The sequence below is a fragment of the Acidovorax sp. Root402 genome (genome assembly GCF_001425125.1).
Taxonomy (GTDB): Bacteria; Pseudomonadota; Gammaproteobacteria; order Burkholderiales; family Burkholderiaceae_C; genus Acidovorax; species Acidovorax delafieldii.
In genome coordinates, this window is record NZ_LMDQ01000014.1 from 399,445 (window position 1) to 455,323 (window position 55,879).

Consider the following 55,879-nt stretch of genomic DNA (forward strand, 5'->3'; position numbering starts at 1 on the left):
CTGTCGAGCAGCGTCATGGCGGCGCCCATTTCGTAGTTGGCGCGGGTGTTGGGGCCCAGGCTGGCGGGGTCGCGCTCGTAGGCCTCGCGCGTGCTGGCCACAAAGGCCTCGGCGCGCAGCACGTCAAAGCAGCGGTGCACATCGCCCAGGTCGATGTCGATGGCGTCGCAACGCGCAAACAGGTGCTTCATGGCCTGTACCTTGCGGCGGAACACGGCGCGGATGCCGTTGTCCACAGCGCAGGCACCAAAGTCCTCGGTATAAGCCACGCGCAGGCGGCTCAGGTCCACGGCTTCGGGCAGAAGGAAGCTCATCGGGTCCAGCGGGTAGCTCAGCGGGTCGCCCGCCGACATGCCCGCCGATGCCGCCAACTGCAGACAGGCCTCTTCCACCGTGCGGCCCATGGGGCCGACCACCGAAATCGGCGTCCAGCCCAGCAGCTTGCGCGAGCTGGGCACCACGCCGGGCGAGGGCCTGAAGCCCACTACGCCGCAGATGGACGCCGGAATGCGCAGCGACCCGCCCGTGTCCGAGCCCGTGCACACCGGCAACATGTCGCACGCCAGCGCAGCGGCCGAGCCGCCCGACGAGCCCCCGGCGTTCAGGTTGGGGTTGAAGGGGTTGCCCGTGGCGCCCCACACGGTGTTGCGCGAATTGGCGCCTGCGCCCATTTCGGGGATGTTGGTCTTGCCCGTGACGATGGCGCCCGCCGCGCGCAGGCGTGCCACCAGCACGTTGTCCTCGGCCGGAATGTGCTCACGGTAGATCTGTGATCCATAGGTGGTCAGCAAGCCCGCCGTGGCCTCCAGGTCCTTCACGCCCATGGGCAGGCCATGCAGCAGGCCCAGTGGTTCGCCGCGCAGCACGGCTTGCTCGGCCGCCTTGGCCTCGGTGCGGGCGCGGTCGTAGCAGGTGGCGGTGACGGCATTCACATGCGGGTTCACCGCCTCGATGCGGGCGATGCAGGCGTCGAGCAGCTCCACCGGCGAAATCTCGCGCGTGCCGATGTGATGGCGCAGTTCGTTGGCGGTCAGCTCAACCAGGGCTTGGGGGCTTGTTGTGGTCATCTCGGGCTTGTCTCCTTGTTCTGGTCCCACGGGTTCAGTCTGCGGTGATAGCGGCACGCTGTGCAATGGCGCGCATCAACGGCAGCTCCTTGTCGATCAGCTCGGCCAACACCTTGGACGAAGCATAGGACGGCTCGAACCCTACCGCGACCATCTTGTCACGCGTCTCTGGGTCTGACACCACCTGGGCCAGCGCCAGCTCCAGCCGCGACTTCACAGCCGGTGGCAGGCCACGCGGCGCCACCATGGCCAGCCAGGTGTCCATCTCCAGGCCGGGGTAGCCACTCTCTGCCAGCGTGGGCACCTTGGGCAGCAGGGCCGAGCGTTTGCCGGAGGTCACCGCAATGGCCTTGATCTTGCCGTCCTTGAGCTGCGGCAGCGCGGCCGACACGGTGTCCACCGTGAACGGGATCTGCCCGCCGAGCAGGTCGGTCATCGCGGGAGCGCTGCCCTTGTACGGCACATGCTGGATCTTGAGACCCGCCGCGTGGAAGAACATCTCGCCTGCAAACTGCGAGGTGGTGCCCGTGCCGAACGAGCCATACGAATACTTGTCGGGCGCCGCCTTCACCAGGGCCACGAACTGCTTCAGGTCGCTGGCAGGCACATCCTTGTTGGCCAGCAGAATCAACCCCGTGCGGCCCGTGATGCCAATGGGCTCAAAGCTCTTGACCGGGTCGTACGGCAGCTTGGCGCGCACGGCGGGGTTGACGGTGAAGGTGGTGCCCGAACTCATGAGCAGCGTGTAGCCATCCGGCGCCGCCCGCGCCACCGACGTCGCACCGATCACCGTGCCCGCACCCGCGCGGTTGTCGATCACCACGCTCTGGCCCAGCTTGTCACCCAGCTTCTTGCCAATCAGCCGCCCCAGCACATCGGTGGCGCCACCGGGCGGGAACGGAATCACCAGCGTGATCGGCTTGGTGGGGAAGGCAGCCTCCTGCGCCATGGCCGGGGCCCATGCAACGGCCCCCAGGGCGGCACAGAGGACGGCAGACAAAAGCAGTTGCTTGCGGTTCATGGCGTGGCTCCAGATAAAAAAGTGAAAAGAAAAAAGAGGAAAGAAGGTGGTGGGCCATCAGGCCTGCGCAGCCAGCACGGCCCTGCCGCGCTGCACAAAGCCCTGGTACTGCGCATCGGGCACCAGCAGGCCGCCCGTGGTCCACACCAGATGCGTGGCCTGATGCAGCACGGCCTCAATGCCCGTGCTGCGCAGCCAGGCCTGCCCGGCCGTGGTGCCCGTCAACATGGCCGGGCCGCTGAAGCCTGCGGCAGCCGAGGGCTCGATGCGCTCGCCCAAGGCGTCCAGCACCCGCACCAGGTGTGCAAACATGGTGTCGTCGGCCACGGTGTACACGCCCGACAGCAGCGGACGCATCAGCTCGGCTGCGAGCAGCGACGCACGCGGCACGGCCAGGCCATCGGCCTCGGTGCGGTTGGTCAGGCCCCAGTCGTAGACCGAGGGATGCCGCCCGACACCTTGCGTTGCATCGGCCATCATTTGCACCATGAAGCACGGCGACTGCACCGGCTCGGCAAAAAAACAGTGCACATGCGGCCCCAGCACCTGCCGCATGCCAAAGGTGATGCCTGCAGGCGCACCGCCCACACCGCAGGGCAGGTACACGATGAGCGGGTGCTCGGCATCCACCACCACGCCCTGCTCGGCCAGTTGCTTATGCAGGTGCAGCGCCGCTGCGCTGTAGCCCAGCAGCAGCGAGAACGATTGCTCGTCGTCCACAAAGTGGCACTGCGGGTTGCTGGCCGCCTCGGCACGGCCTGCGGCCACGGCGCGTTCGTAGTCGCCCGCGTGCTCCACCACCTGCACGCCACGCTGGCGCAGGCGCTCCTTCTTCCATTCCTTGGCATCGGCCGACATGTGCACCGTGGCCTGAAAACCCAGGGCAGACGCCACCACACCAATGCTCATGCCCAGGTTGCCGGTAGAGCCCACCGCCACCTGGTAACGACCCAGCAGCCCACGCGCCTGCGGCGTCGCCAGCGCTCGGTAGTCGCCGCCGGGCTGCACCAGTCCATGCTGCAGCGCCAACCCCTCGGCAAACTCCAGCACCTCGTGCATGCCGCCGCGCGCCTTGATGGAGCCCGCCACGGGCAGGCTGTGATCGGCCTTGATGAACAGGCGGCCTTGCGCCTCGGCCAAGCCCAGTGCAGGCGCCAGCGCCGCAGCAGGCAGCAGGGGCGACTCCACCACGCCCCCGGTAGCGGTCAGCTCTGGGAACACCTGCGCCAGCAGCCCGGCAAAACGGGCCAGGCGGGCAGCCGCTGCGTACGTATCATCCAGACTAATGGTTCTGCCCAGTGCAGGCAGCGCGGCGGCGGGCTGTGCCTGCCGCGCCAGATTGGTCCACAAGGCAGGCTGGGCGTTGCGCAGGCGGGTGGCCAGCAAGGCATCGATGGCAGCTCGGGGTTCGGCAATCGTCATGGCGCGTTCATTTCGAAAAGTCTTGCCCCCATTCTTCGCCGGTCACGCCCCCGTCACAAACCATTTATATTGAGCGCATCATTAGTATTAATAATGGATATTCGCCTCTCCCCCTCCCTGCTCGCCTGGCTGCGCAGTTTTGATGCAGCCGCCCGCCACGGCAGCTTTACCAAGGCGGCGGCCGAGCTGTGCATCACACAGGGCGCCGTGAGCCAGCAGGTCAAGCAGCTCGAAGACTGGCTGCGCCGCCCGCTGTTCCTGCGCACGCCGCGCGCCCTGGTGCCTACGCCCGAGGGCAAATGGCTGGCTGTGGTGCTGCGCGAGAGCTTTGACGCCATCGAAAGCACCCTGGCCCAGATGCGCCAGCCGGCAGAGGCCGCCACCGCCACGCTGAGCTGCTCGCCCTCGTTTGCCATGAGCTGGCTCACCCCCCGGCTGGGCGACTTCTTTCGCCAGCACCCCCACACCGGGCTGCGCGTGTTTGGCGAGTTCCACACGCTGGACCGCACCCGCATGGTGCGCGACGGCGTGGAAGCCGCCGTGCGCTTTGACCTGGGCGGCTACCGCGACCTGAACGCCACCGTGTTCCTCGACGAATGGCTCATCCCCGTGGCCAGCCCCGAGTTCCTGGCCCGCCACCCGCCCATCACCCAGCCGCAAGACCTGCACGGCGACTGGCTGCTGCACGACAGCAGCGCCTGGGACGGCGCAGACACTTACGAGGAGTGGCAGCGCTGGTTTGCGCAGAGGGGCGCCACGCCACCGCCCTGGGCGGGCGGCCAGCAGTTCAACCTGTCGCAACTGGCCCTCGGCGCAGCGCTGGCCGGCCAGGGCATTGCCATGGGCCGCGCCGCGCTGGTGCTGCAGGATGTGAAGGCCGGGCGCCTGGTGCCGCTGCTGGGGCGCAGCGTGACATCGCGCGCGGCCTATTCGTTTGTGACCACCACGCACCCTAGCCCGGCAATGGAGCTGGTGAAAGAGTGGCTGCTGGAGGAGGCGCAGCGGTTTTGCACAGAGCGCAGCGAGGTATTGCCTCCGTTGGCTTCGCTCTAAACCGAGTCATGACGGCTAAAATTTGTATATTTATATACTCTTTATATTAAAAAAGAGTATAAATATCATCATGCCAAACGATCTCATCCCCACCCTCGCCGCCGCCCGCAAAGCCCACCAGATGACCCAGGCCCAGTTGGCCGAAAGTGCGGGTCTCTCCCGCATGACGGTGCAGCGCACCGAAGGCGGCGACCTGGACCCCCGCTATTCCACCCTGGCCGAAATGGCGCGGGTGCTGGGCATGGACATCATTGCCGTACCCAGCAGCCTGCGGCCCAGCCTGGAGGCATTCATTCAGGCCGGTGGCAAGTTTCTGGGCCAGCCCGAGGGGGTGGATGCGCCGCCCTCGGTGGTGGACAGCCTGCGCCGCTGACCCTGACGACGCACCACCTTACCGCACTGCCCAGCCCAAGCCCCATGAGCACCTCCATCCGCTACCCGCGCCTGTACCTGCACCGCCCCCCGCAGGCGGACGGCAGCGCGAGCGGGCGCGAAGCGATTGGCTACCTCTCGCAATACGGCGACATCCTGCGTGTGTCGTTTGACGAGAGCTACATCCGCAACCCGCAGCGCCCCACCCTGTCGCTCAGCTACCAGGGCGCGGACGAGGCCGCCACGCAGCAGATCCTGGCATCAGCACGCGATGCGCGGCTGGTGCGCACCGATGGGCGCTGGCCCGTGTACTTTCAGAATCTGCTGCCCGAAGGCCATAACCGCGAGCGGCTGGCGCGCGAGCGCGGCTGCAGCCCCGACGACGAGTTCGAGCTGCTGGCCGCCGCAGGCCACGACTTAATGGGCGCGCTGGAGGTGGAGCCCGTGCCCGCGCAAGACGGCATCCCGGACGTGGTGCGCTACTGGCACACCACACAGGGGCTCGATGTGCTGGAGCCAGGGTTTGTGGAGTTCCCGGTGGAAGACGCAGCCTCGCTCCCCGGCGTGGTGACCAAGTTCAGCGCGGTGCAGGACGGCCGACGCTACACCGTGCACCGCCGGGGCGCGGCGGGCAGCGTGATTCTGAAGTTGCCCACCACCGCCCACCCCGACCTGGTGGCCAACGAGTACACCGGCTACCAGCTGTGCAAGGCGCTGGGGCTGAACGTGGCCGATGTGCACGTCATCACCCGCGCCGAGGCCGACCTGCCTGACACCGTGCCCTTCAACGACATCCTGGCCGTGCAGCGCTTTGACCACCTGCCCGGCGGCGCCCGTGTGCACATGGAGGAGTTCAACCAGGTGCTGGGCTACACGCCCCGCCAAAAATACGGCAAGTCGCACGGCAAGGGGGTATTGCACGACTGGGCCACCATGCTGCGTGTGCTCAACCGCCTGAGCCGGCAGCCGGTGCAGGACACGCGAGAATTTCTCGCGCGCATGGTGGCCTTCATCCTGATGGGCAACACCGACGCCCACCTCAAAAACTGGGCCCTGATCTACCCCGATGGCCGTGTGCCCCAACTGGCCCCGCTGTATGACCCGGTATGCGTGGCCGCATTTTTTGATGGCGTGCCAGACCAGCAGTACGCCGTGAACCGCGCCATCGACAGAACCCTGCGGGCGCTGACCTGGGATGACATGGAAGGCCTGATGAAATCCGCCGGGCTGCTGCGCGTGCCCCGGCACCTGGCGCTGCTGCGGGATGTGGTGAAACAGGCGCAGGCCGACTGGCCCGCATTGCTGCGTGATGCACCACCGGCCGTGCAGGCCACCGTGCAGCAACGGCTGACGGGGGCGACGGTGCTGGGGCAGATCACCAGCCGCAGCGCCATGAATTGACGTCAAAACGCTCTGCTTTTAATAGCATTTAGCGCATATTTCACTAGCGCTACAGGCCGTTCAGATTCAAATTTTCGTCTCCAGCACCTCATAGGATGCACGCTCAGCCCGTGGTGCGGCGGGCGCGCTGGCAGTCTTCACACCGGCGCCCCAAACCACGCCCCCACCCCCGCCGTGATGGCCATGGCCAGGGCCCCCCAGAAGGTCACGCGCCAGGCCCCCACGGCCATGCTTGCGCCACCTGTGCGCGCTGCCACAGCCCCCAGCAGCGCCAAAAAGACCAGCGCCGAGCCCGCCACCGCATACAGCAGGCTGCTGGCGGGCGCCACCACGGCAACAGCCAGCGGCAGTGCTGCCCCTATCGCAAAGCTGGCGGCTGATGTAAGGGCCGCTTGCACCGGACGGGCGGCCAGCGCCGGGGACACATTCAACTCGTCCCGCGCGTGTGCGCCCAGCGCGTCGTGCGCCATCAGCTGCGCCGACACCTGCTGGGCCAGCTCGGGGGTCAGGCCCCGGCCGACGTAAATGGCGGTCAGTTCGCGCGCCTCGGCCGCGGGGTCTGTGGCCAGCTCCGCGCGCTCGCGGTCAAGGTCTGCCTTTTCGGTGTCGGCCTGCGAATGCACCGACACATATTCGCCCGCCGCCATCGACATGGCGCCCGCCACCAGCCCAGCGACCGCCGTCACCACGATGGTGGACTGGCTCGATTGCGCAGCCGCCACGCCCACCACCAGGCTGGCGGTGGACACGATGCCGTCATTGGCCCCCAACACAGCGGCGCGTAGCCAGCCAATGCGGTCAGAGCGGTGGCGTTCAAGGTGCAGGCGGCGTGCGGCTGAGGTCATGGGCGGGTTGTGGTGTGAGGTGAGAGTTCCTGCAGGGTAGGTGCCAATGGGGCACCCCGTCAAATCAACCGCTCGCTCAGTTGCATGAAGTACGGCCCAACAGTCATGCGCAGCTCAGGGACCGGGGGTACCCGTCACACGCCACACGGTGTTGCCCACATCGTCGGCCACCAGCAGCGCACCGCGCGGGTCCACGGCCACGCCCACCGGGCGGCCCCAGGCCTTGCCGTCCGGGCTGACGAAGCCCGTGAGCACATCAACCGGCAGCCCCACAGGCTGGCCGTTGGCAAATGGCACAAATACCACCTTGTAGCCGCTGCGGGGCTTGCGGTTCCACGAGCCATGTTCACCCACATAAGCGCCGCTCGCCAGCGCTGGCACCAGCGCCGGGCTGTTGGCAAAAGCCATGCCCAGCGGGGCGACATGCGAGCCCAATGCATAGTCGGGCGCGACGGCCTGGGCCACCAGGTCGGGCCGGGGTGGCTGCGCGCGCACGTCCACGTTCTGGCCGAAGTAGCTGTAGGGCCAGCCGTAAAACGCGCTGTCTTCGACTGAGGTGAGGTAGTCGGGCACCAGGTCGTTGCCCAGTTCGTCGCGTTCGTTCACCACCGTCCACAGCGCGCCGGTGTCGGGTTGCCAGCCCAGGCCGTTGGGGTTGCGCAGGCCCGATGCAAACACGCGATGCCTGCCGGTCAGGCGGTCCACCTCCCAGATGGCGGCGCGCCCGGCCTCGGCGGCCATGCCGTTTTCGGCCACGTTGCTGTTGGATCCCACAGTCACATAGAGCTTGCTGCCGTCAGGGCTCGCGATCAGATTTTTGGTCCAGTGGTGGTTGATGGGGCCTGCGGGCAGGTCGATGAGCCTGGTGCCTGGGCCCACCAAACTCGTCTGTCCCGGGGTGTAGTCAAAGCGCAGCACCGCATCGGTGTTGGCCACATACAGGGCATTGCCCACCCGCGCCATGCCAAACGGCGAATTCAGATCGGCGGCAAAGGTGGTGCGGGTTTCGGCAATGCCGTCGCCGTCGGCATCGCGCAGCAAGGTGATGCGGTTGGCCGATGGCACACCGGCTCCGGCGCTTTTCATCACCCGCTTCATGACCCAGCCCTTGATGCCCTTGGCATCGTCAGGCTTGGGGGGCGCGTTGCTCTCAGCCACCAGCACATCCCCGTTGGGCAGTACCAGCAGCCAGCGCGGGTGGTCCAGCCCCGTGGCCAGTGCCGTCACTCGCAGGCCGTTCATCGGCACGGGCTGTGTGCCGGCTGGCCAGGCCTGGGCGGGTGCAATGTGCACGGTGGGCAGCAGCGCCGACGTGGGCGGGGGCAGCGTGGGCGACCGCCCCATGCCCGCTTCGGGCGGCAGGGAGACGGGGTCAGTGCAGGCACTCAAGGCGCAAAGAGTGCCGATCACGGCCACCACCCTATGCTTGCTGCGACTCCAGCCACTGTGCGCCTCGCAAGGGGCGCGCCTGCCTTGCGCGCCATCAGAACCGGGGGTAGCACAACGGGGGAACAGAGACATGGCACACCTTGCAACGCAGCGCACAGGCTGCATCACGGGGCAGTGTGTGCCGCTGGCAGGAACCGGCCTGTCAGCCGGTGGCGCGAACGCCTGTCAGGCGCTGCGCTCGGGCCGCGCGCAGGGCGGGTATGTACCACTGCGCGGGGCCGTAGGGTTGCGCACCATGGGCTGATTCGCTTCGCGCTTTTCACAGGAGATTGCACATGGCAAAAATTCTGGTAGCCCCGCACGCCGCTGCTGCCGACGCCAAGGTGTTTGAGGTGCCCTATGAAAGCCAGGCCGACCTCTGCTGGTACGAAATGCCGCACGCGCAACAGGCCGAGGGCGACGCGGTATGGTGTTTTGTGGACCACGCTCCCCAGGCCACGTTCAGCATCTTCCGGGTCAAGTACGAAAGCCAGGCGGACCTCAAGACCTTCAAGGTCAAGTACCGGGAGCAGGCGGGCTGGCGCAACGCGGGCCACGCGCTGCGCGGCAAGCTGGACTGAGAAGGTCCGAACCAACCCGCGACACGCGGCGCAGCAGCACCCAGCTGCTGCCCATCGTCACCCCCCCACGCACTTTTGCAGCTGCCCGCCCAGCCCCGTGGCGCCCAGGCGCATCACATCACCGGGCTTGAGGAACCACGGCGCGGGCTTTTGCCCCAGGCCCACGCCTGCAGGCGTGCCGGTCAGGATGAGATCACCCGGCTCCAGGGTCATGAACTGGCTGATGTACGACACCACGGTGGGCACACCAAAAATGAAATTGCGCGTGCTGCCGTTTTGCACACGTTGGCCATTCACCTCCAGCCACAGGTCGATGGCGTGGGGGTCGGCCACCTCATCGGCCGTCACCAGCCAGGGGCCGATGGGCGCGAAGGTGTCGTAGCTCTTGCCCTTGTCCCACTGTCCGCCACGCTCCAACTGCCAGGCGCGCTCGGACACATCGTTGGCCAGCACATAACCGGCGACATGGGCCAGCGCGTCGGCCTCGGACACATGGCGGGCGCGGGTGCCGATGACGATGCCCAGCTCCACCTCCCAGTCGGTCTTGGTGGCGCCGGGCGGTATCCGCACATCATCGTTGGGGCCACTCAGGGCGGTCACGGCCTTCATGAACAGCACTGGCTCGGCGGGCGGCTGCATGCCCGCCTCCTTGGCGTGGTCGGCATAGTTGAGGCCCACGCACACGATCTTGCCCACACCGCCCACCGGACTGCCCAGGCGGGGCGAGCCATAGACGGCAGGCAGGCGGCGCGCGTCAATGGCGGCCAGCGCCGACAGGGCGCGCGGGCTGAGCTGCGCGGGGCCGATATCAGGCAACAGCATGGACAGGTCGCGCAGCGTGCCTTGGGCGTCCACCAGACCGGGGCGTTCTGCACCAGGCTGGCCGTATCGAATGAGTTTCATGGGGTGTCCTTGTCTCTATGGATGAATCCAGGGCCCGGGGGGCGTACCACCCGGCAGCATAGCGGCACACCGCCTTGCGCGCGTGCACCAATGGCCGCCCCGGGCTTGCCCGATGACGACGCCCCGACGCCAGCGCACCGCCTCATGCGCGCGTAACATCACGGGGGCCGCCGCATCACCAAAAAGCTATCACAATGATAGCTATAAAGGCATGAATTACCGGCGCATCAGCCACTTTTCACTGAATCTTGCACCCATGGCACCCGCCACCGCCTCACCCCCCCGCACCGAAACGCCTGCGCGCCCGCAGCCCCGCAACCCGACCGATCTGTTCTGGTCCTTCACCTGGCTGGCGCTGCAGGGTTTTGGCGGTGTTCTGGCGGTCGTGCAGCGCGAACTGGTGGAGAAAAAACGCTGGATGACGAACGAGGAGTTTGTCGAAGACTGGGCCGTGGCGCAGATCATGCCGGGCCCCAACGTGGTCAACCTCAGCATCATGATCGGGGACCGCTACTTTGGCCTGCGCGGCGCGTTTGCAGCGCTGGCGGGCATGCTGACGTTTCCGCTGATGCTGGTGCTGGCGCTGGCGGTGGTGTATGCGCAGTTCTCTGCCCAACCGGCCGTGGCAGGCGCGTTGCGTGGCATGGGGGCCGTGGCGGCAGGCCTGATTGCCGGGGTGGGTATCAAGCTGTTTGTCTCCATCCGCAACCATCCGCTCGGCCGCCCCCTGTGCCTGGCCATCACGGCGCTGACCATCGTGGCCATGGCCTGGCTGCGCTGGCCGCTGTTCTGGATCCTGCCGGTGATCGGCGGGGCCGCCTGCCTGCTGACCTGGAGAAAGCTCGCACCATGAGCAGCACCGCCCCCCTCACCGCACCGCTGATGGCCCTGAGCATCGGCGACTGGCTCAACCTGTTCCTGTATTACCTGTCGCTGTCGCTGCTGGCTGTGGGTGGCGCCATTGCCACCGCGCCCGACATGCACCGCTTTCTGGTCGAGCGCCAGGCGTGGCTGACCGACCCGCAGTTCAACGCCTCCATCGCCATCGCCCAGGCCGCACCGGGCCCCAACGTGCTGTTCATCGCCCTGCTGGGCTGGAACGTGGGCATCAATGCAGGCGGCCCCGGCGTGGCTGGCTGGCTGCTGGGCGCGCTGGGCATGGCGGTGTGCATGCTGGGCGTGATGCTGCCCAGCAGCCTGCTGACCTGGACGGCCACGCGCTGGGGCCACCGCAACCGTGAGCGGCGCGGCGTGCGCGCTTTCAAGCAAGGCATGGCCCCGGTGGTGATCGGCCTGCTGGTGGCTACGTCCTGGGTGCTGGCGCGCGCCCATGGCGAATGGACCACCGACTGGCCCCTGTGGCTGCTGACCGCCACAGCCACGGTGCTGGTCTGGCGCACCAAGCTGCACCTGCTGTGGATGCTGGGCGCCGGTGCGCTGCTGGGTGCACTGGGGCTGGTCTGAGGCTTTGGGTGGCCGGGGTGCGCTGCGCAACCCCGGCAACTGGCACGATTTCTATCTCTTTTTTGAAAGGCACATCCATGCAACTCCGTTCCCTCGGCCGCTCGGGCCTGCAGGTCTCGCCCTTGTGTTTTGGCGGCAATGTGTTTGGCTGGACGGCCGATGAAGCCACCTCCTTCGCACTGCTCGACGCCTGGGTGGACGCAGGCTTCAACTTCATCGACACCGCCGATGTGTACTCGCGCTGGGCGCCAGGGCACACCGGGGGTGAATCCGAATCGGTGATCGGCCGCTGGCTCAAGCGCAGCGGCAAGCGCCATCGCATCGTGCTGGCCACCAAGGTGGGCAAGGACATGGGGGATGGCAAGGTGGGCCTGCGCCCCGCCTACATCCGCCAGGCGGTGGAGGCATCGCTGCAGCGCCTGCAGACCGACCACATCGACCTGTACCAGTCGCACGACGACGACACCACCGTGCCGCTGGCCGACACGCTGGGCGCGTATGCCGACCTCATCCGCGCCGGCAAGGTGCGTGCCATTGGCGCCTCCAACTACGGCGCCGCCCGCCTGCAGGAGGCCCTGCAGACCAGCGAACGCCTGGGCTTGCCCCGCTACGAAAGCCTGCAGCCGCTGTTCAACCTGTACGACCGCGCCGTGTTTGAAGACGCGCTGCAGCCGCTGTGTGTGCAGCAGCAGGTCGGCGTGATCAACTTTTATGCGCTGGCCGCCGGGTTCCTCACCGGCAAATACCGCACGGCAGCCGACGCCGCCAAGAGCGCACGCGGCGCCAACACCACGGCCAAGTACCTCAACGACCGGGGGCTGCGCATTCTGGCGGCGCTGGACGCCGTCGCGCACCGCTACAACGCCACGCCCGGCCAAGTGGCCGTGGCCTGGCAGATGGTGCAACCGGGCATCACCGCCCCCATTGCCAGCGCCACGTCGATGGCCCAGCTGCACGAGCTGGTCAAGGCTGCCCAATTGCAACTGGACCGTGATGCGCTGGCCCAGCTGGACGCTGCCAGCACCCAAGGCTGAACCCAACAAAAAAGAACCCGCGCGTGCGCAGGCCCTAGGCGTATGGCTTGACGGGTTGCGGGCTGAATGGAACGACGCCCCCTCGGCCCATCAGCTGATCCGGCGACCGTTCTCCGCGTAGATCGCCAGGTAGATGGCGTCCGAGCCGATGTAGGGCGCCTTGTTGCCAAAGCCCACGTTGAAGTCGCCAAACGACAGAGACCGGATGGCCATCAGCCCGGCGCGCAGGCGTTCGCGCGTGGGCTCCTTGCCTGCGTTCTTCAGGCCTTCGATCATGATCTGGGCGTTGAGCCAACCTTCCAGCGCGCTGCCGCTGTTCAAGAACGCAGGATCACCCCCCGTGGCTTTCATGGTGCTCTGGAACTTGCGCACCACCACCGACTTTTGGGAGTTCGCATCCGGGAACACCTGCACCAGCGCCAGGCCGCGCGTGGACGCGGCCAGCTTGGGCAGCTCCGACGAGATCACCGTGACAGACAGGCCGGCCAGCGGCACGCCCTGCGCCTTGGCACGGAAAGCCTGCACAAACGCGGTGTTGGCCGTGCCCGTGGTGGCCAGCAGCACGGCACCGGGGCGCTCTGCCGCCACCTTGTCGGCCAGCTCGGCGCCATTTTTGCCGTCCACGGCCAGCGCAAACTCGCCACCGCGCTCGACCTTGATCTCGTCCAGCGCCGCAGACATGTCCTTGAGCACCTCTTTGCCAAACGGGTTGTCCAGGTACACCACGGCAATGCGCTTGAGGCCCATGTCCACGATCTGCTTGACCAGGCGCTGTGTCTCCTCGCGGTAGCTGGGGCGCAAGAAGAACACGTGCTTGTTGGCTGCTGCACGCAGCGACGTGGCACCGGTCACCGGGCCCACCGTAGGGATGCCCTTGGACTCGATCAGCGGCAGGATAGACGCCGTATTGGCCGTGCCCAGCGGAGAGATGAGCGCGAACACCGACTGCGCATCGACCATGTCGGTCACGTTCTTGAGCGTGCGCGCAGCCACATAGCCGTCGTCCTTGACCTCCATGCGGATCTCGCGGCCCAACACGCCGCCAGCGGCATTCACCTCGGCAAACGCGGCCTTCATGCCCGCCACCTGCTCGATGCCTGCCTGGCCGAGCGGGCCCGTCAGGGCAATGGAACAGCCCAGGGTGATGGAGCGCGCAGTCAACGCCTCCTCGGCCGCCATCGCGGTGTGGGCCCATGCGGGCAGGCCAGTGGCGGCAACGGCCTGGGTGGCACGCAAAAGAAAGTGGCGACGGCTCATGGTGTGCAGGGCAGATAAAACAAAGGTGGGGCAGGCTACCGGCCAGAGCGCCTCCCCGCCTGTCAGCTGTGCGACAAAGGGTGGCAGGAGTACGTCAAATCAGGGTTTCTACCGGGATTCGACAGCGTGTGAGCCCCTGCAGCACCGCGCAACCCGGGACTGAGCGCCTGCGCCACGCACACCCGCTCAATCGCCCAGCAACTGCGGCAGCACCGTCGCCGCCGTGCCGCGCAGCACCGCGTGCGCTGCATCGTCCAACGCACTGGGCGCGGGGTTGAGCACCACCACCCTGGCACCGGCGGCCCGAGCCTGGTGGGCCAGACTGGCTGCGGGATACACCGCACCGGCCGTGCCCACCACCAGCATCAGGTCGCACTGGTTGGCCGCCTGTTCGGCGGCCTCCAACGTCGCCAGCGGCAAAGACTCTCCAAACCACACCACGCCCGGACGCAGCAGGTTGCCGCAGCGGTCGCAGTACGGCGGGTGGCCGGCCACTGCGTGATCGATGAAGCAGCAGTTGCGCGGGGTGTCGAGCCAGCGGTCCTGAAAAATGTCGCCGTGCAGGCACAGCACGCCGGTGCTGCCCGCGCGCTGGTGCAGCCCGTCCACGTTCTGGGTGATGAGGGTGATGCAGTCGGGGTGGCGGCGCTGAAAGTCGGCCAGCGCCAGATGCCCTGCGTTGGGCGACACGCCAGCCAGCAGGTCGCGCCGGTACTGGTACCAGTCCCACACCCGCTGTGGGTGGGCGCGAAAGCCTGCCTCGGTCGCCATGTCTTCGGGGCGAAACTGCGCCCAGTAGCCCGTCTGCACATCGCGGAAGGTCGGCACGCCAGATTCAGCGCTGACCCCTGCGCCCGTCAGCACGGCGATGCGCTGGCTTTGCCGGACCCAGGCTTTCACGGTGTCCAGCATGGTGCCTTCGTCGGTGGAGCCAGCGGGCCGAGGATCAAGTCCTCTGGCGCAGCGCCTCGTACAGGCACACACCGCTGGCCACGGACACGTTCAGGCTCTCGACCGCGCCCTTCATGGGGATGCTGACCAGCTCGTCGCAGGTCTTGCGCGTGAGCTGGCGCATGCCGTCGCCCTCGGCGCCCAGCACCAGGGCCACGGGGCCTTTCAGGTCCACTTGATAAATGGTCTTGGGCGCATCGTCGCTGGTGCCAATGCACCAGATGTTGCGCTCCTTGAGTTCGTTCAGGGTGCGCGAGAGGTTGGTGACCATGAAATACGGCATGGTCTCGGCCGCACCGCTGGCCACCTTGGCCACGGTGGCGTTGATGCCCACGGCATGGTCCTTGGGAGCGATGACGGCATGGGCGCCCGCGCCGTCGGCCACACGCAGGCAGGCGCCCAGGTTGTGCGGGTCGGTCACGCCGTCCAGCACCAGCAGCAGGGGCTGCTCGATGCCTGCGGCTTCGAGGTTTTCCAGCAGCTCATCGAGCGAGGTGACCTGCGCCACGGGCTCCACGCGCGCGGCCACACCCTGGTGGCCATGGCTACCCGCCAGCTTGGCAATGCGCACGCTGTCGGCTTCGATGAGGCGGGCACCGGCCTCGCGGGCACGGTCGAGAAACTGGCGCATGCGCGCATCGCGGCGCGTGGCTTCGTAGTAAATCTCGATGATGGATTGCGGCGCGGTCTTCAGACGCACGCCCACGGCGTGAAAGCCGAAGAGAACTTTGGGGCTGGACATGGGGGGATTATCCGCTGGGCGCAGCCCACTCCCTCAGACCACTATCAAATTCATAGCTGCTCGCGCATGTTTCGCTAGCGCCTGCAGCCCAAAACACTCAAAAACCCGCCTACCACTCACACCACGCGCCCTGCATCGATCGTGATGCGCCGCTCGCACTGCGCGGCGATCGCGCGGTCGTGGGTCACCAGCACCAGCGTTGTGCCCAACTCGCGGTTGAGCTCGAACATGAGCTTCATGATGGTTTCGCCGGTCGCAAAGTCCAGGCTGCCCGTGGGCTCATCGGCCAGCAGCACGGCAGGCTGCACCACAAACGCCCGGGCCAAGGCCACGCGCTGCTGCTCGCCGCCCGACAGCACCTTGGGGTAGTGCGACAGGCGCTGCCCCAGCCCCACGCGCGCCAGCATCTCGGTGGCGGCTTTGCGTGCATCGCGGCGGTCGGCCAGCTCCAGCGGCAGCATGACGTTCTCCAGCGCTGTGAGGTTGCCCATGAGCTGGAAGCTCTGGAACACAAAACCCACCTTCTGGGCCCGCAATGCAGCCCGCGCATCTTCATCGATGGCAAATAGGTCGTGGCCGTCCAGCCGCACCGTTCCACGCGTGGGGGTATCGAGCCCCGCGATGATGGACAGCAGCGTGCTCTTGCCCGAGCCCGAGGCACCGACGATGGCCGCCGTTTCCCTGGCAGCCAGGCGGAAATCGATATCCCGCAGAATGTCGAGGGTTCCGGTGGAATCCGTCACCGACTTGAACACATGCTCCACGGCAATGATGGGGGTGGCGGGCGGTGTCTTGGGCAGCGGGGAGGGTTCGGACATGAAAGGCTCTTTACTTTGATTCGCAATCTGCAGCAACGGCGCCACTTTATCCTGAGCGCATCTATCGGCCTGGTGGTGGGGCTTTGTGCGCCCACGGCCTTTGCGCAGGCCGCCGCCAAGGCAGGGACCGCCGGACGCCCTTCGGTGATTCTGGTGCTGGGGGATTCGCTCAGCGCCGAATACGGCCTGGCGCGGGGCACAGGCTGGGTGGCACTGCTGGAAAAACAACTGGCGCAAGACAAGCTCGCAGCCACCGTGGTCAATGCCAGCGTGAGCGGAGAGACCACCTCGGGCGGCCGCTCGCGCCTGGCTGCACTGCTCGCGCAGCACAAGCCCAGCCATGTGGTGATTGAACTGGGGGGCAACGATGCCCTGCGCGGCCTGCCGCTCAAGAACACCGAAGAGAACCTGGCCTGGATGACCCAAGCGGCGCAAAAGGCCGGGGCCAAGGTCTTGCTGGTGGGTATGCAGGTGCCACCCAACTATGGCACCGACTACGCGAACAAGTTTGCGGGCCTGTTCACCACCGTGGCGCAGGCCCACAAGGCGGCTGTAGTGCCATTTTTCTTGAAGGGTGTGGCTGACGGACCAGACCCGACCCGCCTGTTCCAACCCGATCGCATTCACCCTCGCGCCGAAGCGCATCCGCAAATGCTGGCCAACGTGTGGCCAGAGCTCAAAAAGCTGCTGCGTTAGGGATTCGCTGCACGCATCGAGCGGTCAGTGTGCGCTGCGGATCGGGAGGGGCTGCCAGGCGCAAACGCAGCAATGGCCGTAGCTGTTGCGAGTATTTGCAACGCTGCAGACCGCCAGAGACCGCAGATGCACAGGGCGCGGCGATTGGTGCAGCGGACCCCTGTGACGCAGCCAGGTCACTCAGCCTGCAGGCTGCTCGGGATGGCCTGCAGCGTCCGCTGGCTGGTCATCAGCGGGCTGGTCATCCCCTTGCGGATCGTTCGGCCTGCGCTGTGTTTTGGCCCTCAGCTTCTCTTCCTTTTTTTGTTTTTTGGCGAGTTCGCGCTGGCGTTTTTCGTATCCGTAGTTGGGTGTTGCCAAGGTAGTTGCTTCCTGAAGTTGAGACTCACTGTAACAGGACGGGGTTTTCAGGCCCCTGCCGGGGTACGCTGCAGCGGAATGACGGCAGCTCGGTACGCATGCCAGCTGGCAAAGCCCAGCACAGGCCCCGCCAGCACCAGGCCCACCCCCCAGAACCACAGCGAGACGGCCACGATGAGGGTGATCAATGCTCCCCACAGCAGCATCACCCCGGGGTTTTCAATCACTACACGCATGCTGGTGATGCCCGCAGTCAGTGCGTCGGTGTCGCGGTCCAGAATCATGGGGATGGACACCACGGAGGTGGAAAACACCAGCGCCGCAAACACACCGCCCACCACCGTGTACACCGCCACAAAGCTCCAGTTCTGCGGGTTGAACACCGCCTGCAACACGCCGGTGGTCGAGGGCATGCCGGTGTTGAAGAAAACGGCAAACACCACCAGCGAGGCCCTGCCCCAAAGCAGCTCCAGCACCACCAGTACCAGCACCAGCATGCCCATGCTGCCCATGTGGCTGTCCCAGCAGGTAAGGGATTCGCTCAGCTGCGGCTTCAGGCCCGCCTCGCGCCGACGGCTGGTGTCGTAAAGCCCCATGGCCAGAAATGGCCCCACCAGCAGACAGCCACTGGCGAGCGACATGGTGTATTCAGGCCGCGTGCGGAACACCCAGCCCAGCACCCCTGCCATGACCCAGAAGCACACGCCATAGAACAAGGCAATGCCCGGCGCGGCGCGCACATCGTCCAGGCCGCGCCGCAGCCACCGGAATGCGTCGGCCACGCGCAACTGCTGCAGCTGCACGGGCTGGGCGGTCTGGGCCTTCACGCGGTCGGCAATGGCCTCCGCCTGCCGGGCCTCGGAGGTGTCAGGGGTGCCAAGGGTGTCCGGCGCAGGCTTGGAGGATGTCGCGTTCATGCCGCCACACTAAGCCCGCCCGTTCGGCTGCGCCACTGAGGAAAGCCCGTATCCCACACCAAATCCAGCGGCAGTGGGCCGCGCCGGACCCTTGCCGAGGCCGCTCAGCCCTGGGTGAAGGCGCGTTCCATCGCCTGTTGCAGGTCGCGCCGTAGGTCCTCCACAGCCTCCAGGCCGATCGAAAACCGCACCAGCGTGCCAGGCTTCAAATGGGCGGGCGGCCGACTGCGCATACTGGCAATGTTGTAAGGGACGACCAGGCTCATGGGGCCGCCCCAGCTGTAGCCCAGCTTGAACAAGCGCAAGCCATCGCAGAAGGCATCCACCTGCTGTTGCGTGTACCGGGCGTCGATCATCACGCTGAACAGGCCAGCTGCCAGCCCCTGCCCGCCGTGAGCGGCACCACACAGGGCCTTCCAGTGCGCATGGCCGGGCGCGCCTTCCAGCGCGGGGTGCAGCACTTGCGCAATGGCGGGTTGATGCTGAAACCACCGCGCCAGCTGGCGGGCAGCGTCATCGTGGGCGCGATAGCGCAGTCCGATGCTGGGCAGCGCACGCAGCACGGCCTCGGCGTCGTTGGCCCCCACGCCCAGTCCCAGCCGCATGTGCGTCAGCTTGATCTTCATGTGCAGGCCCGGGTCGCGCGTGATCACGCTGCCCATGAGCACATCACCTCCACCGCTCGGATACTTGGTGAGCGCATGGGCCGAGATGTCCACCCCCAGGCTGCCGTCGCCCGTCAGGTCAAAGGGCGCAAACGCCAGGCCCGCGCCCCAGGTGTTGTCCAGCGCGGTTGTCACGCCCCTATCGCGGCAAATGCGCACCTGCTCGCACAGGTCCGGAAACTCCATGCTGACAGAGCCCGGCGCCTCCAGCCAGACCAGACGGGTGGCCGGCGTGATGCGGGCAGCCAGGTCGGCCGGATCCAACGGGTCGTAAAACACATGGGTGATCCCGAACCGGGCGAGTTCGCCATTGGCCAGATCCTTGCCGGGCCCGTAGGAGTTGTCGGGAATCAGCACCTCATCGCCGGGCTTGAGGAGCGCCAACCCCACGTTGGCAATGGCCGCCAAGCCACTGGGCACCAGCACACACTGCAGACCGCCCTCCAGCGCACACAGGCGCTCTTCGAGGATGAAGGTCGTGGGCGTGCCGTGCAGCCCGTAGGTGTAGCCGCTTTTGTCTTTCCACTCGCGCGAGCGCATGGCTGCAACGCTGGGAAAGATGACGGTGGAGGCCTTGAAAACCCCCGGTTGGGGGGCTACAAACCCGGCGGGAGGCTGGTAGTCGTGGTGGACGATATGGGTGGCAAGATCAATGTCGTGGTCTTTCATGCCAGCCATGGTAGCGCCCCGCCCGGAGTGACCCGGGCGGCGCTTAGATCGATTGGCGATCACACCGCAGGGCTTGGGATGCATGCACCACAAGCCCTGCAGGTTGGCATTAACCAGCCGTCACGACCAGCTGGTTGTTCACCGAGGTCACGCCACTCACGCCCTTGGCGATGGTCTCGGCGCGGTCACGGGCCACCGTGGAGGGTGCGGGCCCGTTCAGCGTGACCTTGCCGTTGACAGTGTCTACATTGATCTTGACGGCGCTCAGGTCGGGGTCCTTGGCCAGGCCCGCGCTCACCTGGGCGGTGATGGTGGCATCGTCGATGACGCCCTTGGCGGAGTTGGCTGCCTGCTTGGCCGTGGCTTCCGCATTGGCCGCGCCCTGCTCCATCTTGGTCTCTGCGTTCTGCATCGCGCCCTCAGCCTTCACACGGGCGTCAGCTGCGGCTTGTTCGGTCTTTTCGACGGCAGAGTCCAGTCGCTGGCCCACGGTGGGCTCTTCGGTCTTGTTGCAGGCGGCCAGGCCCAAGGCCAGGGCACTCACGGCCAGAATGCTCGCAACGCGATGGGCGGGACGGTCGATCAGATTCTTGGGGTTCATGCAATGACTCCTTGCGGTTGAAACATGGCCTACTGTATGCAGCAGGCCGCGGCTTGCGGGTCGGACATCGCCGAAGTGCTTGTAGGACGGCAACGCCAGCCGCGCATCGGCCGCACTCCCTGCGGAGCGGGTGACAATCGGGGCATGACCGTGTCTTCGCTCGCCCGTTGGCTTCCTTTTTTGAAATGGCCCCGCCCTGACCGACAACTGCTCAAAGGGGAGTTCTGGGCGGGCATGACGGTGGGGCTGATGCTGGTACCGCAGGGTGTGGCCTACGCGGCGCTGGCGGGCATGCCGCTGGTCACGGGCATCTACGCATCGCTGATTCCGGCGCTGGTCGCCGTGCTGTTCAGCTCATCCACGCGGCTGGGGGTGGGGCCCACAGCGCTCACCAGTTTGCTGATCGGCGCCTCGCTCACCGGCCTGGCGGAGCCAGGCAGTGCGCAGTGGGTGGCCCTGGCGGCATGGATGGCCCTGCTGTCGGGTCTGCTGCAGATGGTGATGGGCATGGCGCGCTTTGGCTGGTTGCTCAACCTCGTGACCTCACCCGTACTCAATGGTTTTACGCAGGCGGCGGCCCTGCTGATCCTGGGGTCGCAGTTGGGGGCACTGACCGGGTTGCGGGCTGCCGACTGGGGCGCCCTGCTGTCCACGCCATCGCTGGGGCTGTTCGACCTGACTGCAGCGGGCTTCGGCCTGGGGAGCCTCGCTTTGCTGATGCTGGCGCGCCGCGTGTTGCCCCAGTTCCCGGCGGCCATCGTGGTGGTGGGTGCTGCGGGTGCTCTGAGCTGGGCTGTGGGTTACGCCGATGCAGGTGGCGCAGTGGTGGGCGCCTTGCCATCGGGCTTGCCAGCGCCCTATTGGCCCGGTGCCCTGCCCTGGTCCAGCTTCAGTGCATTGGTCATGCCCGTGCTGGTGGTGACGCTGGTGAGCTTTCTGGAGACGGCATCGAGCGCCAAGGTGGAAAGCCAGCGCTCCAAGGAGCAGTGGAACGAAAACCAGGACCTGATTGGCCAGGGCCTGGCCAAGATCAGCAGTGGCCTATGCGGCAGTTTTGCCACGAGTGCGTCGTTTTCGCGCTCGGCCATCAACCTCTACGCCGGTGCCAAGACGGGCTGGGCCACACTGTTTGCGATCAGCCTGGTGCTGGTCGTGCTGCTGTGGCTGACGCCCGCGCTGTACCACGTGCCACAGTCGGTGCTGGCGGCGGTCGTGGTCACAGCTGTCACCAGCCTCATCAAACCGGACACCCTGATGAGGCTGTGGCGGGTGTCGCGGGTAGAGGCAGTGATCGGCGGCGTCACCTTTGCCCTGACCCTGGCCACGGCGCCGCGCATGTACTGGGGTGTGCTGGTGGGCTTGCTGATGAATCTGAGCCACTTTCTCTACCAGCGACTGCACCCGCGCATCATTGAAGTGGGCCTGCACCCTGATGGGAGCCTGCGCGACCGGCACCTGTGGCACTTGCCGCCACTGGCACCCCGGCTGCTGGCGCTGCGCATGGACGCAGAGCTGGACTTTGCCTCTGCCAGCGCTCTGGAGCGGCGCGTGACCGAACACCTGGCCGCCCACCCCGAGGTGCTGCACCTGTGTCTGCTGGCGCAGCCCATCAACCGCATCGATGTGACCGGCGTGGAAACCTTCGCCCAGTTGCTGGCGCAAATGGAACTGCGGGGTGGAACATTGCATCTGAGCGGACTGAAGCTGCCAGCAGAGCAGGTGCTGCGGCAGGCGGGGTTGCTGAAGCTGGGCCCCGGGCTGGCCATGTACCGCACCGATGCCGAGGCGCTGGTGGCACTGCAGCAGCTTCCCCAGCCCGTGGCGCGGGCGTGAGCCGGGTTTTACCTACGCTGCGCCGGCCTTGCGTTGGCCCTGTTCTTGCTGGCGCGCTGGTACACTTGCCTAACTCTTTTTGTTCCAATTTGTGTCTGACTCTGCGGCCTCTCATCTGGTAGATCTGCGCGACCTTCGCCTGGATACTGCTCACGCTCTGGTGGCTCAGGCCGGCGGCAGCGAGGCAGCACTGCACCGCGAGGTGCCTTCCCTGTACCTGCAGGGTCTCATCGATGGCCTGTGCGAGCTGTCGCTCAAAGACCCGCTCACCGGCCTGGCCAACCGCAGACATTTCCGCGCGGTGCTCGAGCGCGAGATCGACCGCGTCACACGTTCAGGCGAGGCGGCCCTGCTGCTGATGCTGGACATCGACCATTTCAAGAAGGTGAACGACACCCACGGCCACCTGGCTGGTGACGTGGTGTTGCAGTCGGTGGCCCGCACGCTCAGTGCTTGCGTGCGCCCCATGGACACCTTGGCCCGCTACGGCGGCGAAGAATTTGCCGTGGTGCTGCCGGCCTGCCAGGCTGCCTTTGGCCGCGTGGTGGCAGAACGCATCCGGCGCGCGGTGGCCAACACGCCCATCCGCATTTCCCCCACGGTGGAGCTGAACGTCACCGTGAGCATCGGCGGCGCGTTTGCCATGCAGTGGATCCGCTCCACCACCCTGCTGTGGACCGACCGGGCCGACCACCAGCTCTACCAGGCCAAGGCGTCGGGCCGCAACCGCGTCAGCATCGAGGAACAACCCGACAGCACCGTCAGTGCCGAAGAGAAAAGCCTGTTGTTTGGCCCGCTCTACACCCCTTCGGGTTGGGGCGACCTGCCTCCACTGGACCCCAACCCAACAGGCAGCGCCTACTGAAAGTTAGATGATGAGCGACGCGCTGTCCCCCCAACCCACAACGCCTGCAGCCCCTGCAGGCCCTGCCGCCCCCCTGGCCTCTGCCGCTCCTGGCGCCCGCATCATTGCGGTGACCAGCGGCAAAGGCGGTGTGGGCAAGACTTTCGTATCAGCCAACCTGGCCGCCGCCCTCACCCGCCGAGGCCAGCGCGTGCTGGTGCTCGACGCCGACCTGGGCCTGGCCAACCTGGACGTGGTGCTGAACCTGCACCCCAAGATCACCCTGCACGACGTGTTCACCGGCAAGGCCGCACTGGACGATGCTGTGATCGCCGCGCCCGGTGGCTTTGACGTGCTGCTGGCCGGTTCTGGCATGGTGGAGTATTCGCGCCTCACGCCCGAAGTGCGCAACCAGTTCCTGAACGTGATCCAGGCGCTCACGCCGCGCTACGACGTGGTGCTGCTCGATACCGGCGCCGGTATCTCCGACGTGGTGCTGTTCTCGGTGTCCCTGGCCTCCGAGGTGCTGATCGTGGCCACGCCCGAGCCTACTTCGCTCACCGACGCCTACGCTGCCATCAAGGTGCTGGCCATGCAGCAAAAACGCCAGCATGTGCGCATGGTCATCAACCAGGCGGCGCGTCCGGGCGACGGCCGCGCCATCACCAGCCAGCTGCAGCAGGTGCTCGACCGCTTTGTGAGCACCGAATCCGGTCGCCCCATGCGGCTGATCCACATGGGCGACATCCCGGCCGACCCCTCGGTGCGCGACGCCGTGATGCGCCGCCAGCTGCTGCTGTTGCAGACCCCCGGCTGCCCGGCTGCACTGGCCATTGCCCAGCTGGCCAACAAGATCGAGTCCACGCTGCTTTCGCCTGCGGCCTGACCCGAATACGCCGAGCGGCGCATGAGGCGCAGCCCGGCCACTGTGACCCACAGGCCCGCCAGCGGGCCTTTGTGCATTTTTACTGCCGTGAACACTACCGACACCGTCCTCAACATCTCCTGCTACAAGTTCGTGCCGCTGCCCGATGCCGCCGCGCTGCGCGATGTGCTGCATGAGCGTGCAGTGGCCGCCCATCTCAAGGGCACCATCCTGCTGGCCGAAGAGGGCATCAACTTCTTTCTGGCGGGCCCGGTCGACGCGGTGCGGGGTTTTGTGGCTCAGTTGCGTACCGACGAACGCTTTGCCGACCTGGAGCCCAAGGAGAGCTGGTCGGCCACGGTGCCGTTTCGCAAGATGTTGGTCAAGGTCAAGCGCGAGATCATCCGCATGGACCACCCCACCATCCGCCCCGCCGCAGGCCGTGCGCCTTCGGTAGACCCGGCCACGCTGCGCCGCTGGCTGGACCAGGGCCATGACGACGACGGCCGCGAAGTGGTCACGCTCGACACCCGCAACGCCTTCGAGGTGGACGCAGGCACGTTCGACAACGCCATCGACTGGCGCATCGACAAGTTCACCGAGTTTCCCCCTGCACTGCGCGCGCACAAAAGCGAACTGCAGGACAAGACGGTGGTGAGCTTCTGCACCGGCGGCATCCGCTGCGAAAAAGCCGCCATCCTCATGCGTGACGAAGGCCTGCCCCATGTCTACCAGCTGGAGGGCGGCATCCTGAAATACTTTGAGCTGACAGACGGCGCGCATTACCACGGCGGGTGTTTTGTGTTTGACGAGCGCCGCGTACTGGACACCGGGCTCGCCATCGACACGCCTACAGCGGCTGCAGCCGCTACAGAAGGCGCTATCAAATAATGAGCTGTCAGCGCTTGATGTACTAGCGCTACAGCCCATTTTTATCCCATATCACACTTTGATCACGCCTTGAAGCGGTGTTCCGGCAGGGGTATCCACTCCACCTCGCCCGGCACCTGGCCCATGGCCTGGGCCTCCCAGTCGCTGGCGGCCTGCACGATGCGGTCCTTGCGGCTGGAGACAAAGTTCCACCACATGTGGCGTGGCGCATCCAGCGGCTCGCCGCCAATCACCATCAGGCGCACGGCGCTCTCGCCCGCCGTCAGGCGCAGGGGCTGGCCGGGTTCCGCCACGGCCAGGATGTGCGCAGGCACCTCATCGCCGTTCAGCGACACGGGTGCATCCACGGTGTACACCGCCAGCTCGGGCACCAGCGCCGGAATCTCTATCGTGGCGCCGGCAGACAACTGAATGTCCAGGTACAAGGTGCGCGAATACGTGGCCACCGGCGAGGTCTGACCAAAGGCCCCACCGATCAACACCCGCACGGTGGCTCCATCCACCAGCAGCTCCGGAATGGCCGCCGCAGGCGTGTGTACAAACGAGGGGTCGGCTTCCTCGTGGGCGGCCGGCAACGCAGCCCAAAGCTGGATGCCATGGTTCACATAAGCCTGGTTCGCAAGGCTCTCCGGGCGGCGCTCGGAGTGCACGATGCCGCGCCCCGCCGTCATCCAGTTGATGGCGCCGGGCTCGATCTGCTGCACGTAGCCCAGGCTGTCGCGGTGCATGATGGCACCAGAGAACAAATAGGTCACCGTCGCCAGGCCAATGTGCGGATGGGGCCGCACATCGTGGCTGTCGCCCGGTTCCACCGTCACCGGACCGAAGTGGTCGAAAAACAGGAAGGGCCCCACGGCCTTGCGCTGCACAGCGGGCAGCAGGCGGCGCACGGTGAAACCGCCGCCCAGGTCCTTGGCATGGCCCGTGAGGGGCAGAAAGCTGGGGGTATCGCTCATGATGCACGCTCCAACGAAGTGCTGATCTCGGTCGTCACCGTGGTCATCAGCTTGTGCACAGGGCATTTCTGCGCCACGGTTTCCAGCTCGGCGATCTGGGCATCGGTGAGGTCACCGCTGACCTGCAGCCGGGTCGCGAGGCGGTAGACCCCCGTGCGTTCGTCCGATGCGTCACGCTCGACCACGGTCTGCACATCTTCCACCGGCAGGCCCTTGCGGCGTGCGTACCACAACACCGTAAGCGCCTTGCAGGCCCCCAGGGCAGCGTCATACAGGTCGTGCGGGCTGGGGCCGCTGTCAGCGCCGCCCTCCTCCACACTGCCATCGGCCACGAGATCGTGCGCGCGGATATGCACGGTCTGGGCCATGGGCGCGCCGGGGACGCGCCGCAATTCAACTGCCATGGGGTGTTCTCCTGGTTGTATTGGGGCGCGCCACTGTAGCGCCAAAAGTGGGCTTAGCGGTCGAGCCGGCGGGCCACGTCAGCCACGCGCTGGCCGAACTGCTTGCCCGTTTCCAGGTCGCCAGGGAACATCTCGGCGGCCGAGGCGTCGGACGGCGACTGGGACATGGCGCCGCTGAACGAGCCGATCCAGTTCACATCGTTGCGCGTGGCCGCCTTGGAGTTGGCGGGCATCATGCCGTTGCCCACCCAGATGCCACCGTGCTGCATGGCCAGGTGGAACATGTAGTCCAGCGTGATCTGCTTGTCGCCATTGGTGCTGGCGCTGTTGGTGAAGCCCGCGAACAGCTTGTCCTTCCAGGCCTGGCTGAACCAGGGCTTGGAAGATGCGTCGGCAAACTTCTTGAACTGCCAGCTGGGGCCCGCCATGTAGGTCGGCGAGCCAAAGATGATGGCGCTGGCAGCGGCCAGCGTTTCCCAGCCGCCTTCGGGCAGGTTGCCCTCTGCATCAATAGCGACCAGCTGGGCGCCTGCACCTTCCGCCACAGACTGCGCCAGGCGCTGCGTGTGACCATAACCCGAGTGGTAAACAACTGCGATGTGTGCCATGAGATAACTCCTGTTGAAACGATGAGGGAACGAGACCAGGGGAAAGAACCAAAAGAACTACCAACAGAACGACAACCAACGACGAGATTGAATGCCAGAACCTGCACCCCTGCGGATTGCAGGCCCTTTCCATGCCAACCGGATCAGCGGTCCGAGCGGCGTGCGTCCAGGCTCCAGGCGCCGGCGCCAAACGCTGCCAGGGCCAGCAGGCCGCCGGTCACGCCCACGTTCTTGAAGAACATGAGCTGCTGCATCATTTGCTTGTCAGCGGGCAGGTTCCAGTAGGCATGAAAGAAGAAGCTGGCCACCAGCGTGAAGAAGGCCAACGCCAGTGCGGCAAACCGGGTGCCCACGCCAAAGATCAGCGCCAGGCTGCCCAGCACTTCGACCGCCGCCGCAACCGCTGCCGCCACCGTGGGCATGGGCAGGCCCACCGAAGTGATGTAGCCCACGGTGCCGGCAAAGCCGGTCAGTTTGCCGATGCCTGCAGGCAGGAACAGGGCGGCCAGCAGCAGGCGCGATGCCAGGGCCAGAGGGTTTTGCAGGGATGTGAACATGGTGAAGAACTCCTGAGTGAAAGTGGTTACGAAGTAAAGATCAGGCGGCCAGGTCAAACACCAGCACCTCGGCGTCGTGGCCATCGGTCAACGACAAGGTGGTTTCCTTTTCCATCAGCAGCGCGTCGCCGCCCGACAGGGCCTGGCCGTTGGCGCTCAGCGCGCCACGCACCAGGTGCACATAGGTCTTGCGGGCGGGGTTCAGCGCCAGGGTGGCGGACTCGTCACCATCCAGCAAGCCCGCATACAAGGCTGCGTCAGCATGGATCTTCACCGAGCCCTGGGCGCCGTCGGGCGATGCCACCAGGCGCAGGGCGCCGCGCTTTTCAGCCTCGGCAAAGGTCTTTTGCTCGTAGCTCGGCGGGATGCCGCGCACATTCGGCTCGATCCAGATCTGCAGAAAATGCGTGGTCTGGCCAGCAGCGTGGTTGAACTCGCTGTGCTGCACGCCGGTGCCTGCGCTCATGCGCTGCACGTCACCGGGCGGGATGCCCTTGACGTTGCCCATGCTGTCCTTGTGGGCCAGTTCGCCCGACAGCACGTAGCTGATGATTTCCATGTCGCGGTGGCCATGGGTGCCAAACCCGGTGCCCGGCGCAATGCGGTCTTCGTTGATGACCCGCAGGTTGCCAAAGCCCATGTGGGCAGGGTCGTAGTACCCGGCAAACGAGAAGCTGTGGAAGGAATTGAGCCAGCCATGGTCGGCGTGGCCCCGGTCTTGCGATTTACGAACAGTCAGCATGTGAGTGCTCCTTTCAAGACTCGACTGTAGGACCGCAGCCACCTCTGCGGGCACAGACGGATTGATGGCACTGTTCAAATAATCTGAATTAACATGGCGCCACCATGCAAAACGCCCGCGATGTCCTCACCCCCGATGCGCTGACCATGCTGCAGGTGATTGCCGAGGCTGGCAGCTTTGCCGCCGCCGCACGGCAACTGGGCCTGGTGCCCAGCGCCCTCACCTACCGCGTGCGCCAGATCGAAGACGCACTGGACGTGCTGCTGTTCGACCGCAGCGCACGCCAAGCCCGCCCCACTGAGGCCGGGGTGGAGCTGCTGCGCGAAGGCGCGCGCCTGCTGCAAGACATCGACGCCGTGGCCCACCGCGTGCGCCGCGTGGCCACGGGCTGGGAGCCACAGCTCACGCTATCCATCGACGGCATCATTTCGCCCCACACCCTGCTGGAGCTGGTGGACGCGTTCTATGCCATGAAGCCCCCGACGCGGCTGAAGCTGCGCGACGGCATCATGACCGGCACGCTGGAGGCGCTGACCTCCGGCCGCGCAGACCTGGCCATTGGCGTCTCGGTGGCCAGCAACAACGTGGCCGGCCTGCAGCAAGGGCTGCTGGGTGACGTACTTTTCATCTACGTGGTAGCGCCCCATCACCCGCTGGCCACCGCGCCCGAGCCCATCTCCGACGCCACGCTGCTGGAGCACCGCGCCGTGGCAGTGGCCGATTCGGCCACCCGGGGCGGCGCCACCATGGGCCTGCTGGGTGGGCAGGACGTGCTGACGGTGGACACCATGCAGGCCAAGGTGCGCGTGCAGTTGCGCGGTCTGGGCGGAGGCTTTCTGCCCGAACCCATGGTGCGCCCCTACCTAGAAGCCGGGCGCCTGGTGGCGCGCCGCGTGGCCCGGCCCGAACGCAACGTGCGCGTGCACTACGCCTGGGGTGGTCCCGGCTTCACCGCACCCGGCCGCGCGCTGCAGTGGTGGCTGAACCAGCTGCAAAGTCCCGCCACACGCCGCGCTCTGCTGGAAAACCACCATCATTTGTGACCCTGATCAAGTGCGCACAGGCCGGCACCGCGTGTAGAGTGGTTCCTGTTGGTTCTGCATCGCATTTCTTTTGCCGACCGTCACCGAAAGGCCTCCCATGAGCAAACCTGATCCTCTCCCCGCCAAACGGCTCCGACGCACCAGCGCCCCTATCCCTGCGGCCTCCGCAGCGCCCGCCACCCCAGTCACCCCCTCCGGCAAACCGCAGCGCCACTTCGCCATCATCGGCGCAGGCATGGCGGGCATTGCCTGCGCCCGCACCCTGGTCCAGGCCGGCCACCGGGTGACGGTGTTCGAAAAATCCCACCAGGCCGGTGGCCGCACCGCCACCATCGACAGCCCCTTTGGCAACTTTGATGCCGGCGCCCAATATTTCACCGTGCGCGACCCGCGTTTTGCCCGCGCCATCGACACCGTGCCCGGCATCTGCAAGCGCTGGAGCGCCAATTCGGTCCGGGTGCTGGACGCTGCAGGCCGCGTAGCCGCCGTGGGCCTGCCCCACCGCGAGGCCCATTGGGTGGCCAGCCCGGGCATGCAGTCGCTGGTCACCACCTGGGCCGCCCCCCTGGTTCAGGCAGGTCAGCTCATCACCCACACCCGCGTCACCCGCATCGAACCCGACGCCGTGAACGCACCAGGCTGGCAATTGCGCACCGAAGGCGCGGGCGGCGGGCAACATGTGTACGCAGGCTTCGATGCCGTGCTGCTGGCCCAGCCCTCCGTGCCTGCGCAGGCCCTGATTTCTGGCTCCGGACTCGACTCCCCACTGGCCGACGCCATGTCCAAGGTGGCCATTGCCCCCTGCTGGACCCTGATGCTGGCCTACCCGCAGGCCGTGCGCCCGGGCCTGACCACACTGGGTCCGCAATGGAACGCCGCGCGCAGCACCCACCACCGCATTGCCTGGCTGGCGCGCGAGTCGTCCAAGCCGGGGCGCAATGTGGTGGAGCGCTGGACGGTGCAGGCCAGCCCCGCCTGGTCGGCAGAACACCTCGAAGACGACGAAGCCCGCGTGCAGGCCAAGCTGCTCAAGGCATTTGCCGAGGTCACCGGCATCCGGGCCGAGCCCGCGCATGCCGACACCCGCCGCTGGCGCTATGCGCAGACCACCCACCCGCTGGGCAAGAGCCACCTGTGGGACGCCAAGGCCGGCCTGGGTGCGTGCGGAGACTGGTGCCTGGGGCACCGGCTGGAAGATGCCTTTGTGTCAGGCCTGGAACTGGCACTTGCCGTGGCATGACGCGGGGCGTGGGCGCAACGCCGCACGACAAGGGCAGCCCCGCAGTACGCGTTGAAGGGCGCTATGTGGGGCGGTTTGCCCCCTCTCCCACGGGCCCGCTGCATGCGGGCTCTCTGGTGGCCGCGCTGGCCAGCTGGCTGGACGCACGCGCACACAACGGCCGGTGGCTGGTGCGCATGGAAGATGTGGACCAGCCCCGCTGCGTGCCGGGGGCTGACACCTTCATCCTGCAGCAGCTCGCCGCCTGTGGCCTGCACCCCGATGCCCCGCCCCAGTGGCAGTCTGCGCGCAGCGGGCTGTACCAGCATGCCCTGGACCAGCTGGTGGCGCAGGGCGATGCCTACCCCTGTGCCTGTTCACGCAAGGACGTCGAAGATGCCCATGCCGCGCAGGGCCATGCGCGTGAACGCCATGCTGCACTGCCCTACCCCGGGACCTGCCGCCATGGGCTGCATGGCCGCACAGGGCGCTCCTGGCGCTTCAATGTGACAGGCTTCAAGCCAAAACAGCCGATAGCGCTAGTGGATCATGCCTGGGGTGCTACATATTCAGTAGCGGACGGGCTATTGCAGTGGCACGACCGCCGCCTGGGCCGCCAACAGCAACAGGTTGCGACCACCGTGGGCGACTTTGTGCTGCGCCGCGCAGACGGGCTGTGGGCCTATCAGCTGGCGGTGGTGGTGGACGACGCCGACCAGGGCATCACCGATGTGGTCCGGGGCGAGGACCTGGCCGACAACACGCCCCGCCAGATCCTGCTGCAGCAGGCCCTGGGGGTGCCCACACCGCGCTACCTGCACACCCCCCTGGTGTGCGGGGACAACGGCGAAAAACTCTCCAAACAAAACGGCGCGCAGGCGCTGGAACTGCAGAACCCGTTGGTGGCCTTGTCGCACGCTGCGCTGGCACTGGGCCTGCCCGCTGTGGCAAATCTGCACAACATTTGCATACCCGACGCACTGGCACAGTGGGTGGTGGCGTGGCGACGAAACTACAATGGCCCACCGTGACCGAATTGACCACAGCTTCCGCCCCCGCCAGTGCTGCGCCTGTCGCAGCCGCCGCCCCCACAGCGCCCGCCGTACAGGGCTCTGCCCCCGCCGGTGTGACCCACCCCAAAACCATCAAGAGCTTTGTGCGCCGCGCCGGCCGCACCACCACGGGCCAGGCCAAGGCCTTTGAGGACTTCGGCCCGCGTTTTGTGCTGCCCTACACCCCCGCCCCGCTGGACGCCACCGCCGCCTTTGGCCGCAGCGCCCCGCTGGTGCTGGAGATCGGCTTTGGCATGGGCGAGGCCACGGCCCATATCGCCCGCGTGCGGCCTGATGACAACTTCCTGTGCTGCGAGGTGCATGAGCCCGGCGTGGGTGCCCTGCTCAAGCGCATCGGCGAGCAAGAGCTGACCAACATCCGCATCCTGCAGCACGACGCTGTGGAGGTGATCGACCACATGCTGCCGCCCGGCGTTCTTGACGGTGTGCACATCTTCTTCCCCGACCCCTGGCACAAGAAAAAGCACAACAAGCGCCGCCTGATCCAGCCCCCGCTGGTGGCCAAGCTGGCTGCACGCCTCAAGCCGGGCGGCTACCTGCATTGCGCCACCGACTGGCAGCCCTACGCCGAGCAAATGCTGCAGGTGCTGAGCGCCGAACCCCTGCTGCAAAACACCGCAGACGGCTTTGCACCGCAACCCGACTACCGCCCGCTGACCAAATTCGAAAACCGTGGCCTGCGACTGGGCCATGGGGTGTGGGACGTGGTGTTTGTGCGCCGTAACTGACCCCACGACATGCCCCGATCGGCCCGCACCACACCGCCTATGAAACCCATCCTGCAAAACCTGGTGGAGATGACTGGCCACCGCGACCACTTGCGGCTGGAGGTATCGGTGCTGTCCACGCTGCAAAAGCTCAGCAGCATTATCGAGGTGCGGGCCCTGGAGCTGTTCACGGACGGTGGCGTGCCCCATGTGCGCCCCCGCACCTGGGTGGACAGCGGCCAGCTCGTGTCCACCGACTCCGAAGCCGCCGCCGACCCCCGCCGCGAGCCGCTGGACCAATACCCCGCGCTGCGGGACTGCGTGGACAGCCATGGCGAAAGCGCGCTGGCCTCGCCCCGCCGGGGCCGCCATGTGCTGTGGCTGCCGGTGTGGATGCACGACAAGGTCAGCACCTGCCTGGAGATCACGCAGTCGCGCCCGTTCTCGGCCCACAAGCTCGACGTGCTCATGGGCGTGTTTCAGGTGTACCAGAACTACCAGAGCCTGCTCGACTACAGCGAGCGTGATGCGCTCACCGGCCTGTTCAACCGCAAGACGTTTGACGAGCAGTTCTCCCGCTACACCATGAGCGGGCTGGCCAGCCGGACGGGCGCCGTTACCGAGTCCTTTGCGGCCGAGGAAACCGCAGTGGCCAGCGACAACGAGCCGGTGCAGCAATGGCTGGCGGTGGTGGACATCGACCACTTCAAGCAGGTCAACGACCGGTTCGGCCACCTGTATGGTGACGAGGTGCTGATCCTGATCGCCAACATCCTGCGCAGCTCTTTCCGCAGCCATGACCGCATCTTCCGCTTTGGCGGCGAGGAGTTTGTGGTGCTGCTGCGCTCCACCACGCTGAGCACCGCCCACAAGGTGTTCAACCGCTTCCGGCTGGCCGTGCAGGAGTACCACTTCCCGCAGGTGGGCCAGGTCACGGTGAGCCTGGGCTTTGTGAGCACCACGCGCGGCTCGCCCGTAGAGATTCTGGGCCAGGCCGACCAGGCGCTTTACTACGCCAAGGAACATGGCCGCAACCAGGTTTGCTTCTATGACGATCTGGTGGCCAGCGGTCAACTGGCAACCAAGGTCGCCAACGACGACGTCGAGCTGTTCTGACCGGGCCGGGCCCCATGGCCATATGGCCCGCTGTCCGCTTCGACAAGGCTGGCCCGCGCAAGAACGCATTGCCCCATCGTCCACCGTAGGGCGCCTTTCCCCTCTCAGCCCAGCGACGCCAGAATGGCCTCCACATTGACCTCGTCGCGCTGCGCAGGTGTCAGAAAGCGCTCTGCGTAGTCGCGCCACACGCCGCTGGTCAGGAAGAAGCGGAACACCTCGGCATCGATGTGCCGCTCGCGCACCATGTGGGTCATGATCTTGAGCGACTCGGACAAGGTCTTGGGTGGCTTGTAGGGCCGGTCGGCCGCAGTCAGCGCCTCAAAGATATCGGCCAGTGTCATCACCCGGTCGGCCAGCGTCAGCTCTGGCGCCTTCAGACGCCGGGGGTAGCCGGTGCCGTCGAGCTTTTCATGGTGGGACCCGGCAATCGACGGCACGCGCGCCAGGTGCGGCGGAAACGGCAGACCGCTGAGCATGATGATGGTCTGCACGATGTGGTCGTTGATCTTGAAGCGGTCTTCGGCGGTGAGCGTACCCCGCTGGATGGACAGGTTGTGCAATTCGCCCAGGTGCGCCTCGTAGGGCGGCAACACCATGTCAAAGCCCCAGCGATTGGCGGGGTTGCCCGCCTCCACCGGCGGCTTGCGTGTGCCCCAGGGCACGATGTGCTCGGGCCGGTCGGCCAGCAGCGGCTCGTTGGCGGGCAAGGGGCGCACCGGCACGCTGGAAAGTCGCAGCATCTCGGCGGCCGACAGGCCCAGGCGGTCGTCAAAATGCCGTTGCCATATCTGGCGGCCGACGGTCTTGAGGCGGGCAATGTCCGCCTCGGCCATGAATTCGCCCCCCACGTTGCAGCGGGCTACAAAGGCAAAGTCTTCCTGCAGTTGTTCGCGCCGCTGCAGCAGCTCGCGCTGCAGGCGCACCGGGTCCACGCCGGACACATGCTGCTTCCAGTAGTCCAGCTCAGCGTCCCGCCACAACACCTCAAAGCGCATGCGCACCTCGTGAATGCGGTTGTAGAGCGTCTCCAGCTTGGTGGCCTTGTCGATGATGTGCTCGGGGCTGGTGACCTTACCGCAGTCATGCAACCAGGCCCCCAGGCGGAATTCGTAGCGCTCGGCATCGGTCATGGCCACCTGGGCAAACGGACCGTCCTTGGCCGCACACATGCGGTCCATCAGCGCCTCGGCCAGCTCCGGCACGCGCTCGCAATGGCCACCGGTGTAGGGGCTCTTGGCGTCGATCGCGTCGGCCAGCAGGCGGATGACAGCATCGAGCAGCTTCTTCTGGCCTTCGATCAGGCTGCGCGTCTCGATGGCCACCGACAGCGTGCCCGACAACTTCTCGACAAACGCGCGGAAATGCGCGTCGTCCTGCGTCTGGTCCGCGATGTAGCGCAGCACCAGCAGGCCCAGGGGCTGCCCGTCACGGGTACGCAGCTGCACCCGCAGCACGCGCGCGGGCTCGGTGTCGTCGTCGTCTTCGTGCTGGTCGCCAGGTTGGGGCTCGGTATGGTTGATGAAATGCACCATGGCCAGGTGCTCGGGGTAGCGCGACTGCTGCTCCGGGTCTTCGCAATGGCGGGCCGCGCGCAGCAAGCCGGTGCGTTGCGGGTCCACGAGGTATACCGCACCGCCGGTGCAACTGGTGGCGCGCACCAGCTCGTACAGTACGCTCGACAGCATCAGGTCGGTGCGCGACTCGGCGCTGATGTGGTGGGTGATGTGCAAGAACTCCTGGATGGTGTCGGACATGCGGTCCATCACCTGCCCCAGGTCGCGCACCTCGCGCACCGGCGACACCCGCCGTTCGGGCCGCCGGAAATCAAACCGCGCCAGCGCCCTGGCCTGCAATGCCAGCCCAAACAGACTGCGCCCCACGCGCCGGCCAGCCAGCCAGCCCAACGGCAGCATCAGACCGATGAGCGACACCGACAGCCATACCTGCTGGCGCAGGTTGTTGTTCACGTCGGCCAGCAGCTCTTTGGTAGGAATCGCCATCAGGATCTGCAGCCCCTGCCAGCGCATCGATGCCAGCGGCAGCGAGCGGCCCAGCCATTCCTCGCCGTCGGCCTGCAGGCGGCGTGACTCGCCATCTTTCAGGCCCAGCGCCTGCAGCGCATGCAGGCTGGGTACACCCAGATCGTCCAGGGCACGCAGCCGAAGGCCCGGCGTGTTGCCATCACGCAGCAGCACGCGTGACATGTCGGGATAGGCCAGCACGCGGCGGTCCTTGTCCACCACCGCGATCTCGGTACGGGGCATCAGGCGCAGGCCACTGATCTCATGCCCCAGGTCGGTCAGGGCCACGTCCAGGCCAATCACCGCACGCCCGTCCTCGCTGGGCTGGCTCAGCGTGATGCCCACCTCCTGCGTGGTGAAGAACACATAGGGTGCCGTGAGGATCTGGGTGTTCTGCTCCAGCGCCTCGGCGTACCAAGGCCGGGTGCGGGGGTCGTAGCGGTATTCCGGGCGCACGGCCGAATCGATCAGCCGCAGGTCCGCGTCGTAATAACTCCAGCGCCCCACCATGCCCGCCAAGCCGCGCTCGCGCGCCATGGACTGCACCAGGTACGCCGTTTTGGGCGGTGCATCCAGCCGCACCCGCAAGGCTTCGTTTCGCACCGGTCGCACCAGCAAAAACTGCCCGTCCGGGTAACCGATGAACACCGCCGACAGCAGCGGGTTCTGCTCCAGCAGCCTCGCCAGTACAGGCAGGCGCCGCAGCCGCGCTGGCAGGGTGGACGCAGAGGCCACCGGGTCGAACGCCAGCAGGCGGATGGTGGCATCGGCCGGGTCCACGATGCGGTGTACCCGTTCTGCAATGAGCTGGCTGATGCGCTGCGCACTCTCGTCCGACGCCGCAATGATGGCCTGGCGCGCGCTGGTGCTGACCTGGTACACCAGCAACGCTGTCAACAACAGCATGGCGGTGACCACCACGGTGGCGATCAGGACCTCAAAGGGGATGGTGATGCGGCGCCACCACAGCAGGTGGCCGCCTTGGCCCACCGAAGCAGCGCCCGTACCGCGAAGCACAGCGGACGGCGGCGGGTCTTGGGGGCTGTCGCGCAGGGTGTCCATGCGCTGCACTTTAGGGTGAAAGCTGGCGTTCCGTCACCCTCTTTTTGGCAGCCATGGCTGCCACACCACAGCGGCTGGTGCCGCCGTGGCGACCGGTACCTCAGCCCAGTTGCTGCGTGACCCAGCCTGTCACCGAAGCCAGCGCTGCGGGCAGCTTGGAGGCATCGGTGCCGCCGGCCATGGCCATGTCGGGCTTGCCGCCGCCTTTGCCACCCACTTGCTGGGCCACAAAGTTGACCAGCTCGCCGGCCTTGACCTTGCCCACGCTGTCGGCCGTCACGCCTGCAGCGATCTGCACCTTGTCGCCATCCACGGCGGCCAGCACGATGGCAGCGGTCTTGAGCTTGTCCTTGAGCTTATCCATGGTGTCGCGCAGGGTCTTGGCGTCGGCACCCGGCAGCGCAGCAGCCAGCACTTTGAGGCCCTTCACCTCCACCGCCTGGTTCACCAGTTCGTCACCCTGGCTGGAGGCCAGCTTGCCCTTCAAGGCAGCCACTTCCTTTTCGAGCGCGCGGGCATTGTCCAGCGCTTGGCTGATGCGGCCATTGAGCTCGGCCACCGGCGCCTTGAGGGTGCTGGCGGCCTGGTTCACAGTGTCTTCCAGGTTCTGCAAGTACGCGAGTGCGTTGGCGCCGGTCACGGCCTCAATGCGGCGGATGCCAGCAGCCACGCCACCCTCGCCCACCAACTTGAACAGGCCGATGTCGCCCGTGCGCTGCACGTGCGTGCCGCCGCACAGTTCGCGGCTGGTGCCGATGTCGAGCACGCGCACGGTTTCGCCGTATTTCTCGCCAAACAGCATCATTGCGCCGGTCTTCTGGGCCGACTCGATGTCCATCACGCGCGCTTGCGTGGGCTGGTTGGCCAGGATTTCTTCGTTCACACGGCGTTCGATCTCGCGGATTTCAGCCGCCGTCACGGCTCCGTTATGGGTGAAGTCGAAACGCGTGCGGTCGGCATTGACCAGGCTGCCCTTTTGCTGCACATGGCTGCCCAGCACTTCGCGCAGGGCCTTGTGCATGATGTGCGTGACCGAGTGGTTGCGCATGGTGGCAGCGCGCACGGCGGTGTTGACCTGGGCCTGCACGGTGTCGCCCACGTTCAGCGTGCCCTCTTCGAGCGTGCCGTGGTGGCCAAACACATCGGCCTTGATCTTGAGCGTGTCACCCACCGCAAAGCGTGCCGAGCCGCTGGTGATGACACCTTCGTCACCCACCTGGCCGCCGCTTTCGGCGTAGAACGGGGTCGTGTCCAGCACCACCACGCCGTTTTGGCCGGCTTTCAGTGCTGCAGCGCTAGTACCGTCTACATAGATTGCTACGATTTTTGCAGTCTCTGCGAGGTGTTCGTAGCCCGTGAACTGGTTGGCGGCACCGGTGTACTCCAGCGCCTTGTCCATCTTGAACTTGCCAGCCGCGCGGGCCTGGGCCTTCTGCTTTTCCATGGCGGTCTTGAAGCCAGCCTCGTCCACTTCCACGTCGCGTTCGCGGCACACGTCGTTGGTCAGGTCGAGCGGGAAGCCATAGGTATCGTGCAACTTGAACGCGACGTCGCCAGGCAGCACCTTGGCGCCGCCGTCCAGGGTAGCGTCCAGGATTTCCATGCCGTTGGCCAGCGTCTCGAAGAAGCGCTCTTCTTCCACCTTGAGCACCTCGGTGATGCGCTGCTCCTGCTCGCGCAGGGATGGGTAGGCGTCACCCATCAGGCGTACCAGGTCGGCCACCAGCTTGTGGAAGAACGGGGTCTTCTTGCCCAGCTTGTACCCGTGGCGGATGGCACGGCGCACGATGCGGCGCTGCACGTAGCCACGGCCTTCATTGCTGGGGATCACACCATCGCTCACCAAAAACGCGGTGGCGCGGATGTGGTCAGCGATCACGCGCAGGCTCTTGTTGTTGAGGTCCGTCACGCCGGTCTCGCGGCCAGCGGCCTTGATGAGCGCGTCGAACAGGTCGATCTCGTAGTTGCTGTGCACGTGCTGCAGGATGGCTGCAAGGCGCTCCAGGCCCATGCCGGTGTCTACGCAGGGTGCGGGCAGCGGGGTCACGGCACCCGTCTCGTCCATGTTGAACTGCATGAACACGTTGTTCCAGATCTCGATGAAGCGGTCGCCGTCTTCATCGGGGCTGCCGGGAGGGCCGCCTGCAATGTGCGGGCCGTGGTCATAGAAGATTTCGCTGCAGGGGCCGCAGGGGCCGGTGTCGGCCATCATCCAGAAGTTGTCGGACTTGTAGCGGCCGCCCTTGTTGTCACCGATGCGGATCACGCGCTCGGGTGGCAAGCCGATTTCCTTGGTCCAGATGTCGTAGGCCTCGTCGTCTTCCTGGTAGACCGTGGCCAGCAGGCGCTCTGGCGGCAGCTTGTAGACCTCGGTCAGCAGCTCCCAGGCCCACTTGAGCGATTCGCGCTTGAAGTAGTCGCCAAACGACCAGTTGCCCAGCATTTCAAAGAAGGTGTGGTGGCGCGCGGTGTAGCCCACGTTTTCCAGGTCGTTGTGCTTGCCACCCGCACGCAGGCAGGCCTGAACCGACACCGCGCGGTTGTACGAGCGCTTGTCGGTGCCCAGGAACACGTCCTTGAACTGCACCATGCCCGAGTTGGTGAACATCAGCGTGGGGTCGTTGCCAGGCACCAGAGGGCTCGACGGCACCACGGTGTGGCCCTTGGAGACGAAGAAGTCCAGGAAGGACTTGCGGATGTCAGCGACAGAAAAAGTGGGAGTGCTCATGGTGTTGTGGAGTGGTTGCACGCAGCAGGCAGGTCGCAGGACCCGCGCCTGCGCGCTGCCTGTCGCTGCCCCTATGGGGACCAACCTTTCATTATAGGTTTGCCGTCTCGCGGTCCGTGGCGGGAGGGCGACAAGGCGAGGACAGACGCCTCCACTCCATGCGCCAACGAATGCGGAAAAATCCGCTTGCGCACTTTAAATATCTTGTTAATATATTAACAACTGCAACCCACCCACCGATCCAAGGAGCCCCTCGTGAACCCACAACCCCGCTGGCAAGGCATCTTCCCTGCCATCACCACCAAGTTCCACGCCGACGAGTCCATCGACGCCGAGGGCACAGCCCGCCACATCGACTTCCAGATCCGCAACGGCATCCACGGCCTGGTCACCTGCGGTTCTCTCGGCGAGGCCAGCACCCTCACGCTCGAAGAAAAGCTCCAGGTTGCCAAGATCGCCCTCGAAGCCGCCGATGGCCGCGTGCCCGTACTCGCCAACGTGTCCGAGACCAGCACCCGCGAAGCCCTGCGGTACATCGACGGCGGCAACAAGCTCGGCGTGGCCGGCTACATGGTCATGCCCTCGGTGATCTACGTGGCCGATGCCCGCGAGGCCATGGCCAATGTGCGCGCCATGGCGGGCGCCGCCCAGCGCCCCCTGATGGTCTACAACAACCCTGTGGCCTACCGCGTGGACCTGAAACCCGAGCACATGGTGGAGCTGGCCGACTGCGAGTGGATCGCCGCCATCAAGGAAAGCACCGGCGACATCCGCCGTATCACCGACCTGCGCAACACCGTGGGCGACCGCTACCAGCTCTTTTTGGGCGTGGACGACCTGGCCTACGAAGGCCTGGCCCTGGGCTGCGACGGCCTGCTGGCCGGCGTGGGCTGCGCCTTCCCGCGCGAAACCGTGGCGCTGTACGACCTGATGAAAGCGGGCAAATTTGCCGAGGCGCTGCCGCTCTACCAGTGGATGACGCCGATGCTGCACCTGGACGTGTCCAACAAGCTCGTGCAGAACCTCAAGCTCATCGATGCGCTGGTGGGCGTGGGCACCGAACACATGCGCCGCCCCCGCCTGCCCCTGGTGGGCGACGAACGCGCGTTTGTCGAGAGTGTGGTGCGCAAGGCCCTGGCCACGCGCCCTACAAAATACCAGTCTGTCGCCTGAGACACTGAGCGCCCTACTCCACCACCACCACAGCACCATGCAACGCATCCACGTGATCGACTCCCACACGGGCGGCGAGCCGACCCGGCTTGTCATCGACGGTTTCCCGGACCTGGGCACCGGCACCATGGCCGAACGGCGTGCGCTGCTGGCCGAGCGCCACGATGCCTGGCGGGCAGCCACCGTGCTGGAGCCGCGGGGCAGCGACGTGGTGGTGGGGGCGCTGCTCTGTGCGCCGCAAGACCCGGCCAATGCAGCGGGCGTGATCTTCTTCAACAACAGCGGCTACCTGGGTATGTGTGGCCACGGCACCATCGGGCTGATCGCATCGCTCGCCTACCTGGGCCGCATCACGCCCGGCGAGCACCGTATCGAAACCCCGGTGGGCACCGTCACCACCACCCTCCACACCGATGGTTCGGTCAGCGTGCGCAACGTGCCGGCCTACCGCCTGCACCATCAGCTGGCGGTGGACGTGCCCGGCTATGGCCGCGTGGTGGGCGATGTGGCCTGGGGCGGCAACTGGTTCTTCCTGATCTCCAACCACGGCCAGCGTGTAGCCAGCGACAACCTGGAGGCGTTGATGGCCTACAGCTGCGCCGTGCAGCAAGCCCTCAAAGACCAGGGCATTCGGGGCGACAACGGCGGCGAGATTGACCACATCGAGCTGTTTGCCGACGACGACCAAGCCGACAGCCGTAACTATGTGCTGTGTCCCGGCAAGGCCTATGACCGCTCGCCCTGTGGCACGGGCACCAGCGCCAAGGTGGCCTGCCTGGCGGCTGACGGCAAGCTGGCACCGGGCGCACTCTGGCGCCAGGCCAGCATCATCGGCAGCCAGTTCGAGGCCAGCTACACGCTGCAGGACGATGGCAAGGTCATCCCCACCTTGCGGGGCCGCGCGCACATGAGCGCCGACGCTACTTTGCTGATTGAAGACAAGGACCCCTTTGGCTGGGGCATCCGGCTATAACCCGACCCTGCTGCAAGTGCGCCCCATGCAACACACCGATGTCCTTGTGATTGGCGCTGGCATCGTGGGTGCCGCCTGCGCCCATGCGCTGGTGTCGGCAGGGCTGTCGGTACGTGTCATCGATGCGCGCCTCGGCGGTGCCACGGCGGCGGGCATGGGCCATCTGGTGGTGATGGATGACAACCCTGCCGAGCTGGCGCTGAGCCAGACATCGCTGGACCTCTGGCACACCTGGGCACCCCACATGGATGCGGGCTGTGCGTTCACGCCCTGCAGCACGCTCTGGCTGGCCGCCAACGATGCAGAGCTGCAGGCGGCCCATGACAAACGCAGCACCCTGCAAGCACATGGAATCGCCTGCGACATGCTCGACGCGGCCGCCCTGGCCCGCGCAGAACCCGCGCTGCGCCCCGGTTTGGCGGGCGCGCTCAAGGTGCAGGGGGACAGCGTGGTCTACGCCCCGCGCGCAGCCCAGTGGCTGCTGGACCAGGCCGCAGCCCACGGACACCTTGTGTTGGAGCAGGCTGAAGCGATGCAGATCGACGGCCACACCGTCACCCTGCGCGACGGAAACCAGCGCAGCGCAGGCGCCATTGTGCTGGCCAGCGGCATCCACGCCCCGCAGCTGTGCCCCGGCCTGCCGCTGCGCCCCAAAAAGGGCCACCTCGTCATCACCGACCGCTACCCAGGCACCGTGCACCACCAGCTGGTGGAGCTGGGCTACATCACCAGCGCGCACCACAGCGACGGTACCTCCGTGGCCTTCAACGTACAGCCCCGGCCCACTGGGCAGTTGCTGATCGGCTCGTCGCGCGAGTTCGACACCACCGACCCCGCCGTCAACAACGCCGTGATGGCGCGCATGCTGCAACGGGCACTCGACTACCTGCCAGGCCTGGCCGACCTCAACGCCATCCGCACCTGGACCGGCTTTCGCGCCGCCACGCCAGACAGCCTGCCGCTGATTGGCGCGCACCCCGAACACCCGCACCTGTGGCTGGCCGTTGGACATGAAGGATTGGGGGTGACCACCGCCCCGGCCACCGCGCAGTTGCTGGCGGCCCAGATCGCAGGGTGCGCCCCGGCGATCGACCCCACGCCCTTTGCACCTGCCCGCTTTGCAGGCCTGCGCACACCATGACCCCATCCAGAACACCCGCCCTGGTGCACATCGTGGTGAATGGCACCCCCCTTCAGGTGCCCCCGGGGACCAGCGTCGCCGCCGCGCTGGCGCAGCAAACACCCGGCACCACATGCACCTCGGTCACCGGCGCGGCGCGGGCACCGCTGTGTGGCATGGGGGTGTGCCACGAATGCAGAGTCCGCATCCACGGCCGCACCCGTCTGGCGTGCCAGACGGTCTGCACCGACGGCATGTCGATTCACACCGATGTCGGCACAGCGCCCGGGAGCGCCACGCCATGAACCAGCCCGTGACCCCACCCATGACCGAGCAACACTCGGCGCACGAGCGCTGCGACATCCTCATCATCGGCGCAGGCCCTGCAGGTTTGGCGGCTGCCCTCGCTGCCGCACCCAGCGGGGCCGCGATCACCATCGTGGATGACAACCCGCAGCCCGGCGGGCAAATCTGGCGCGATGGCCCCCAGGTGGTCTTGTCCGCCCTGGCGCAACAGCACCGCGCGGCGCTGGCCCGGCACACCAACATCCGCCTGCTGCCTGGCTCCCGCGTGGTGGGCCTGGGTGACCCGCAACCCGGCGACAACGCCCCGGCCCTGCTGCTGGAAGACGCTGACCGGGGCTGGACCCAGCACAGCCACCGCATCGTGCTGTGCACCGGAGCCCGCGAGCTGCTGCTGCCCTTTCCGGGCTGGACGTTGCCCGGTGTGACGGGTGCAGGCGCCTTGCAGGCCCTCATCAAGGCAGGGCTCGACGTGCGCGGCCAGCGCATCGTGATTGCAGGCACAGGCCCTCTGCTGCTGGCCGCTGCCGCCACCGCCAACAAAGCGGGTGCCACCGTGGTGCGCGTGGCGGAGCAGGCGCCGTGGAGCGCGCTCGCTGGCTTTGCAGCGCAACTGCCGCGCTGGCCTGCCAAGGCGTTGCAAGCCCTCACGCTGCTTCACCCGCAGTTGCGCGCCAGCAGCCATGTGCTGGAAGTCCAAGGCACCACGCAGGTGCAAACAGTGAGGCTGCGCAAAGGCAAACACGCCGAAGAAACCATGGCCTGCGACCGCGTGGCCTGCGGGTTCGGGCTGGTGCCCAACACCCACCTGGGGCAGATGCTGGGCTGCGCGCTGGGCGGGCCGTTGAGCGGTGGCCAGGGCCTGGCTGTCGATGCACAGATGCGCACCAGCGTGCCCGGTGTATTCGCCGCAGGTGAAGCCACCGGCTTTGGCGGCAGCGAACGTGCACTGGTTCAGGGCGCCATGGCAGGACATGTGGCAGCGGGACAGGTGCAACAGGCCCAGGCGCTGCGCCCGCAGCTGGCACGCTGGGAGCGCTTTGCGCAGGCGTTGCAGGCTTCTTTTTCACTGAACGGAGCACTCAAAACCCTGGCGCAGCCCGGCACCCTGGTGTGCCGCTGCGAAGACGTGCCCTACGCTGCACTGGCCGATCGCAACGGCTGGATCGATGCCAAGCTCCACACCCGCTGCGGCATGGGCGCGTGCCAGGGCCGCATTTGCGGCGCTGCCGCACAGCACCTGTTTGGCTGGACGCCTTCGCCCCCACGGCATCTGCTGGCGCCCACACGCATTGGCACGCTGGCCGCCCGCACGCCCGCGGCCACCACCAGTGCTCAGCGCGAGCCCGCAGCTCCCTCGGGCTGACGCGCGCGCAGCCGTTTTCCCCCGTCCTTCCTTTCAGGGCTTACCCGCACCCAGCAGGCATCCATCTTGCTTTTAAATATATTTGTTAGATATTAAAAAGCAGAAAGCTTTTTCTTTCATCGCCGCGCCCTCCTCCTCAGGAACCCCATCATGCCCACACCCAACAGTCCACCCGCCCCGCACTCTCCGGCGCCGCGCGCTCCCGTCCGCTGGGTGCTGGCGTTGTCCACGCAGGTTCTGCGCATGGAGCGGCATCTGCTCACCGCCCTCATGACGTTGCTGGTGCTGCTGATCCTGCTCAACGTCGTCACGCGCTACACCGGCATGCCCATCTACTGGGTGGACGAGGCGGCGGTCTACACGGTGGTCTGGCTGACCTTTGTGGGCGCCTCGGTCATGACGCGGCTGCGCATGGACTTTGCCGTGACCATGCTCACCGACCACCTCGGCGCGCGGGGCGCCAAGGCATTCAAGGTGTTGGCCACGTCCGGCGTGCTGCTGTTTGGCCTGGCCATGCTGGTGATGTGCTGGGTGTGGATGGACCCCATCGGCATTGCGCGCTACGGCTTTGACGCCAAGGAGTTTGCGGCCGAGAGCTTCAACTTCATCTACACCGAGCGCACCCAGACGCTGAACTGGCCCACCTGGGTGCTGCAACTCATCCTGCCGATCTTCTCGGCCACCTTCAGCGTGCATGCACTGGCCAACCTGTTCGAAGACATGGGCGCCGCAGAGCGTGTGCAGCACGCGGGCTTCGACGTAGTCAACGCCGACGCCGTGAACTGAACGCCCCTGCGCCAGCAAACCCACCAGAGCCCGACCATGATCACCACCCTGTTCTTCCTCGCCGCCTTGATGGTGGGTGTGCCCATCGGCGTATGCCTGTGCCTGTCAGGCGCGGTGTACATCCTCAGCATCGGCAGCCCGGTGCTGTTCCAGTCGTTCCCCATGCAGATGTTCGGCGGGGTGGACAGCTATGGCCTCATCGCCATCCCGCTGTTCATCCTGATCGGAGAGATCATGAACAGCGGCGGCATCACGCGGCGGCTGGTGGACCTGTCCATGGCCTTCATCGGCTCCGTCAGAGGGGGGCTGGCCTACGTGAACATCCTGGCCAACATGCTGGTGTCATCCATCATCGGCTCGGCCACCGCGCAGGTGGCCATCATGTCGCAGGTCATGGTGCCAGAGATGGAAAAGCAGGGCTACGACAAGACCTTTGCGGCGGGCCTCACGGTGTACGGCGGCATGCTCGGGCCCATCATCCCGCCCTCGGTGATGTTTGTGGTCTACAGCGTGCTGGCCCAGGTGGCCGTGGGCGACATGCTGATTGCCGGCATCCTGCCCGGCGTGCTGCTCACCGTGCTGTTCTTTGTCGTGATCGCGCTCATGGGCTTTGTCTACAACTACCCGCGCAGCGAAAAGCGCACGCTGGCCCAGCGCGCGCGCACCGTGGTGCAGGCCAGCCCCACGCTGCTGATCCCCATCATCATCGTGGGCTCCATCCTGAGTGGCCTGGCCAACCCCACAGAATCGGCCGCCGTGGGCGCGCTGGCCTCGGCCCTGGTGGGTCGCTATGTGACCAAGGAGTTCCGGTTCAGCGCCATGCCGGCCATCCTGCTGCGCTCGGCCATTTACTCCGCCATCGTGCTGTTTCTGGTGGCGGCAGCGGCCGTGTTCTCGTGGTTGCTGATCTACGGCAAGGTGCCTCAGATGGTGGCCGCCTGGGTGCAGACCGTGGCGCACGACCCGGTCACCTTCCTGCTGCTCACCAACGTCATCCTGCTGGTCATCGGCACGGTGATCGACGGCATCCCCGGTCTCATCATGACCGCCCCCATCCTGCTGCCAATTGCCACCGAGGTCTATCACATCGACCCGCGCCATTTTGGTGTGGTGATCGTCGTCAACCTGGTGCTGGGGCTGATGACCCCACCCGTGGGCCTGAGCTTTTTTGTCGCGTCAGCCGTCACCGGGGCCAAGCCCGGAAAGATGTTCATCGTCACGCTGCCGTTTTTCATCATCAGCTGCGTGGCGCTGGTGATGTTGTCGCTGTTCCCCAGCCTGTCGCTCGGTTTGCTCAAGTAGACCGCCGCCCAGCAAATCCCCCGTCCCCTCCCAAAGTTCTTTCACACGGAGTTCACCATGACGACCCAGCCCGCCCACACTGTCTCCCGCCGCCATTTCATCCAGCGCAACGCAGCTGCCGCCGCCGCAGTGGCGGTTCCTCTGGGGTTCCCGTCGCTGGTGCGTGCAGCCGATGCAAAGGAGTTCCGCCTGGGCCTCATCACACCCGCTGGCCACTCGTGGAACCGCGCCGCACTGCAGTTTGGCGAGGCGCTGAAGAAGGAAACCGACGGCCGACTGAGCGTCACGGTCTTCCACTCGGGCCAGCTTGGCAACGAGGCCGCGATGATGCAGCAGCTGCAGTCCGGCGCGCTCGACATGGGCTGGATCCAGGCGGCCGAACTGGGCTCGCGCGTGTCCAGCATCGCGGCGATCAATGCACCGTACCTGGTGCGCTCCACGCCTGCCGTGGCCAAACTCGTCAAACACCCATCTGCCACCAAACTGCTCGAAGTGCTGCCGCGCGAGACGGGCACCATTGGCCTGGGCTGGGGCATCACCGGCATGCGCGCCGTGTTCTCCACCAAGGACATCACGGTGCCCACCGACATCAAGGGCATGAAACTGCGCATCAACCCCACGCCCGTGTACCGAGACTTTTATCAAATGCTGGGCGCCGCCCCCACGCCCATCCCCACGCCCCAGGTGTTTGACGCGATGAGCAACGGCCAGGTGGATGGGCTGGAGGCGGACATCGAGTTCTCCTGGAACCAGCGCTTCGACAAGGTGGCCAAGGCCCTGCTGCAGATGAACGCCCTGTTCATGCCGTTCGCGCCGCTGGTCTCCGGCCGCATCTGGCAAGGGCTGGATGTCAAGGACAAGGACATCATCCGCAAGCTGGTGGCCCAGTCGCTGGATGCGCAGATCAATGACATCGTGACCACCGAGGCCGGGCTGATCGAGAAGTTCAAGGGCACGTCCATCGCCTTCAAGACGGCATCGTCGTTCAACCCCGACGGCATCATCCAGGAGTTCGACAAGCTGTGGCTGCCCAAGGCGCCGCAGATTGCCGAGCTGCGCAAGGCGGGCGCAAGCCTCTGACTGTGCCTGGAGGTCGCATCCCCTAAGATGCGGCCTCCCACAACGTCCTTCACGCGCTTTTCACGCCTCACGCCCGATGACACTCCGCAGCCCCTCCCCCCAGCAAGACTCCGCGCCCAAGCGGCGCGCGGCGGACGTGGCCTACGACGCCATCGAGACAATGATCTCCACGCTACAGCTGCAGCCGGGCAGCCCCGTGGTGGAGGCCGAAATCGCCGAAAGCACAGGCCTGGGCCGCACGCCGGTGCGCGAGGCGCTGCTGCGCATGGTGTCGATCGGGCTCATCGTGCAGCAGCCCCGGCGCGGCTTGCTGGTGTCGCACATCGATCTGGCCGACCACCTTGATGTGATCCAGACCCGCCGCGTGCTGGAGCGCCTGCTGGCCTCCAACGCCGCGCGCCGCGCCACCGCGCCGCAGCGCCAGGCCATCGTGCGCTGCGCCGAGAACATGGTGGAAGCCGCAGCGCGTGGCCACCTGGACGACTACATGCTGGCCGACCATGAACTGGACCTCGTCACCCACCAGGCCAGCCAGAACCACTCGGCCGTCAAATGCGTTGCGCCGCTCATCGTGCAGTGCCGCCGCTTCTGGTACGCCTACCAGCACGAAGGCGAGGTGTCAGAGGGTGCCCGCGCGCACATGCAACTGGCGCAGGGCATTGCCAGTGGCGACGAGGCCCAGGCCGTGGCGGGCGCGGAGCAGCTGATGGAGTACCTGGAGCGCTTTGCGCGGCGCATCATCGACCGCTAGGGACCCTCTGCACGAATCTCGCTGGCCAAGTGAGCGCAGCGGATCGGGAGGGGTTGCAAGGCGCAAAACGCAGCAATAGCCGTAGCTATTGCGAGTATTTGCAACGCTGCAGACCGCCCGAGCCCGCTGATGCACACGACGCGGTGATTCGTGCAGAGGGTCCCTATGGAACAGCCCCCCCGGGCCGCGGGTAGCTGCGTCAATCACTATCTATTTGATAGCAATCCAGGCATATTGCACTAGCGCATCCGCCCCAAAACGCTTCAAACCGCGTACTCAGGCCAGGGAACTGCCCTGTTCCGCCACCTGCTGGCCCATTTCGATGCGCTGCTCCAGAAAGCGCCACATCCGCTCGTCCTGGCTGAACGCCACGTTAAACCGCAGCCAGCCCGTAGGCCGGGGCTCCACCAGAAACAGCTGACCCGGCCCGAGCATGATGCCCGCACCGGTGGCCTCTTTCGACAGCTCGGCACTGTCGGGCAGGTCGGGGTGCCGGGCCCACAGGTACATGCCCGCCTCGGGCTCGTGGAACAGCTCGAATCCCAGGTTCAGCAAGCGCCGCCCCACCGTGCGGTGCGCCTCGGCCAGGCGCTCGCGCAGCGACTTGAGGTGCTTGCGCCAGCGCCCATCCGTCACCACACCAAACGTGATGCGCTCGGTGATCTCTGACGAGGTCAGGCCCGAGATCATCTTGAGCTGCACCAGCTCGTCGAGCAGGTCACGCCGCGCCGCCAGAAAGCCGGTGCGCAGGTTGGGCGAAATCGTCTTGGAGAAGCTGCCCAGATAGATCACGCGGTTGAGCTGGTCCAGGCTGGCCAGCGAGGGACGCACACCGGGGTCCATGTCGGCGTAGATGTCGTTCTCCACCAGCATGAAGTTGTGCTGCTCGGCCAATTGCAGCAGCCGGTGCAGGTGCGCCACCGATGCCACCGAGCAGGTGGGGCTTTGCAGGCGCGGCTGCGTGAAGAACACCGTGGGCTGGCGCTCGGCCAGCAGGGCCTCCAGTGCGGGCAGGTCGTAGCCGGTGGCGGTGCGCGGCACACCCACCACTTGCGCTCCCGCAAAGCGCAACATGAACAGCAGGTTGGGATAGCCGGGGTCGTCCACCAGCACCACATCGCCAGGCTTGACGAGGCGACGCGCCACCAGGTCCAGCGCCTGGCTGGAGCCCTGCGTGAGCAGCACCTGGTCGGCGTCCACCGCCAGATGGTGTTCGGCCAGCGACTCGGCCACCACCATGCGCAGCGCCATGTGGCCGTGGGGCAGGCCATAGCCATCCAGCTCGGGCCCGTCGGACGACAGCTGGCGCATGCTGCGTTTGACCGCATCGCCAAACAGCCAGTCGTGCGGCAGCCAGCCGCAGCCCGGTTTCATGGGCAGGTTGCGGTTTTCAAAAATTTGTTTGAGGTACCAGCGCGCATCAAAACGGGGCACGGCCCGCTCGGGCGCACCAGTGCCGGGCGCAGCGCCCTCGTCGCCCCGCCGCTTCACAAAAAAGCCCGCATTGGCCCGCGACACCAGCCAGCCCTGCGCCACCAGTCGGTCGTAGGCCTCGACCACGGTGAACACGCTCACGCCGTGCGCAGCGGCAAAAGCGCGGATGGACGGGAGTTTGCTGCCGGGTTTGAGCACCTGCCCGGCGATGAGCCCCCGCAGACCATCGACGATCTGGCTGACCAGAGGTGTCTGGAGGTCGGGGCTGAGAGTGAGCATCAGGGGAGCAAAAAAGGGGGGCGAATTGTGCACTGGGTTGGCGCACACCAAATCAGGGATTGCCTGTACAGGATTCTAGACCTGCACAGTGCGCGCCAAACAGCGCTGCGCTGTACATGGACGGGCCGTGGCGTGGATTCCAGAATTCGCCCCATTCCTGGTTTTCATTCCCTTTTTTGTCCTTCACAGCCACCGCCCACACCATGCAGCAAGACCGCCATTTCACCAACGCCGCCCTCCTCACCCGCCGCCACGCCGCCGTGGCCCGGGGCGTGGGCCAGGCCCATGAACTCTTCATCCACAAGGCCCGCAACGCCGAGCTGTGGGATGTGGAGGGCCGCCGCTTCATCGACTTTGCCGGTGGCATCGCGGTGCTCAACACCGGCCACCTGCACGCTGGCGTGATCGCCGCCGTCAAGGCGCAGCTGGACCTGTACACCCACACCTGCTTTCAGGTGGTGGCGTACGAACCCTACGTGGAAGTGTGCGAGCGCCTGAACACGCTGGCCCCCGGCGCGTTTGCCAAAAAGAGCCTGCTGCTCACCACCGGCGCCGAGGCCGTGGAAAACGCCATCAAGATCGCCCGCGCCTACACCAAGCGCCCTGGCGTGATCGCCTTTACGGGCGGCTACCACGGCCGCACCAACCTCACGCTGGGCCTCACCGGCAAGGTCGTTCCGTACAAGGTGGGTTTTGGTCCGTTCCCGGGTGAGACTTACCACGCGCTGTTCCCCAACGCACTGCATGGCGTGAGCGTGGAGCAGGCCCTGCATTCGGTGGAGTTGATCTTCAAGAACGACATCGAGCCCGAGCGCGTGGCCGCCTTCATCGTCGAGCCCGTGCAGGGCGAAGGCGGCTTCTATGTGGCCCCGCCCGAGTTCATCACCGGCCTCAAGGCCCTCGCAGACCGGTACGGCATCCTGCTGATTGCCGACGAAGTGCAGACCGGCGCGGGCCGCACGGGCACGTGGTTCGCCTGCGAACAATGGCCGGTGGCCCCCGACCTCATCACTACCGCTAAGTCGCTGGCGGGCGGCTTCCCCCTGTCGGGCGTGGTGGGCCGCGCTGACGTCATCGACGCGCCTGCAGCTGGCGGCTTGGGCGGCACCTATGCGGGCAGCCCGGTGGCCTGCGCGGCAGCCCTGGCGGTGATCGATGCGTTCGAGCAGGAAAACCTGCTGGCCCGCAGCCAGGACATGGGCGCGCTGCTGGTCAGTGCCCTGAAAGCAATGGCCGCCAAAGTACCCGCCATCGGCGACGTGCGCGGCCTGGGTGCCATGGTGGCGATCGAGCTGTTTGAAAACGGCGATGTGCACCGCCCCGACGCCGCACTGACCAAAAAGGTCGTGGCCGAAGCCGCGCGGCGCGGGCTCATCCTGCTGTCCTGCGGCACCTACGGCAACGTGATCCGCATCCTGGTGCCCCTGACGGCATCGGACGAACTGCTGCACGAAGGCCTGGCCATCCTGGCCGACAGCTTCGCAGCTGTGGGCTGAATCCCTTCTCCCTTGATTGCCTCCACCACCATGAACCACGCAGAACCCCTGGTCCGCTTCAGCGGCGTGCAAAAAACCTACGACGGCGAACAGCTTGTGGTGCGTGCGCTGGACCTGGACATCCAGCGCGGCGAGTTCCTGAGCCTGCTGGGGCCTTCGGGCTCTGGCAAGACCACCACGCTGATGATGCTGGCCGGCTTCGAGTCGCCCACCGCGGGCGACATCCTGCTCGATGGCAAGCAGATCACGCGCACGCCGCCGCACAAGCGCAACTTTGGCATGGTGTTCCAGAACTACGCGCTGTTCCCCCACCTCACCGTGGGTCAGAACGTGGCCTACCCGCTCACCGTGCGCAAGGTGCCCAAGGCCGAGCAGGCCGAACGCGTGAAGAAGGCGCTGGACATGGTCCGCCTGTCGGGCATGGCCGACCGCCTGCCCGCACGCCTGTCGGGCGGCCAGCAGCAGCGCGTGGCGCTGGCCCGCGCCCTGGTGTTCAACCCCCAGCTGGTGCTGATGGACGAGCCCCTGGGAGCGCTGGACAAACAGCTGCGCGAGCACATGCAGATCGAGCTGAAAGAGCTGCACCGCCAGCTGGGCGTGACCTTTGTGTACGTGACCCATGACCAGGGCGAAGCCCTGACCATGAGCGACCGCGTGGCGGTGTTCAACGAAGGTGTCATTCAGCAGTTGGCCGACGTGGAGTCACTGTACGAGACCCCGTCCAACCGCTTTGTGGCGGGTTTTGTGGGCGACAGCACGGTCATCACCGGTACGCTGCAAGGCAGTGGTACGGCGTGGGCTCTGCAGTTGCCTGACGGCCAGCGCCTGCCCGGCCTCAATGTGAACCACCTGGCACCCGGCGCCCCGGCCGAGGCCTGTATCCGCCCCGAGCGCATTGCGCTGCATGCCGCCAGCGCCACGCCCCAGGCCCCCGCCCTGCGCGCCACGGTGGCCCGTGCCATCTATTACGGCGACCACCTGCGCCTGATGTGCGACATCGGCGCCGGCCAGGCGCAGGCCACCGTCAAGCTGCCGCTGACCCGCGCCGACGCCAACCCGCACCCCGAACCTGGCGATGCGGTGCTGCTGGAGTTCCCCACGGAGTCCGTGCGCATCTACGCCCCGCCCACCGTTCACTGAACCGCATTTTTTGTTCCCCGTCCCCTGCCCTCAACCCCTAGGAAACCGCACCATGAAAAACAAGAGCCTGATCGCCTGCGCTGCCCTGTCTGCCTGCCTGGCCCTGCCCAGCCTGGCGCAGCAGCAACTCACCGTCGTCAACTTCGGCGGTGCCAACGCCAATGCACAAAAGAAGGCCTTCTACGAGCCCTACGAAAAGGCCGGCAACAAGATCGTGGCCGTGGAGTACAACGGCGAGCAGGCCAAGGTCAAGGCCATGGTCGAGGCCAAGAAGGTGACCTGGGACGTGGTCGAGGTGGAATCGCCCGACGCCGCGCGCGGCTGCGATGAAGGCCTGTACGAAAAGCTGGACTACAGCAAGATCGTGCCCAAGGCCGACCTGCTGCCCGCTGCGGTGAACGAGTGCGCTGTGGGCATCTTCGTGTGGTCCACCGTCATGGCCTACAACGGCGACAAACTCAAGACCCCACCCACCAGCTGGGCTGACTTCTGGGACACCAAGAAGATCCCGGGCAAGCGCGGCATGCGCAAGGGCGCGCGCTACAACCTCGAATTTGCGCTGCTGGCCGATGGTGTGAAGCCCGCCGACGTGTACAAGGTGCTGGCCACCAAGGACGGCGCCGACCGCGCGTTCAAGAAGCTGACCGAACTCAAGCCCAACATCCAGTGGTGGGAGGCCGGTGCCCAGGCGCCCCAGTTCCTGGTCGCAGGCGATGTGACTCTGACCACGGTGTTCAACGGCCGCATCGACGCCGCCAACCGCGAAGGCCGCAACCTCAAGATCTACTGGCCCGGCGGCATCTACGACCTGGACTACTGGGCCATCCCCAAGGGCACACCCAACAAGGATGCTGCTGTGAAGTTCATCGCCTTCACGATGCAGACCCCACAGCAAGCCGCCTATGCACAGAACATTGCCTATGGCCCGGCCAACACCAAGGCCCTGGCGTCGCTGGACAAGAAGGTGCTGGACGACCTGCCCACCTCGGCCACCAACGCCAAGGAAGCCCTGCAGTTCAGCGTGGGCTTCTGGGCCGACCAGGGCGAGGCGCTGGAAAAGCGCTTTGCCGCCTGGGCCACGCAGTAAGCCTGCGCCCGCCCGCCTGAGCCATGAGCCCACACCAGCAGCAGACAGAGCCCACCACCATGCAAGCCCACTCCGGCGTGATCGCCATGAACGCCCCTGATATGGCCCCGCACCGCGCACAGGACAGCCACGCCCCCGGCGCGCTGCGCAAAGCCTTGGCCCGCGCCGAAGTGCGGCGCAAATGGCGGGCGTTCAGCCTCACGCTGCCCTTGCTGGTGTTTCTGCTGCTCACGCTGCTGGTGCCCATTGCCGCGCTGCTGCAGCGCGCGGTGGAGAACCCCGAGGTGGCCAACGCGCTGCCCGGCACCATGCGTGCCCTGGACGGCTGGGACCGGCGCGACGCACCACCGGCGGCGGCCTACGCCGCGCTGGTGGGCGATCTCGCCCGCCTGCCCGACCGTTCGGACGCTGGCGCCCTGGCGCGCCGGCTCAACTCCGAGGTACCGGGCGCACGCTCCATGGTGATGGGGGCCTACCGCGACCTGCCTTTTGAAGGTTCTGCCGACGCCATCAGGGAGCGCCTGCTGGGCGCCGACCCCCGCTGGGGCGAAGCACCCTTCTGGCGCGCCATAGCCAAGAACGGCGCCCGCTGGACGCCCGACTACCTGCTTGCATCGGTGGACCTGCAGCGCGACGCACTGGGCCAGGTCGAACGCATGCCCGAGGAGCAGCGCGCCTTCGGCGGCATCCTGCTGCGCACGTTCCACATCAGCCTGGTGGTCACACTGGTGTGCCTGCTGGTGGGCTACCCGCTGGCCTGGTGGCTGGCCTCATTGCCTGCGCGTTCGGCCAACGTGCTGATGATCCTGGTGCTGGTGCCTTTCTGGACCTCGATCCTGGTGCGTGTGGCCGCTTGGATCGTGCTGCTGCAATCCGAAGGCCTGGTCAACCGGGGCCTGATGGGCCTGGGCCTGATCGAACAGCCACTGGCACTGCTGTTCAACCGCACGGGCGTGGTGATTGCCATGGTGCACATCCTGCTGCCGTTCATGATCCTGCCGCTATACAGCGTGATGAAGAGCGTGCCGCCCACCTACCTGCGTGCGGCGGTGTCGCTGGGCAGCTCGCCCATTGCCGCGGTTTTTCGGGTGTATGTGCCGCAAACCTACCCTGGCATTGGCGCGGGTGCGCTGCTGGTGTTCATCCTGGCCATTGGCTACTACGTCACGCCCGCGCTGCTGGGCGGGGCTGATGACCAGATGCTGAGCTACTACATCGCCCGCTACACCAACGTGGAAGTGAACTGGGGCATGGCCTGCGCGCTGGGTGCCCTGCTGCTGGCTGCCACGCTGCTGCTGTACGGCGTGTACCGCCGCATTGGCAAAGCCGAATTGAGTCTGGGCTGATCACTCCCTCCAAAGCTGAAAGTCGCTGACCATGTTTCGCCTGCCCCGATTCCCCCTGTACGCCACGTTGGCCGACAAGCTCGGCTGGTGGGCCGTGCGCGCACTGTGCGTGTCCGTGCTGGTGTTCCTGCTGGCCCCCATCCTGGTGATGGTGCCGCTGTCGTTCTCCGAAAGCTCGTTCCTCGCCTACCCCATCCACGGCTGGTCGCTCAAGTGGTACCGCAACCTGTTCGAGTCGGCCGAATGGGCCCGTGCCACGCGCAACAGCTTCATCGTGGCGCCCGCAGCCACGCTGATTGCCACTGTGCTGGGCACCCTGGCCGCCGTGGGCCTGTCGCGGGCGGACTTCCGGTTCAAGGGACTGCTCATGGCCATCCTGATTGCCCCGATGGTGGTGCCCATCATCGTGGTGGGCGTGGCCACCTACCTGTACTTCGCGCCGCTGGGCCTGGCCGACAGCTATTTCGGTCTCATCATCGTGCACGCAGCCCTGGGCGCACCTTTTGTACTGACCACCGTGCTGGCCACGCTGGCGGGCTTCAACCACAACCTGGTGCGCGCCTCGCTGAGCCTGGGTGAGACACCGCTCAACACTTTCTTCCGCGTCACGCTGCCGGTGATTGCGCCGGGCGTGATCTCCGGCGCGCTGTTTGCGTTTGCCACCTCCTTTGACGAAGTGGTGGTCACCCTCTTCCTGGCCGGGGCCGACCAGTCCACGCTGCCGCGCCAGATGTTCAATGGCATCCGCGAGAACATTTCGCCCACCATTGCCGCCGTGGCCACACTGCTCATCCTCTTCACCACCAGCCTCTTGCTGGCGCTGGAGTGGCTGCGGGGCCGACGCGCATGAGGGCGCAGGCCGTGTTCACCAGCGCACGCATCCCCACCCATGCCCCTGTTGCCGGTGCCACTTTGGCGACGCATTGCGCAGCCCCGCCCATGCTAGCCTTTGGCTAGATGTATGCGGGCTCTTGGCCCCCGCGCTGCGCCCCTTCCCTTTTCCTCGCCCTTCGTTTCGTCACCTCTCCCGGAAGTATTCCCATGGACATGAAGACATCTCCCCTCGCACTGCTGAACGACCCCACGCTGCTCAAGACTGACGGCCTCATCAACGGCCAATGGGTGGCGGGCAGCAGCCGCTTTGACGTGAACGACCCAGCCACGGGACGGAAGCTGGCCGACGTGGCCAATCTGGGCCCGCAGGATGCCGAGGCCGCCATTGCCGCCGCCAACGCCGCCTGGGGCCCTTGGAAGACCAAGACCGCCAAGGAGCGCAGCATCATCCTGCGCAAGTGGTTTGACCT

55 protein-coding genes (2 of these 55 running past the window's edge) are annotated in these 55,879 nt (G+C 66.3%); 33 read left to right on the forward strand and 22 right to left on the reverse strand.

What is annotated here, in order from left to right:
* The 3 genes in view from ASC83_RS13000 to ASC83_RS13010 are tightly spaced (at most 57 nt apart) and all read right to left on the reverse strand, a layout consistent with a single transcriptional unit that may run on beyond the window.
* Positions 1-1,067, reverse strand: the 5' portion of a protein-coding gene (locus tag ASC83_RS13000) for an amidase (protein ID WP_056063094.1). 496 nt of this gene lie to the left of the window's left edge; only the first 1,067 of its 1,563 coding nucleotides appear in the window; the start codon lies at positions 1,065-1,067; its stop codon lies beyond the left edge, outside the window.
* Positions 1,068-1,101: 34 nt separating this feature from the next.
* The gene (locus tag ASC83_RS13005) at positions 1,102-2,088 is read right to left on the reverse strand and encodes a tripartite tricarboxylate transporter substrate binding protein (RefSeq protein ID WP_056063097.1); all 987 of its coding nucleotides are present in this window, start codon (positions 2,086-2,088) and stop codon (positions 1,102-1,104) included.
* A gap of 57 nt (positions 2,089-2,145) precedes the next feature.
* On the reverse strand, positions 2,146-3,510 hold the full coding sequence (locus ASC83_RS13010; RefSeq protein WP_056063101.1) for a D-serine ammonia-lyase: 1,365 nt from the start codon (positions 3,508-3,510) through the stop codon (positions 2,146-2,148).
* A 93-nt stretch (positions 3,511-3,603) separates the two neighbouring features.
* Here ASC83_RS13010 and ASC83_RS13015 point away from each other — a divergent pair, with 93 nt between their 5' ends.
* From ASC83_RS13015 to ASC83_RS13025, 3 genes are all read left to right on the forward strand, one after another.
* On the forward strand, positions 3,604-4,563 hold the full coding sequence (locus ASC83_RS13015) for a LysR substrate-binding domain-containing protein (RefSeq protein WP_056063104.1): 960 nt from the start codon (positions 3,604-3,606) through the stop codon (positions 4,561-4,563).
* Between the two features lie 70 nt (positions 4,564-4,633).
* Positions 4,634-4,936 carry a helix-turn-helix transcriptional regulator gene (locus tag ASC83_RS13020; RefSeq protein WP_056063107.1) on the forward strand — a complete coding sequence of 101 codons (303 nt, stop codon included), beginning with the start codon at positions 4,634-4,636 and terminating at the stop codon, positions 4,934-4,936.
* A 44-nt stretch (positions 4,937-4,980) separates the two neighbouring features.
* Positions 4,981-6,336: a type II toxin-antitoxin system HipA family toxin gene (locus ASC83_RS13025; RefSeq protein ID WP_056063109.1), complete on the forward strand. Its 1,356-nt coding sequence runs from the start codon at positions 4,981-4,983 to the stop codon at positions 6,334-6,336.
* Positions 6,337-6,473: 137 nt separating this feature from the next.
* Here ASC83_RS13025 and ASC83_RS13030 read toward each other — a convergent pair whose 3' ends face one another.
* Both ASC83_RS13030 and ASC83_RS13035 read right to left on the reverse strand, forming a co-directional pair.
* The gene (locus tag ASC83_RS13030; RefSeq protein WP_056063112.1) at positions 6,474-7,181 is read right to left on the reverse strand and encodes a VIT family protein; all 708 of its coding nucleotides are present in this window, start codon (positions 7,179-7,181) and stop codon (positions 6,474-6,476) included.
* A 114-nt stretch (positions 7,182-7,295) separates the two neighbouring features.
* Positions 7,296-8,570, reverse strand: coding sequence for a sorbosone dehydrogenase family protein (locus ASC83_RS13035; protein WP_369816975.1), 1,275 nt, complete (start codon positions 8,568-8,570; stop codon positions 7,296-7,298).
* Positions 8,571-8,700: 130 nt separating this feature from the next.
* Between ASC83_RS13035 and ASC83_RS23955 the strand changes: the two genes are divergently transcribed.
* Entirely contained in the window at positions 8,701-8,874 is a 174-nt protein-coding gene (locus ASC83_RS23955) for a hypothetical protein (protein WP_156379496.1), read from the forward strand.
* Between the two features lie 31 nt (positions 8,875-8,905).
* Entirely contained in the window at positions 8,906-9,190 is a 285-nt protein-coding gene (locus ASC83_RS13040) for a DUF6150 family protein (RefSeq protein WP_056063117.1), read from the forward strand.
* A gap of 57 nt (positions 9,191-9,247) precedes the next feature.
* On the opposite strand, the gene ASC83_RS13045 is transcribed toward ASC83_RS13040, so the two are convergent.
* On the reverse strand, positions 9,248-10,093 hold the full coding sequence (locus tag ASC83_RS13045; RefSeq protein ID WP_056063120.1) for a fumarylacetoacetate hydrolase family protein: 846 nt from the start codon (positions 10,091-10,093) through the stop codon (positions 9,248-9,250).
* Between the two features lie 256 nt (positions 10,094-10,349).
* Here ASC83_RS13045 and ASC83_RS13050 point away from each other — a divergent pair, with 256 nt between their 5' ends.
* From ASC83_RS13050 to ASC83_RS13060, 3 genes are all read left to right on the forward strand, one after another.
* Entirely contained in the window at positions 10,350-10,946 is a 597-nt protein-coding gene (locus ASC83_RS13050) for a chromate transporter (RefSeq protein WP_056065038.1), read from the forward strand.
* Positions 10,943-11,557, forward strand: coding sequence for a chromate transporter (locus ASC83_RS13055; protein ID WP_056063123.1), 615 nt, complete (start codon positions 10,943-10,945; stop codon positions 11,555-11,557). Before ASC83_RS13050 ends, ASC83_RS13055 begins: the two co-directional genes overlap by 4 nt.
* Before the next feature lie 77 nt (positions 11,558-11,634).
* Positions 11,635-12,591 (forward strand): aldo/keto reductase, encoded by a 957-nt coding sequence (locus tag ASC83_RS13060; protein WP_056063126.1) that lies wholly within the window; start codon positions 11,635-11,637, stop codon positions 12,589-12,591.
* Positions 12,592-12,681: 90 nt separating this feature from the next.
* Here the strand turns inward: ASC83_RS13060 and ASC83_RS13065 are convergent, their stop codons facing one another.
* From ASC83_RS13065 to ASC83_RS13080, 4 genes are all read right to left on the reverse strand, one after another.
* The gene (locus tag ASC83_RS13065) at positions 12,682-13,848 is read right to left on the reverse strand and encodes an ABC transporter substrate-binding protein (protein WP_056063128.1); all 1,167 of its coding nucleotides are present in this window, start codon (positions 13,846-13,848) and stop codon (positions 12,682-12,684) included.
* Between the two features lie 186 nt (positions 13,849-14,034).
* Entirely contained in the window at positions 14,035-14,760 is a 726-nt protein-coding gene (locus ASC83_RS13070) for an NAD-dependent deacylase (protein ID WP_056063130.1), read from the reverse strand.
* 34 nt (positions 14,761-14,794) lie between these two features.
* Entirely contained in the window at positions 14,795-15,541 is a 747-nt protein-coding gene (rlmB, locus tag ASC83_RS13075; RefSeq protein WP_056063133.1) for a 23S rRNA (guanosine(2251)-2'-O)-methyltransferase RlmB, read from the reverse strand.
* 116 nt (positions 15,542-15,657) lie between these two features.
* On the reverse strand, positions 15,658-16,359 hold the full coding sequence (locus ASC83_RS13080) for an ABC transporter ATP-binding protein (RefSeq protein ID WP_056063137.1): 702 nt from the start codon (positions 16,357-16,359) through the stop codon (positions 15,658-15,660).
* A 15-nt stretch (positions 16,360-16,374) separates the two neighbouring features.
* Between ASC83_RS13080 and ASC83_RS13085 the strand changes: the two genes are divergently transcribed.
* Complete coding sequence (locus tag ASC83_RS13085; protein WP_056063138.1) at positions 16,375-17,055, forward strand: arylesterase; 681 nt, start codon at positions 16,375-16,377, stop codon at positions 17,053-17,055.
* Positions 17,056-17,235: 180 nt separating this feature from the next.
* On the opposite strand, the gene ASC83_RS23555 is transcribed toward ASC83_RS13085, so the two are convergent.
* The 4 genes from ASC83_RS23555 to ASC83_RS13100 form a co-directional block, all read right to left on the reverse strand.
* Positions 17,236-17,415: a hypothetical protein gene (locus tag ASC83_RS23555; protein ID WP_082522446.1), complete on the reverse strand. Its 180-nt coding sequence runs from the start codon at positions 17,413-17,415 to the stop codon at positions 17,236-17,238.
* A gap of 47 nt (positions 17,416-17,462) precedes the next feature.
* Positions 17,463-18,332 carry a DUF2189 domain-containing protein gene (locus ASC83_RS13090; protein ID WP_200938934.1) on the reverse strand — a complete coding sequence of 290 codons (870 nt, stop codon included), beginning with the start codon at positions 18,330-18,332 and terminating at the stop codon, positions 17,463-17,465.
* A 104-nt stretch (positions 18,333-18,436) separates the two neighbouring features.
* Positions 18,437-19,675, reverse strand: coding sequence for a PLP-dependent transferase (locus ASC83_RS13095; protein ID WP_056063141.1), 1,239 nt, complete (start codon positions 19,673-19,675; stop codon positions 18,437-18,439).
* Positions 19,676-19,775: 100 nt separating this feature from the next.
* Positions 19,776-20,267: a BON domain-containing protein gene (locus ASC83_RS13100; protein WP_056063145.1), complete on the reverse strand. Its 492-nt coding sequence runs from the start codon at positions 20,265-20,267 to the stop codon at positions 19,776-19,778.
* 144 nt (positions 20,268-20,411) lie between these two features.
* On the opposite strand from ASC83_RS13100, the gene ASC83_RS13105 reads away from it, so the two are divergent.
* From ASC83_RS13105 to ASC83_RS13120, 4 genes are all read left to right on the forward strand, one after another.
* On the forward strand, positions 20,412-22,100 hold the full coding sequence (locus ASC83_RS13105) for a SulP family inorganic anion transporter (RefSeq protein WP_056063147.1): 1,689 nt from the start codon (positions 20,412-20,414) through the stop codon (positions 22,098-22,100).
* 91 nt (positions 22,101-22,191) lie between these two features.
* Entirely contained in the window at positions 22,192-22,965 is a 774-nt protein-coding gene (locus tag ASC83_RS13110) for a GGDEF domain-containing protein (RefSeq protein WP_056065041.1), read from the forward strand.
* A 10-nt stretch (positions 22,966-22,975) separates the two neighbouring features.
* The gene (locus ASC83_RS13115; RefSeq protein WP_056065043.1) at positions 22,976-23,830 is read left to right on the forward strand and encodes a MinD/ParA family protein; all 855 of its coding nucleotides are present in this window, start codon (positions 22,976-22,978) and stop codon (positions 23,828-23,830) included.
* Between the two features lie 87 nt (positions 23,831-23,917).
* Entirely contained in the window at positions 23,918-24,700 is a 783-nt protein-coding gene (locus ASC83_RS13120; RefSeq protein ID WP_056065045.1) for a sulfurtransferase, read from the forward strand.
* Positions 24,701-24,762: 62 nt separating this feature from the next.
* Here ASC83_RS13120 and ASC83_RS13125 read toward each other — a convergent pair whose 3' ends face one another.
* The 5 genes from ASC83_RS13125 to ASC83_RS13145 all read right to left on the reverse strand — a co-directional run bounded on the left by ASC83_RS13125 (position 24,763) and on the right by ASC83_RS13145 (position 27,967).
* Entirely contained in the window at positions 24,763-25,656 is an 894-nt protein-coding gene (locus ASC83_RS13125; RefSeq protein WP_056063152.1) for a pirin family protein, read from the reverse strand.
* The gene (locus ASC83_RS13130) at positions 25,653-26,060 is read right to left on the reverse strand and encodes an OsmC family protein (protein ID WP_056063155.1); all 408 of its coding nucleotides are present in this window, start codon (positions 26,058-26,060) and stop codon (positions 25,653-25,655) included. The genes ASC83_RS13125 and ASC83_RS13130 overlap by 4 nt, the downstream gene beginning before the upstream one ends.
* A gap of 53 nt (positions 26,061-26,113) precedes the next feature.
* A complete protein-coding gene (locus tag ASC83_RS13135) occupies positions 26,114-26,668 on the reverse strand; it encodes a flavodoxin family protein (protein WP_056063158.1) in 555 nt (184 codons plus the stop codon).
* 143 nt (positions 26,669-26,811) lie between these two features.
* The gene (locus ASC83_RS13140; protein WP_056063161.1) at positions 26,812-27,225 is read right to left on the reverse strand and encodes a DoxX family protein; all 414 of its coding nucleotides are present in this window, start codon (positions 27,223-27,225) and stop codon (positions 26,812-26,814) included.
* Positions 27,226-27,265: 40 nt separating this feature from the next.
* Positions 27,266-27,967 (reverse strand): pirin family protein, encoded by a 702-nt coding sequence (locus tag ASC83_RS13145; protein WP_056063164.1) that lies wholly within the window; start codon positions 27,965-27,967, stop codon positions 27,266-27,268.
* A 104-nt stretch (positions 27,968-28,071) separates the two neighbouring features.
* Between ASC83_RS13145 and ASC83_RS13150 the strand changes: the two genes are divergently transcribed.
* The 5 genes from ASC83_RS13150 (at position 28,072) to ASC83_RS13170 (ending at position 33,125) form a co-directional block, all read left to right on the forward strand.
* On the forward strand, positions 28,072-29,010 hold the full coding sequence (locus tag ASC83_RS13150; RefSeq protein WP_056063168.1) for a LysR family transcriptional regulator: 939 nt from the start codon (positions 28,072-28,074) through the stop codon (positions 29,008-29,010).
* 97 nt (positions 29,011-29,107) lie between these two features.
* Positions 29,108-30,250 (forward strand): NAD(P)/FAD-dependent oxidoreductase, encoded by a 1,143-nt coding sequence (locus ASC83_RS13155; RefSeq protein WP_156379497.1) that lies wholly within the window; start codon positions 29,108-29,110, stop codon positions 30,248-30,250.
* Complete coding sequence (gluQRS, locus tag ASC83_RS13160; RefSeq protein WP_056063174.1) at positions 30,247-31,260, forward strand: tRNA glutamyl-Q(34) synthetase GluQRS; 1,014 nt, start codon at positions 30,247-30,249, stop codon at positions 31,258-31,260. The genes ASC83_RS13155 and gluQRS overlap by 4 nt, the downstream gene beginning before the upstream one ends.
* The gene (trmB, locus tag ASC83_RS13165; protein WP_056063176.1) at positions 31,257-32,030 is read left to right on the forward strand and encodes a tRNA (guanosine(46)-N7)-methyltransferase TrmB; all 774 of its coding nucleotides are present in this window, start codon (positions 31,257-31,259) and stop codon (positions 32,028-32,030) included. The genes gluQRS and trmB overlap by 4 nt, the downstream gene beginning before the upstream one ends.
* Positions 32,031-32,069: 39 nt before the next feature.
* On the forward strand, positions 32,070-33,125 hold the full coding sequence (locus tag ASC83_RS13170) for a GGDEF domain-containing protein (RefSeq protein ID WP_056063179.1): 1,056 nt from the start codon (positions 32,070-32,072) through the stop codon (positions 33,123-33,125).
* Between the two features lie 104 nt (positions 33,126-33,229).
* Here ASC83_RS13170 and ASC83_RS13175 read toward each other — a convergent pair whose 3' ends face one another.
* Entirely contained in the window at positions 33,230-36,211 is a 2,982-nt protein-coding gene (locus ASC83_RS13175; RefSeq protein ID WP_056063182.1) for an HD domain-containing phosphohydrolase, read from the reverse strand.
* Between the two features lie 100 nt (positions 36,212-36,311).
* The gene (alaS, locus tag ASC83_RS13180; protein WP_056063184.1) at positions 36,312-38,939 is read right to left on the reverse strand and encodes an alanine--tRNA ligase; all 2,628 of its coding nucleotides are present in this window, start codon (positions 38,937-38,939) and stop codon (positions 36,312-36,314) included.
* Between the two features lie 255 nt (positions 38,940-39,194).
* Between alaS and ASC83_RS13185 the strand changes: the two genes are divergently transcribed.
* The 9 genes from ASC83_RS13185 (at position 39,195) to ASC83_RS13220 (ending at position 47,793) form a co-directional block, all read left to right on the forward strand.
* Complete coding sequence (locus ASC83_RS13185; RefSeq protein ID WP_055398099.1) at positions 39,195-40,112, forward strand: dihydrodipicolinate synthase family protein; 918 nt, start codon at positions 39,195-39,197, stop codon at positions 40,110-40,112.
* A 37-nt stretch (positions 40,113-40,149) separates the two neighbouring features.
* The gene (locus ASC83_RS13190) at positions 40,150-41,085 is read left to right on the forward strand and encodes a 4-hydroxyproline epimerase (RefSeq protein WP_056063187.1); all 936 of its coding nucleotides are present in this window, start codon (positions 40,150-40,152) and stop codon (positions 41,083-41,085) included.
* Between the two features lie 25 nt (positions 41,086-41,110).
* Entirely contained in the window at positions 41,111-42,226 is a 1,116-nt protein-coding gene (locus tag ASC83_RS13195; RefSeq protein ID WP_056063190.1) for an FAD-binding oxidoreductase, read from the forward strand.
* A 23-nt stretch (positions 42,227-42,249) separates the two neighbouring features.
* Positions 42,250-42,510: a 2Fe-2S iron-sulfur cluster-binding protein gene (locus tag ASC83_RS23560; protein ID WP_200938956.1), complete on the forward strand. Its 261-nt coding sequence runs from the start codon at positions 42,250-42,252 to the stop codon at positions 42,508-42,510.
* Positions 42,507-43,874, forward strand: a complete 1,368-nt coding sequence (locus ASC83_RS13200; RefSeq protein ID WP_235509370.1) for an FAD/NAD(P)-binding oxidoreductase — start codon at positions 42,507-42,509, stop codon at positions 43,872-43,874. Before ASC83_RS23560 ends, ASC83_RS13200 begins: the two co-directional genes overlap by 4 nt.
* A gap of 150 nt (positions 43,875-44,024) precedes the next feature.
* The gene (locus tag ASC83_RS13205) at positions 44,025-44,660 is read left to right on the forward strand and encodes a TRAP transporter small permease (protein WP_056063196.1); all 636 of its coding nucleotides are present in this window, start codon (positions 44,025-44,027) and stop codon (positions 44,658-44,660) included.
* 36 nt (positions 44,661-44,696) lie between these two features.
* Entirely contained in the window at positions 44,697-45,962 is a 1,266-nt protein-coding gene (locus tag ASC83_RS13210) for a TRAP transporter large permease (RefSeq protein WP_056063200.1), read from the forward strand.
* A gap of 57 nt (positions 45,963-46,019) precedes the next feature.
* Positions 46,020-47,042, forward strand: coding sequence for a TRAP transporter substrate-binding protein (locus tag ASC83_RS13215; protein WP_056063202.1), 1,023 nt, complete (start codon positions 46,020-46,022; stop codon positions 47,040-47,042).
* A gap of 76 nt (positions 47,043-47,118) precedes the next feature.
* Positions 47,119-47,793 carry a GntR family transcriptional regulator gene (locus ASC83_RS13220; protein WP_056063205.1) on the forward strand — a complete coding sequence of 225 codons (675 nt, stop codon included), beginning with the start codon at positions 47,119-47,121 and terminating at the stop codon, positions 47,791-47,793.
* A 276-nt stretch (positions 47,794-48,069) separates the two neighbouring features.
* Here ASC83_RS13220 and ASC83_RS13225 read toward each other — a convergent pair whose 3' ends face one another.
* Complete coding sequence (locus ASC83_RS13225; RefSeq protein ID WP_056065047.1) at positions 48,070-49,506, reverse strand: PLP-dependent aminotransferase family protein; 1,437 nt, start codon at positions 49,504-49,506, stop codon at positions 48,070-48,072.
* 203 nt (positions 49,507-49,709) lie between these two features.
* Here ASC83_RS13225 and gabT point away from each other — a divergent pair, with 203 nt between their 5' ends.
* The 6 genes from gabT to ASC83_RS13255 all read left to right on the forward strand — a co-directional run.
* Positions 49,710-51,002, forward strand: a complete 1,293-nt coding sequence (gene gabT / locus ASC83_RS13230; protein ID WP_056063208.1) for a 4-aminobutyrate--2-oxoglutarate transaminase — start codon at positions 49,710-49,712, stop codon at positions 51,000-51,002.
* 30 nt (positions 51,003-51,032) lie between these two features.
* Positions 51,033-52,142 carry an ABC transporter ATP-binding protein gene (locus ASC83_RS13235; protein WP_056065049.1) on the forward strand — a complete coding sequence of 370 codons (1,110 nt, stop codon included), beginning with the start codon at positions 51,033-51,035 and terminating at the stop codon, positions 52,140-52,142.
* A gap of 52 nt (positions 52,143-52,194) precedes the next feature.
* Positions 52,195-53,229, forward strand: a complete 1,035-nt coding sequence (locus ASC83_RS13240; protein ID WP_056063211.1) for an ABC transporter substrate-binding protein — start codon at positions 52,195-52,197, stop codon at positions 53,227-53,229.
* Positions 53,230-53,330: 101 nt separating this feature from the next.
* Positions 53,331-54,575 (forward strand): ABC transporter permease, encoded by a 1,245-nt coding sequence (locus ASC83_RS13245; RefSeq protein ID WP_156379541.1) that lies wholly within the window; start codon positions 53,331-53,333, stop codon positions 54,573-54,575.
* A 31-nt stretch (positions 54,576-54,606) separates the two neighbouring features.
* A complete protein-coding gene (locus ASC83_RS13250) occupies positions 54,607-55,425 on the forward strand; it encodes an ABC transporter permease (RefSeq protein ID WP_056063214.1) in 819 nt (272 codons plus the stop codon).
* A gap of 191 nt (positions 55,426-55,616) precedes the next feature.
* On the forward strand, positions 55,617-55,879 hold the 5' end (the start) of the coding sequence (locus ASC83_RS13255; protein ID WP_056063216.1) for an NAD-dependent succinate-semialdehyde dehydrogenase. 1,228 nt of this gene lie beyond the right edge of the window; the window shows 263 of its 1,491 coding nt (coding positions 1-263); the start codon lies at positions 55,617-55,619; the stop codon falls past the right edge of the window.

Bases quoted from the DNA above. Each gene is read 5' to 3' on its own strand.
- ASC83_RS13005 (WP_056063097.1), bottom strand. From the start codon at position 2,088: ATGAACCGCAAGCAACTGCTTTTGTCTGCCGTCCTCTGTGCCGCCCTG.
- ASC83_RS13010 (WP_056063101.1), bottom strand. From the start codon at position 3,510: ATGACGATTGCCGAACCCCGAGCTGCCATCGATGCCTTGCTGGCCACC.
- ASC83_RS13015 (WP_056063104.1), top strand. From the start codon at position 3,604: ATGGATATTCGCCTCTCCCCCTCCCTGCTCGCCTGGCTGCGCAGTTTT.
- ASC83_RS13020 (WP_056063107.1), top strand. From the start codon at position 4,634: ATGCCAAACGATCTCATCCCCACCCTCGCCGCCGCCCGCAAAGCCCAC.
- ASC83_RS13025 (WP_056063109.1), top strand. From the start codon at position 4,981: ATGAGCACCTCCATCCGCTACCCGCGCCTGTACCTGCACCGCCCCCCG.
- ASC83_RS13030 (WP_056063112.1), bottom strand. From the start codon at position 7,181: ATGACCTCAGCCGCACGCCGCCTGCACCTTGAACGCCACCGCTCTGAC.
- ASC83_RS23955 (WP_156379496.1), top strand. From the start codon at position 8,701: ATGGCACACCTTGCAACGCAGCGCACAGGCTGCATCACGGGGCAGTGT.
- ASC83_RS13040 (WP_056063117.1), top strand. From the start codon at position 8,906: ATGGCAAAAATTCTGGTAGCCCCGCACGCCGCTGCTGCCGACGCCAAG.
- ASC83_RS13045 (WP_056063120.1), bottom strand. From the start codon at position 10,093: ATGAAACTCATTCGATACGGCCAGCCTGGTGCAGAACGCCCCGGTCTG.
- ASC83_RS13050 (WP_056065038.1), top strand. From the start codon at position 10,350: ATGGCACCCGCCACCGCCTCACCCCCCCGCACCGAAACGCCTGCGCGC.
- ASC83_RS13055 (WP_056063123.1), top strand. From the start codon at position 10,943: ATGAGCAGCACCGCCCCCCTCACCGCACCGCTGATGGCCCTGAGCATC.
- ASC83_RS13060 (WP_056063126.1), top strand. From the start codon at position 11,635: ATGCAACTCCGTTCCCTCGGCCGCTCGGGCCTGCAGGTCTCGCCCTTG.
- ASC83_RS13065 (WP_056063128.1), bottom strand. From the start codon at position 13,848: ATGAGCCGTCGCCACTTTCTTTTGCGTGCCACCCAGGCCGTTGCCGCC.
- ASC83_RS13070 (WP_056063130.1), bottom strand. From the start codon at position 14,760: ATGCTGGACACCGTGAAAGCCTGGGTCCGGCAAAGCCAGCGCATCGCC.
- rlmB (WP_056063133.1), bottom strand. From the start codon at position 15,541: ATGTCCAGCCCCAAAGTTCTCTTCGGCTTTCACGCCGTGGGCGTGCGT.
- ASC83_RS13080 (WP_056063137.1), bottom strand. From the start codon at position 16,359: ATGTCCGAACCCTCCCCGCTGCCCAAGACACCGCCCGCCACCCCCATC.
- ASC83_RS13090 (WP_200938934.1), bottom strand. From the start codon at position 18,332: ATGAACGCGACATCCTCCAAGCCTGCGCCGGACACCCTTGGCACCCCT.
- ASC83_RS13095 (WP_056063141.1), bottom strand. From the start codon at position 19,675: ATGGCTGGCATGAAAGACCACGACATTGATCTTGCCACCCATATCGTC.
- ASC83_RS13100 (WP_056063145.1), bottom strand. From the start codon at position 20,267: ATGAACCCCAAGAATCTGATCGACCGTCCCGCCCATCGCGTTGCGAGC.
- ASC83_RS13105 (WP_056063147.1), top strand. From the start codon at position 20,412: ATGACCGTGTCTTCGCTCGCCCGTTGGCTTCCTTTTTTGAAATGGCCC.
- ASC83_RS13115 (WP_056065043.1), top strand. From the start codon at position 22,976: ATGAGCGACGCGCTGTCCCCCCAACCCACAACGCCTGCAGCCCCTGCA.
- ASC83_RS13125 (WP_056063152.1), bottom strand. From the start codon at position 25,656: ATGAGCGATACCCCCAGCTTTCTGCCCCTCACGGGCCATGCCAAGGAC.
- ASC83_RS13130 (WP_056063155.1), bottom strand. From the start codon at position 26,060: ATGGCAGTTGAATTGCGGCGCGTCCCCGGCGCGCCCATGGCCCAGACC.
- ASC83_RS13135 (WP_056063158.1), bottom strand. From the start codon at position 26,668: ATGGCACACATCGCAGTTGTTTACCACTCGGGTTATGGTCACACGCAG.
- ASC83_RS13140 (WP_056063161.1), bottom strand. From the start codon at position 27,225: ATGTTCACATCCCTGCAAAACCCTCTGGCCCTGGCATCGCGCCTGCTG.
- ASC83_RS13145 (WP_056063164.1), bottom strand. From the start codon at position 27,967: ATGCTGACTGTTCGTAAATCGCAAGACCGGGGCCACGCCGACCATGGC.
- ASC83_RS13150 (WP_056063168.1), top strand. From the start codon at position 28,072: ATGCAAAACGCCCGCGATGTCCTCACCCCCGATGCGCTGACCATGCTG.
- ASC83_RS13155 (WP_156379497.1), top strand. From the start codon at position 29,108: ATGAGCAAACCTGATCCTCTCCCCGCCAAACGGCTCCGACGCACCAGC.
- gluQRS (WP_056063174.1), top strand. From the start codon at position 30,247: ATGACGCGGGGCGTGGGCGCAACGCCGCACGACAAGGGCAGCCCCGCA.
- ASC83_RS13170 (WP_056063179.1), top strand. From the start codon at position 32,070: ATGAAACCCATCCTGCAAAACCTGGTGGAGATGACTGGCCACCGCGAC.
- ASC83_RS13175 (WP_056063182.1), bottom strand. From the start codon at position 36,211: ATGGACACCCTGCGCGACAGCCCCCAAGACCCGCCGCCGTCCGCTGTG.
- alaS (WP_056063184.1), bottom strand. From the start codon at position 38,939: ATGAGCACTCCCACTTTTTCTGTCGCTGACATCCGCAAGTCCTTCCTG.
- ASC83_RS13190 (WP_056063187.1), top strand. From the start codon at position 40,150: ATGCAACGCATCCACGTGATCGACTCCCACACGGGCGGCGAGCCGACC.
- ASC83_RS13195 (WP_056063190.1), top strand. From the start codon at position 41,111: ATGCAACACACCGATGTCCTTGTGATTGGCGCTGGCATCGTGGGTGCC.
- ASC83_RS13200 (WP_235509370.1), top strand. From the start codon at position 42,507: ATGAACCAGCCCGTGACCCCACCCATGACCGAGCAACACTCGGCGCAC.
- ASC83_RS13205 (WP_056063196.1), top strand. From the start codon at position 44,025: ATGCCCACACCCAACAGTCCACCCGCCCCGCACTCTCCGGCGCCGCGC.
- ASC83_RS13210 (WP_056063200.1), top strand. From the start codon at position 44,697: ATGATCACCACCCTGTTCTTCCTCGCCGCCTTGATGGTGGGTGTGCCC.
- ASC83_RS13215 (WP_056063202.1), top strand. From the start codon at position 46,020: ATGACGACCCAGCCCGCCCACACTGTCTCCCGCCGCCATTTCATCCAG.
- ASC83_RS13220 (WP_056063205.1), top strand. From the start codon at position 47,119: ATGACACTCCGCAGCCCCTCCCCCCAGCAAGACTCCGCGCCCAAGCGG.
- ASC83_RS13225 (WP_056065047.1), bottom strand. From the start codon at position 49,506: ATGCTCACTCTCAGCCCCGACCTCCAGACACCTCTGGTCAGCCAGATC.
- gabT (WP_056063208.1), top strand. From the start codon at position 49,710: ATGCAGCAAGACCGCCATTTCACCAACGCCGCCCTCCTCACCCGCCGC.
- ASC83_RS13235 (WP_056065049.1), top strand. From the start codon at position 51,033: ATGAACCACGCAGAACCCCTGGTCCGCTTCAGCGGCGTGCAAAAAACC.
- ASC83_RS13240 (WP_056063211.1), top strand. From the start codon at position 52,195: ATGAAAAACAAGAGCCTGATCGCCTGCGCTGCCCTGTCTGCCTGCCTG.
- ASC83_RS13245 (WP_156379541.1), top strand. From the start codon at position 53,331: ATGGCCCCGCACCGCGCACAGGACAGCCACGCCCCCGGCGCGCTGCGC.
- ASC83_RS13250 (WP_056063214.1), top strand. From the start codon at position 54,607: ATGTTTCGCCTGCCCCGATTCCCCCTGTACGCCACGTTGGCCGACAAG.